Consider the following 57671-nt stretch of genomic DNA (forward strand, 5'->3'; position numbering starts at 1 on the left):
CGAATAGGGTCGAAATCATGGACGCTGAACAGATCTCCGCCGCCCGCGCACGCTGGCAGGAGCGCTACGACGCAGCGCGCAAGACCGAGCGCGACTACACGACGCTGTCCGGCGACGAGGTCGAGCCGGTGTACGGCCCGACCGACGCGGACGCGCGCATGGATCGCATCGGCTGGCCGGGGGAGTTCCCGTTCACCCGCGGCATCCACCCCACCGGCTACCGCGGCAAGCCGTGGACCATCCGCCAGTTCGCCGGCTTCGGCAGCGCGAAGCAGACCAACGAGCGCTACAAGATGATCCTGGCCGAGGGCGGCGGTGGGCTCTCGGTGGCCTTCGACATGCCCACCCTGATGGGCCGCGACAGCGACGACCCCCGCGCGCTGGGCGAGGTCGGACACTGCGGCGTGGCCATCGACTCCGCCGCCGACATGGAGGTGCTCTTCGAGGGCATCGACCTGGCCGCGACCACCACGTCGATGACCATCTCCGGGCCCGCGGTACCGCTGTTCTGCATGTACGTCGTCGCCGCCGAACGGCAGGGCGCCGACCCGTCGAAGCTCAACGGCACGCTGCAGACCGACATCTTCAAGGAGTACATCGCCCAGAAGGAATGGGTGTACCCGCCCGAGCCGCACCTGAAGTTGATCGGCGACCTGATGGAGTACGTCTACACCGAGGTGCCGGCGTACAAGCCGCTGTCGGTGTCGGGCTACCACATCCGAGAGGCCGGGTCGACGGCCGCGCAGGAGCTCGCGTTCACGCTGGCCGACGGGTTCGGGTACGTCGAGCTGGGCCTGTCCCGTGGGCTGGACGTCGACCGCTTCGCGCCCGGGCTGTCGTTCTTCTTCGACGCGCACATCGACTTCTTCGAGGAGATCGCCAAGCTGCGCGCCGCGCGCCGCATCTGGGCCCGCTGGTTGCGCGACGTGTACGGCGCGACGAGCGACAAGGCGCAATGGCTGCGCTTCCACACCCAGACGGCGGGCGTCTCGCTCACCGCGCAGCAGCCCGAGAACAACATCGTGCGCACCGCGGTCGAGGCCCTCGCCGCGGTGATGGCCGGCACCAACTCGCTGCACACCAACGCCCTCGACGAGGTGCTGGCCCTGCCGTCGGAGAAGGCCGCCCAGATCGCGCTGCGCACCCAGCAGGTCATCGCCGAGGAGACCGGCGTGCTGAACGTCGCGGACCCGCTCGGCGGCTCGTGGTACGTCGAGGCGCTCACCGACCGCCTCGAGGCCGAGGCGGAGAAGATCTTCGCCCGGATCAAGGACCTGGGCGGCGACGGCACCATCACGTCGGGCCTGCTCCGCGGCATCGAGGACGGCTGGTTCATCACCGAGATCGCCGACTCGGCGTTCGCCTACCAGGTGGCGCTGGAGAAGGGCGACAAGCGCGTGGTCGGCGTCAACACCCTGACCGGTGACGTCGGTGAGCCGCTGGACATCCTGCGCGTCTCGCACGAGGTCGAGCTCGCGCAGCGCGAGGTCGTGGCGCAGCGCCGGGCCGGTCGCGACCAGGCCGCCGTCGACGCGGCGCTGGCCCGGATGGTCGAGGACGCGAAGGCCGATCGCAACACGGTGCCGGCCATGCTCGACGCGGTGCGCGCCGAGGCGACGCTGGGTGAGATCTGCGGCGCGTTCAAGCCGATGTGGGGCGAGTACCGAGAGGTGGCCCGCTTCTGAGCGGACCTCTGCGGTCTCGCCGGCGTCCCTGCAGCATGGGCGTGACGGTGACGCCGATGCTGGCCAGCATCACCGTGACGACGCCGAGCAGGGTGGTGGCGGGCAACTCCTGGTCCAGCACGAGGAACCCGGCGACCGCGCCCATGCCGGGGTTCAGGCTGGTGAGCACCCCGAAGACCGCGGTCGGCAGGCGACGCAGCGCGAGCAGGTCCAGGCTGTAGGGGATCGCGCTCGACAGCACGCCGACGGCCATGCCGATCGCCGCGGTCGACGGCCGGACCAGGGCGTCGCCGGCGACGAGCGCCCCCACGGGCAGCATGACCAGCGCGCCGCACAGGCAGCCGACGGACAGACCGGCCAGGCCGCTCCCGGCGCGTCCCATCCGCCCGCTCAGCAGGATGTAGCCGGCCCAGCAGCAGGCGGCGGACAGCGCGAACATAACGCCGACCACGTCGCCGCCCGACAGCTCACCGCCGATCAACGCGACGCCGGCCGCGGCCGGCACCGCCCACACCCGCGTTGTCCACGACCCGGCGGTGATGATGGCGACCGTCAGCGGGCCGAGGAACTCCAGGGTGATGACCGTGGCCAGCGGCAACCGGTCCAGCGCCAGGTACAGCGTCACGTTCATCAGGGTGAAGACGCCGCCGAACAACGCGGACGCCCCCAGCGAGGCCCGCGTCCAGCGCTGCCGCCACGGACGTGCCACCAGGCCGAGCACGAGTGCCGCACCGACCAGGCGCAGGCTGACCGTGCCCACCGGGCTCACGCGGGCGAACAGGTGCGTGGCGACCGCGGCGCCGAACTGCACCGACGTCACGCTCGCGACGGCGAGCGTCGTGCCGAGCGCCGGCTGCGGGGTCGTCGGCCGGCTGGTCATGGCGCCGACGCTACGAGCGGGACGACCTCGGCGGGAAATGCGCGCGACGGCCGACTTATGCTTCAGGATCATGAGTGGGCTCGAGCTGCGGCACCTGCAGGTACTGGTCGCGCTCACCGAGGAGGGCAGCTTCACCGACGCGGCCATCCGGCTCCGGATCACCCAGTCGGCGGTGTCCCGCACCGTCACGGCCCTCGAGGCGGTCGTGGGCGAACGCCTGGTCGAGCGCACGACGCGGTCGGTGGCGCTCACCCCCGCCGGTGTCCGCACCTACCGGGCCGCGGTCCAGGCGCTCGCGGCCGTCGACGACGTGCTCGACGCCGCTCGCGGTCGCGTGCGGCCGCTGCGCGTCGGGTACTCGTGGTCGGCGCTGGGTCGGCACACCACCGTCGTGCTGCGTCGCTGGCGGGCGGAGCGGCCGGACGTCGCGCTCGAGGTGCACCGGGTGGACGAGCGTGACGGCGGCCTGGCTCGCGGCGCCGCCGACGTCGCGGTCGTGCGCGGGGAGGTCGCCGCCGGCGAGGGGTTGCGCGTGCAGGCCCGGACCGTGTTCGCCGAGCGGCGCATGGCGGTGCTGCCCGACGGTCACCGGTTGGCCCGCGCCGCCTCGGTGCGCCTCGACGACCTCGTCGGCGACACGGTGCTCGTCACCTCCTACGGCACCACGACCCTGGACCTCTGGCCGCCGGAGCGGCGCCCCGCGTCGACGCTGCGGGTCGACAACACCGACGAGTGGTTGACGGAGATCGCCGGCGGGCTGGCCATCGGGGTGACCGCCGAGTCGACCGCGGTGCAGCACCCGCACCCCGGCGTGGTGTTCGTGCCGCTGGCCGACGGCGGCGAGATCGACGTCCACCTCGTCTGGCCGAGCGGTCGCGCGCACCCGGCCGTGGCCGACTTCGTCGCCCTCGTCGAACGTGTGGTCGCGGGGGACCAGCGACTAGACGCGGCGGTAGCGCTCGTAGACGACCCGTGACGAGAACGTCCTGGTCTCGATCAGCTCGAGCTCGATGTCGCTCGTGACCGGCGGCAGGAACCGTGTGCCGCCGCCGACCACGACCGGGTAGCGGAACGGGCGCAGCTCGTCGACGAGACCGGCCTCGACGGCCACCGCGGCCAGCCCGGCGCCCCCGATCTCGACGTCCCGGTCGCTGCTGTCGAGCACCGCCGCGATCTCCTCGGCCACCGGTGCCCGCGCGAGCCGCGCGTTGCCCTGCACGCTGTCGAGGGTGCGGCTGAACACCACCTTGGGCAGCGCCGTCCACGCATCAGCGAAGGCGGCGTCCAGCTCGGTTGCACGGAACGCGGGATCGGTCTCCCAGACCAGCATCGTCTCGTAGAGCTTACGCCCGCACAGGTGCGCGCCGAGCTCACGGACCCGTTCGAGGTGGAAGGCGAACAGCTCCTCGTCCGGCGCGGACCAGGCGAACGCCCCGTGCCGGTCGGCGGTGTAGCCGTCGAGCGAGACGCCCATGGAGTAGATCAGCACACCCGGTACCCGCCTGACTCCCGTACGACGGGGAGGTCCACCGAGTCCTGCGCCGACCCGTCGGCCCCGTCGATCTCCAGCGGCACCGACCAGCGGTCCGCCGTCTGCTTCCGGGCGCTGCCGGTCGACACGCGGGCCGCGTCGGCCACCGTCAGCCGCAGCACGTCACCGACGTGCGAACCAGCGGCGCACTCGAGGCGACGCTGAGCGCCGGCGTCGCCGTGCACGAAGGCCTCGCCCCACCGCTGCGCCGCGTCGCGTGGGCCGCGCGCCGGGCCGGACGTGTCGACGAGCACGCTGGTGAGCGTAATGGCCAGCGCCACGACCACGACGACCACGGCCAGGCCGACCAGCGCCGTGCGGCGGGTGCGCCGGTCCGAGGCTCTGCGACCGCTCGCGTCGTCCGCAGCACCACCCAGGTAGTAGTCGACGAGGTCCTCGGAATCGTCCGTGGGGTCCTCGTCGTCGCGCCGCATCCGACGATTGTGCCCGCCGGCGCTGCGCGGCACCCGGCGGCGCGGCTCAGCCGTCGGAGCGGCGTCGGTGCAGGCTGAAGCGCTCGAAGACCGACAGGTCACCGTGCGGCTTGTTCACGTTGTAGTACGTCACGTGGATGCTGGTGCGCCCACCGCGGCGCGTGCCCGGGTCGACCGTGAACGCGGCGAAGCCGTAGGGGTGCTCGACGTCGCGTACCGCGCTCCACACCGCCTTCTCCGTGGTGAACACCGAAGGTCGTTTACCCGTGCTGCCCACCGGTCCGACGCTCGTGATGACCTTGGCCGTGCCGTCGGTGAAGAAGGTCTGGTTGCTCGTGCCGGACACCCCGCCGCCGCCCAGCACCATGTGCACGGTGCCGTGCGCCGAGTCGATGTCGTCGGTGGCCGTCGACGCCGGGTTCGGGGTCAGGGTCTCCGAGCCGCCGATCATGCCCCGGACGGCCAGCGAGCGCTCGTAGTCGTGCTCGTGGCCGCAGAGCACGAGGTCGACCTCGTAGGCGTCGAACACCGGCCCGTAGGCCTGACGCAGCCCGAGGTCGGCGCCGTTGAAGTCGGCCGAGCTGACCATCACCTGGTGCATGCACACGACGATCCAGTCGGTGTCGCGCGACCGGCGGGCGCGGGCCAGGTCCTTCGTCAGCCAGGCGAGCTGCCGGCCACCGGAGTACCCGCGCACGTAGTAGTCACCGCCGTCCTGCAGGCAGTTGTCGTCGTTCTGCAGCACGACGACGTGCACCGAGCCGACGTCGAAGGAGTACCAGAGCCCGTCGAGTTCGGGGTCGGACTCGGTGGACGGCACCTCGAAGTAGGTCTGGAACGCACCGAGGCCGATGGGTCCGTTGGCTCTCTCGATCTCGTGGTTGCCGGCCGCCGGCATCCACGGGCGGAAGCGCGCCGAGCGGGTGTTGTTTGTGAAGAAGTTGTTCCACGTCCGGACGCGGTCGACGTCGAGGTTGGCGTAGCAGAGGTCGCCGTTCATCAGGTGGAACAGCGGTGCCACCGTCTCGACACCGGCCACCGTGTCCTTGGCTGCGGGGCTGGAGTTGGCGTCCAGGGCCGGCTTGCCGTCCGCACCCCAGGTGACCTCGGGCGCGGCCTGGTCGCCGAAGCTGGTGAAGGTGAACGGTGCCCGCCGCGCCGGCGCGGTGCGGAACGTGCCGGCGTCCGGGGTGGCGCCCTCGTGCTGCACGGCGTACAGGTACTCCGTGTCCGGGCGCAGCCCGTCGATACGGGCATGGTGCACGTACACGCTACGGCCCGACGTCCCGTCGACGTAGGTCCGGGTCTCGGCGTCCGCGCTCGACCCGTACCCGCCCTCGAGCGTGCCGAAGACGACGCGGGGTCGCCGGACGCTGCCGTCGGTGAGCCACGACGCCACCATCTGCCGGGCCGGGTCGCGACCGAAGGTCAGGTGCAGGCCCTGGACGGGCGGTACGCCGCCCCGGCCGAGCGTGGGGGAGTGGCCGTGGCCCGGGCGTCGCGCCGGGGTCGCGTCGGCCGCGGCGGGACCGAGGAGTGCGGCGCCCGCGGCTCCGGCCCCGCCGGCCCCCAGCAGGCCCAGTGCGCGACGGCGGGAGACGGTAGGGGTATCGGCGTCGGTGTCGGTTCCGGCGGTGGTGTCGTCCATGTCCGAGACGTTAGGAAAGGGCCGGGCCTGACGGGTGAACGCGACATGTCGGGCGGACGCATACTGCGCGTACCCAGCAGCGGGCCCGGACCGCTCCGGGCCGGGTTGGCACGATCCGGTTAACTGAACTCATGCGTCCCGGAGCTCCACGACGCGGCCCCGCCGGCCAGCGTCCCGCCCAACCCAGTCCCGCCGCAGCCGCCGCGATGTCCGGTGCGGTCGACCTTGCTGCGCTCAAGGCCCGCAACGAGGCGGCCGCCCGCGCGGCGGAGGCGCCGCCGCCCGCCGCCGGTGCCACCGTCATCGACGTCGACGAGGCCGGCTTCCAGGCCGACGTGCTCGACCGCTCGTTCCAGGTGCCGGTGCTGCTCGACCTCTGGGCCGAGTGGTGCGAGCCGTGCAAGCAGCTCTCGCCCGTCCTGGAGAAGCTGGCCAGGGAGGCGAACGGCGCCTGGATCCTGGCCAAGATCGACATAGACGCGAACCAGCGCATCGCCCAGGCCCTGCAGGTGCAGAGCATCCCCACCGTGTTCGCGGTCATCGGCGGGCAGCTCGTGCCCGGGTTCCAGGGCGCGCTGCCCGAGGCGCAGATCCGCGAGTTCGTGGACGCCGTGCTCAAGGCGGGCCAGGAAGCCGGCCTGACCGGCGGCGGCGCGCCTGCACCTGAGGGCGAGGTCGAGGCCGAACCGGCCGCCGTGCCCGAGGATCCGCGTTTCACCGCCGCCGAGGCCGCGCTCGAGGACGGTGACTACGCGCTGGCCACGGAGCGCTACCAGGCCATCCTCGACCAGGAGCCGGCCAACGCCGAGGCCGCGTTGGCCCTGGGGCAGGTCCGCCTCATGCAACGCCTCGAACACCTGGACCCGGACGTCGCGAGCAAGGCCGACGCGGCCCCGGACGACGTAGACCTGCAATTGGCCGCCGCCGACCTGCTGCTGGCGGCCAACGACGTGCCGGGCGCGCTGGACCGGTTGTTGCAGGCGGTGACCCGCCTCGACGGGGCCGACCGCGACCGGGCGCGCCAGCGGCTGCTCGAGTTCTTCGACCTGCTGGGCCCGGACGACCCGCGCGTGGCACCGGCCCGGCGCCAGCTCACCCGCGCCCTGTTCTGACCCGACCCCGAGGGGGCACTCACGCGGTTCCGGGCCCCCGACGCGGCACCGCCGGCCTGCTGGACGTCAGCGGACCGGCGGTCTGCGACGACGTTCGTGCGCCGAGTCCCCCCGGGCTCGGCGACCGCACACCGCCGAGATCATTCTGTCACGCGATGACGCGGGATAAACCGAGAACCTGATCTGAATTCGGGCCGCGTTCAGGCTGTTCACGGCTCGGGGTCAGACCACCTCGGTGTCCGGACCCGCCGCCATCGTCGGCCCCGTGTACCGGAACCAGACCGTGCCCAGGGGCGGCACCCGCAGGCGGGCCGACGCCGGCTGCCCGTGCCAGGTCTGTTCGACGGCGTCGACGCCGCCGAAGTTGCCCACCCCGGAACCGAAGTAGACCTCGGCGTCGGTGTTGACCACCTCGGCCCACCGCCCGGCGTAGGGCAGGCCGAGGCGGTACTGCTCGTGCGGCACGGAGGAGAAGTTCGAGACACAGGCCAGCGCCGAGCCGTCGTCGCCGAAGCGCAGGAAGGAGTACACGTTGCCGCTGGCGTCGTTGGCGTCGATCCAGTGGAAACCGTCCTCGGTCGTGTCGCGCGACCAGAGCGCGCCGACGTCGGCGTACGCGTGGTTGAGGTCGGTGATCAGGCGCAGGATGCCCCGGTGGCCCGGGTCGTCGGTGAGCTCCCAGTCCAGTGAACGGGCCTCGGACCACTCCCGGGACTGGCCGAACTCCTGGCCCATGAACAGCAGCTGCTTGCCGGGGTGCGCCCACATGTAGGCGTACATGGCCCGCAGGGTGGCCATCTGCTGCCACCGGTCACCCGGGATCTTGTTCAGCAGCGAGCCCTTGCCGTGCACCACCTCGTCGTGCGACAGCGGCATGACGAAGTTCTCGGTGTAGGCGTACATCATCGAGAAGGTCAGCTCGTTGTGGTGGTACTGCCGGTAGATCGGCTCGTGCGACAGGTAGCTGAGCGTGTCGTGCATCCACCCCATGTCCCACTTGAAGCCGAAGCCGAGGCCACCGAGGTGGGTCGGGCGGGTGACGCCGGGCCATGAGGTGGACTCCTCGGCGATCGTGACCGCGCCGGGCACCCGGCGGTAGACGGTCGCGTTCATCTCCTGCAGGAAGGCCACCGCCTCGAGGTTCTCGCGGCCGCCGTGGATGTTCGGCGTCCACTGACCTTCCTCGCGCGAGTAGTCCAGGTAGAGCATCGAGGCCACCGCGTCGACGCGCAGGCCGTCGATGTGGAACTGCTCGAGCCAGAACAGGGCGTTGGCGACGAGGAAGTTGCGCACCTCGCTGCGGCCGAAGTCGAAGACGTAGGTGCCCCAGTCGAGCTGCTCACCCCGGCGCGGGTCGCCGTGCTCGTAGAGCGCGGTGCCGTCGAAGCGGCCGAGCGCGAACGCGTCCTTGGGGAAGTGCGCGGGCACCCAGTCCACGATGACGCCGATGCCGGCCCGGTGGAGGGTGTCGACCAGGTGACGGAACTCGTCGGGGTCGCCGAAGCGTGCCGACGGGGCGTAGTAGGAGGAGACCTGGTAACCCCAGGAGCCGCCGAAGGGGTGCTCGGCCACGGGCAGGAACTCGACGTGCGTGAACCCGGTCTCGAGCAGGTAGTCGACGAGCTGCTGCGCGAGCTCGCGGTAGGACAGCCCCATGCGCCACGAGCCGAGGTGCACCTCGTAGATCGACATCGGCGCCTTGTGCCACTCCGTGGCCGCCCGTCGCGCCAGCCAGTCGTCGTCGCTCCACGTGTAGCGGCTCGTGTGGACCACGGACGCGGTGGCGGGCGGGACCTCGGTCGCAAAGGCCATCGGGTCGGCCTTGAACCGCCACTCGCCGTCCTGGCCGAGGATCTGGAACTTGTAGGTGGCGCCGTCGCCTACCTCGGGCACGAACAGCTCCCAGACGCCGCTGGAACCGAGCGAGCGCATCGGCAACCCGCGTCCGGACCAGTAGTCGAACTCGCCGGTGACCCGGACGCCCTGGGCGTTCGGCGCCCACACCGCGAACGACGTACCCGAGACGGCTCCGCCCGGGGTGTCGTAGGTCTGCACGTGCGCGCCCAGCACGTCCCACAGGTTCTCGTGCCGGCCCTCGTTGATCAGGTGCAGGTCGACCTCGCCCAGGGTCGGCAGCCAGCGGTAGGGGTCGTCGACCGTGAACCGTTGCCCGCCGGGGTAGGTGACCTCGACCCGGTAGTCGGTGGCCGGACCGGGGAGGACGGCCTCGAAGACGCCGCCGTCGTGGATGCGGGTCATCTCGTGCCGGGTGCCGTCGACGAGCACGGCGGCCGCCTCGGCGTCCGGGCGCAGGGTGCGGACGGCGGTGGTGTCGCCCTCCGGGTGCGCGCCGAGGATGCCGTGCGGGTCGTGGTGGGCTCCGCCGACGAGTCGGTCGAGCTCCTGCGGAGCAACGCTGCTCGTCGGGACAGAGGCGTGTTTCGGCGTGGGCGGGGGCGTGGAGCTGGGGGTCATGACGTTCCTCCGTCGGTGGCGATCCGGGTCAGGGACGCGAGCGGGATCGGCAGCCAGGTGGGGCGGTTGCGGGCCTCGTACACGGCCTCGTACACGGCCTTGTCGGCCTCGAAGGCGCGCAGCAGGACGGCGTGCTCACGCGGGTCGGTGCCCGCGGTCTCGGCGTAACCGTCACAGAAGGCGTTGCGGTTGCGGGTGGACCATTCATTGGCGCGGTAGCGCTGTTGCGGGTCGCGGGCCGGGTCGCCGCCGAACTCGATGACGCGGTGGTGCCCCGCGTACTCGAACGATCGCAGCATGCCCGCCACGTCGCGCAGCGAGAAGTCGAAGGCGCGGCGTGCGTCGATCGCGGCCATCGGCTCGCCCTCGAAGTCGATGAGGACCCATCGGTAGACGGTGCGCAGCACCTGCCCGAGGTGCAGGTCGCCGTGGATGCGTTGCAGCACGACCGCGTCCGACAGCTCCCCGACCCGTGCGAACGTCGCGGCCAGTTCGTCGGCCATCTCGCCCAGTTGCGGGACCACGTCCACGGCGGCGTCGAGCCGCTCGCGCATGGCGGTGGCGCGCGCCCGCAGCTCGGCCGACGACGCCTCATGGGTGCCGAACGCGGACACGAGGTCCAGATGCACCTGGGCGACGGCGGAGCCGAGGCGCTCGGCCTCGCCGGCGAAGTCACCGCCCGCCTCGTCGGCGTGCAGGTCGGCCTCGGCCATGAGGTCGCGGACGCTCGTCTTGGCGAGCTCCCAGCCGTCGGTGGCGCTGGTCAGGTACTCCTGCAGCATGGCCAACGACGTGGGTTCGCCGTCGACGTCGATCTCGGCCGCGCCGAACAGCTGCGCGACGTTCTGGGCGCCGAGGCGGCTGAGCTCGCCCTGCACCTCGATATCGGGGTTGAGCCCCGGCTGCAGCCGCCGGAACACCTTCATGATCACGGCGTCGCCGAAGATCAGCGACGTGTTCGACTGCTCGCCGGACAGCACCAGGCTGGACTCGTCCACCGGGATCCGGTCCGCATCGGTGAAGCGGGTGAAGCGCACCGGCCCCAGGTCGGCCCCGTCGCGCACGCCGACCAGCCAGGCGCGGGTCACGTCCTTGTCGTGCAGTGCGTCGTAGATCCACCACACGCCGGCCTCGGTCGACACCGTCCCCAGGAGGACGTGGTCGAGCGAGCCCTGCGGTTCGGAGCGGGCGACGAGAGGCAGCGCGTAGGTCTCGGAGTCACCGGGGCCGTAGTCGACCCGCGCCGTCCACAACGTGACCTGGGGGTCGCCGCCCTGCAGCTCACCGAGCCGCTCGACGGTGATGTCGGCCTCGCGGCCCTTGCCGGCGAACCAGCGCTGGGTCGGCAGCCACGCCGTCACCAGCTCGCCCACCGTGCCTACCGACTCGCTCATACCCTCACTCCGTTCGGGCATGCAGAGACGCCATGCCGGCCGGTCGCTCCGCAAGCGTCGCTCATATGCCGCCCCCCTCCCCGTCGCTCGGCGCGGGGGGCGCCTGCTCCTGGTCGGCCAGTGCCGCGGGCTCGGCGTCCGGGGACGGGACACGGGGGATGCGCAACCAGTAGAAGCCGTGCCCGGCGACGGTGAGCAGGTAGGGCAGCTCGCCGATCTGCGGGAACTGCGCGCCGCCGGACAGCTCGATCGGCGAGGCACCCGCCCACGGACGGAGGTCGAGCTCGGCCGCCTGCGGGAAACGGGAGAGGTTGTTCACGCACAGGACGATGTCGTCGCCGAACTCGCGCACGAAGCTCAGCACCGACGGGTTGCTGCCACCGATGTCGGTGAACGTGCCGAGGCCGAAGGCGGGGTTGGCCTTGCGCACCTGGATCATCCGCCGCGTCCAGTGCAGCAGCGAGGACGTGTTGCGCGTCTGGCTCTCGACGTTGGTGACCTGGTAGCCGTAGATCGAGTCCTGGTTCGTGGGCAGGTACAGCCGGCCCGGGTCGGCGGTGGAGAAACCCGCGTTGCGGTCGGGCGTCCACTGCATGGGAGTGCGCACGCCGTCGCGGTCACCGAGCCAGATGTTGTCGCCCATGCCGATCTCGTCGCCGTAGTACAGGACGGGCGAGCCGGGCAGGGCGAGCAGCAGCGCGGTGAACAGCTCGATCTGGTTGAGGTCGTTCTCGAGCAGCGGGGCCAACCGTCGGCGGATGCCGATGTTGGCCTTCATACGGGGGTCCTTGGCGTACTCGTTCCACATGTAGTCGCGCTCTTCGTCGCTGACCATCTCGAGCGTCAACTCGTCGTGGTTGCGCAGGAAGATGCCCCACTGGCAGGTGTCCGGGATGGCCGGGGTCTGGCTCATGATCTCCGAGATCGGGTACCGGCTCTCCCGGCGTACGGCCATGAAGATGCGGGGCATGACCGGGAAGTGGAAGGCCATGTGGCACTCGTCGCCGCCGGTGGCGGGGTCGCCGAAGTACTCGACGACGTCGGCCGGCCACTGGTTGGCCTCGCACAGCAGGACGCGGTCGGGATAGTCGCGGTCGACCTCCTTGCGCACCCGCTTGAGGAACTCGTGGGTCTCCGGCAGGTTCTCACCGTTCGTGCCGTCGCGGACGAACAGGTACGGCACGGCGTCGAGCCGGAACCCGTCGATGCCGAGGTCGAGCCAGAAGCGCAGCGACTCGATGATCGCGCTCTGCACGTCGGGGGAGTCGAAGTTCAGGTCGGGCTGGTGGCTGAAGAAGCGGTGCCAGAAGTACTGCTTGCGGACCGGGTCGAAGGTCCAGTTCGACGGCTCGGTGTCGACGAAGATGATGCGGGCGTCGGGGTAGCGGGTGTCGTCGTCGGACCAGACGTAGAAATCCCCGTACGGGCCGTCCGGGTCGTTGCGGCTGGCCTGGAACCACGGGTGCTGGTCCGAGGTGTGGTTCATGACGAAGTCGACGATGACCCGGATGCCGCGCTCGTGGGCGGCGTCGAGGAAGTACTTGAAGTCCTCGATCGTGCCGAACTCGGGCAGCACCTGGCTGTAGTCGCTGACGTCGTACCCGCCGTCACGCAGTGGCGACTGGTAGAACGGCGGGAGCCACAGGCAGTCGACGCCCAGCCACGACAGGTAGTCGAGCTTGTCGGTGAGGCCGCGCAGGTCGCCCGAACCGTCACCGTTGGAGTCGGCGAAGCCGCGCACGAGGACCTCGTAGAACACGGCGCGTTTGAACCACTCGGGGTCCTGGATGACCTGGGGGGTGACCGGCTCGGAGTCGACGGGCTGTGGGGTGGTCATGGCGGGGTTCGTCATCGGCCTTCCGGGTCAGGGGGTCACGTGGAAGATGTGGGCGCAGCGGACCAGCGGGTCCAGGCGCACGTAGTTGCGCTCACCCCACCGGTACTGCTCGCCGCTGAGCAGGTCCTCGACGCCGAAGCCGGCGTCGGCCGAGGTCGGCGTCATGCCGAGCGCCTCGAGATCGATCCGGACCGTGGCCTCGCGCCACTCGTGCGGGTTCAGCGTGAGCGCGACGACGACGGTGTCGCCGGTGCTCTCGTCGCGCTTGCTGAAGACGGTGATGTCGGGGTTGTCGACGTTGTGGAAAGTGACGTCGCGCAGCTGCTGCAGGGCCGGGTGGGCGCGCCGGATCTCGTTGAGCCGGGTGATGAGCGGTACGAGGGAGCGACCGTCGGCGACCGCGGCCGCGAAGTCCCGGGGCCGCAGCTGGTACTTCTCGCTGTTCAGGTATTCCTCGCTGCCCGGGCGTACCGGCAGGTGCTCGTAGAGCTCGAAGCCGGAGTACACCCCCCACGCCGGTGAGGTCGTGGCGGCCAGTACGGCGCGGATCGCGAAACCGGCCGGGCCGCCCGTCTGCAGCGACGCGTGCAGGATGTCCGGCGTGTTGACGAAGAAGTTCGGCCGCATGTAGTGCGCGGTCTCGGCGAGGTCGGTGATGTAGTCCTCGATCTCCTCCTTCTCGGTCCGCCAGGTGAAGTAGGTGTAGCTCTGGTGGAACCCGATCTTGGCCAGCTCGTGCATCATGGCCGGCCGGGTGAAGGCCTCGGCCAGGAACAGCACGTCGGGGTCGGTCGCGCGGACCTCACCGATCAGCCACTGCCAGAAGTTGATGGGCTTGGTGTGCGGGTTGTCGACCCGGAAGATCCGCACGCCCGCGTCCATCCAGAACCGCACGACCCGCAGGCACTCGGCGTAGAGGCCCTTCGGGTCGTTGTCGAAGTTCAGCGGATAGATGTCCTGGTACTTCTTCGGCGGGTTCTCCGCGTACGCGATGGTGCCGTCGGGCTTGGTGGTGAACCACTCCGGGTGGCTGGTGACCCACGGGTGGTCGGGCGCGCACTGCAGCGCGAAGTCCAGCGCGATCTCCATGCCCAGCTTGCGAGCACGGGCCACGAAGGCCTTGAAGTCGGCCATCGTGCCCAGCTCGGGGTGGATCGCGTCGTGACCACCCTCGGCCGAGCCGATGGCCCACGGGGATCCGACGTCCCAACTCGCGGCGACGACGGTGCCGCCCGGCGCGTCGGGGGTGTTGGGGCCCTTGCGGTTGACCTCGCCGATGGGGTGGATCGGCGGGACGTAGACCACGTCGAAGCCCATGGCCGCGACGTAGTCGAGGTGCTCGGCGGAGTCCTTGAACGTGCCGTGCCGGGTGGGGCGTGCGGGGGCGGCCGGGTCGTGTGCCAGTTCGGCGCCGATCGAGCGCGGGAAGAACTCGTACCAGGCGCCGTACAGCGCGCGAGGACGGTCGATGAACAACGGGTAGCGCGGCGAGGACACGACGTACTCGCGCACCGGGTTGTCCCTGACCAGGCTCTGCAGGTACGGGTCGAGCGCGGGCGCCGCGCGGTGCGCGACGTCGAGCGTGGTGTCGCGCAGGGACGTGGCGGCGGCGAGGGCCCGTGGCCGCTCGGTGCGGGGCACGGACTTGGCCAGCTGCTCGAACAACCGCGCCCCGGTCTCGAAGTCGTTGGCGAGGTCCTCGCTGCCCTGGCCGGCCTCGATCTTGACGGTGACCGCGTGGTGCCAGGTGCTGAACGGGTCGCTCCACGCCTCGACGCTGAACGACACCGGCCCGGGCGCGTCGAAGACGAGGTCGGCGAGCATCCGGTCGGTGCCCGGCGCGCCGGGCCGCATGCGCACCGTCGAGACCTTCCGGCCGGCCGCGTCACGGACGACGACGGTGGCGCCGATGGCGTCGTGACCCTCGCGGAAGACGACGGCGCTGACCGGGATGCGTTCGCCGACGACCCCCCGTGCGGGGAACTCGGCGGCGACGGTGGAGCCGACCACGGGGCTGACCTGGGTGAGTCCGAAACGTCCTACCACCTGGACGACCCTACCCAGCCCGGACACGTCTTCCGCACCCCGCGCGCGACCGGCCGGGTCGTTGTCGGAGCGCGGGTGGAAGCGGTTACGAGGCTGCTAGCGTGTGGGCGCGTGAAGGCACTTCGTCGGCTGACCGTGCACGCCGCGTACCCCCCGGAACTGGCCGAGCTCGGCACCATCGTCGCGAACCTGCGCTGGTCGTGGCACGCGGAATCCGTCGACCTGCTCGCCTCGGTCGACCCGGATCTCTGGCGGTCCACCGGGCACGATCCGGGTCACATGCTGGCCATGGTCACCCCGCAGCGCTACCGCCAGCTCGCGGGCGACCGCAAGTTCCTGCGCCGCCTGGCCGACCTGTCCGACGACCTGTCGGAGTACCTCACCCAGCCGCGGTGGTACCAGCAGCAGCAGGCGCAGCGTCCGCTGCCGGAGACCATCGGCTACTTCTCCCCGGAGTTCGGCATCACCGAGGTGCTGCCCCAGTACTCGGGCGGCCTCGGCATCCTGGCCGGCGACCACCTCAAGGCCGCGAGCGACCTGGGCGTGCCCATCATCGGCGTCGGGCTGCTCTACGGCGCGGGCTACTTCCGCCAGTCGCTGTCGCGGGACGGCTGGCAGCTCGAGCACTACCCGTCGCTCGACCCGCAGGGGTTGCCGATCACGGCCCTGACGGACGCCGACGGCAGCCCGGTGCGGGTGTCGATCGCGCTGCCCGGCTCGCGCACGCTGCACGCCGCGGTGTGGGTGGCGCAGGTCGGCCGGGTGCCGCTGCTGCTGCTCGACAGCGACATCGAGGACAACGACGCCGAGGCCCGTCTGGTCACCGACCGCCTCTACGGCGGCGGCCCGGACCACCGTCTCGAGCAGGAGCTGCTGCTCGGCGTGGGCGGGGTGCGCGCGATCCGTGCGTACTGCGCGGCAACTGGGGCCGCGGCGCCGTCGGTGTTCCACACCAACGAGGGACACGCCGGCTTCCTCGGCGTCGAGCGGATCCGCGAGCTCGTCGAGACCGAGGGACTGGGCTTCGACGAGGCGCTGCAGGCGGTCCGTGCCGGCACGGTGTTCACCACCCACACCCCGGTCCCGGCAGGCATCGACCGTTTCTTGCGCGACCTCGTCGCCGCCCACCTGAGCGACCTCGCGACGCACGCGAGCATGCCGGCCGAACGCATCCTCGCGCTCGGCGCCGAGCAGGACCCCACCATCTTCAACATGGCCCACATGGGGCTGCGGCTCGGCCAGCGCGCCAACGGCGTCTCGCTGCTGCACGGCGAGGTCAGCCGCGGGATGTTCGCCGACCTGTGGCCCGGCTTCGACACCGACGACGTGCCGATCACGTCGGTCACCAACGGCGTGCACGCGCCCACCTGGATGTCGCGCGAGATCCTCGACGTCGTCGAGCGGGAGGTCGGCGCCGCGACGATCGCGAACGGTGGTGACTGGGACAGGGTCGACCGGATCGGCGACGCCGAGCTGTGGCGGGTGCGCAACGTGCTGCGCGAGCGACTCGTCACCGAGATCCGCCGCCGCGTGCACGCCTCCGGGGTGCAGCGTGGTTTCGGCGAGGCCGAGCTCGGCTGGGTCGCCAACGCATTCGACCCCGACGTGCTCACCATGGGGTTCGCGCGGCGGGTGCCGTCGTACAAGCGGCTGACGCTGATGCTGCGCGACCCCGCCCGGCTCAAGAAGCTGCTGCTCGACCCGGAACGCCCGGTGCAGATCGTCATCGCCGGCAAGAGTCACCCGGCCGACGACGGCGGCAAGCAGCTGATCGCGCAGATGGTGCGCTTCGCCGACGACCCCGAGGTGCGGCACCGCATCACGTTCCTGCCCGACTACGACATCGGCATGGCGCGCTACCTCTACTGGGGCGTCGACGTGTGGCTGAACAACCCGTTGCGCCCACTGGAGGCCTGTGGCACGTCGGGCATGAAGGCGGCGCTCAACGGCGCGCTCAACCTGTCGATCATGGACGGGTGGTGGGACGAGTGGTTCGACGGTGACAACGGGTGGGCGATCCCGTCCGCCGACGGCACCGCCGACCCCGACCGTCGCGACGACGTCGAGGCCCACGCTCTCTACGACCTGGTCGAGAACAACGTCGCGCCGCGGTTCTACGACCGCACCGGTGACGGGGGCGTCCCGGTCCGCTGGGTGCAGATGGTGCGACACACGCTGAAGTCGCTCGGCCCGAAGGTGCTGGCCAGCCGGATGGTGGCCGAGTACGTCGACCGGCTCTACGCACCCGCCGGCGAGTCCTCGCAGCGGATGTCCGCCGACGACTACGCGGCGGCGCGTGAGCTCGCGGCCTGGACGGCCCGGGTGCGCGACGCGTGGCCGGCGGTGGCGGTGCTGCACGTCGACTCGCAGCTGTCGGGCCAGGGCGGCGCCCAGGTCGGGGACACCATGAGCTTGCGGGCCGAGGTGGCGCTCGGCGGGCTCGACCCCGAGGACGTGACGGTCGAGGCCGTGTTCGGCGCGGTCGACCCCGAGGACCGGCTCGTGTCGACGTCGGTGGCGCCGTTGACGATCGAGGGGGCCGTCGACGGGACGGTGCGCTACGAGGGCGACGTGCCGCTCGAGACCACCGGCCCGTTCGGTTACACCGTCCAGGTCCTGCCCGAGAACCCCCTGCTGGCGTCGTCGGCGGAGCTCGGGGTGGTCGCCACCGCGTGATCCAGGGTCCGCTGGATCAGGCGGCCCACCTGCTCGGTCTCGAGCAGGAACCCGTCGTGGCCGAAATCCGAGGCGATCACGTGCAGCCCGTCGGCGGTCGGGGTGTGGTCGGCGACGAACTGCTGCTGGCGTAACGGGTACAGCCGGTCGCTGTCGACGCCGGCGACGACGAGCGGCACCCGGATGGCGGCGAGGGCGGCCTCGACACCGACACGGCCGCGCCCGACGTCGTGGGTGTCCATCGCCTCGGTCAGCGTGACGTAGCTGCCGGCGTCGAAACGGTCGGCCAGCTTGTCGGCGTGGTGGTCCAGGTAGGACACGACGGCGTAGCGCCCGTCGTCCTGCACCTCCCGGCCGAAGCGCGTGTCCAGTTCGAGCTCACTGCGGTAGGTCAGGTGCGCGATGCGTCGGGCGGTGCCCAGGCCGTCGCGCGGGCCGTCGGTGTCGAACGGGCCGCGCCACAGGTAGTCGCCGCCGACCCAGGCCGGGTCGCTGCGGATTGCCGAGACCTGCGTGTACTGCGTCGCGAGCTGGTCGGCGCTGGCCGCGGCGCCGACCGCGAGCACGAGCGCCGCGCTCACGCGCCCGGGATGGCCGGCCGCCCACTCCAGGGCCCGCATGCCGCCCATGGAGCCGCCGAGGACCGCGGCGAACCGCGGGACGCCGAGGTGGTCGGCGAGCCGGACCTCGACGTCCACCTGGTCGCGGATGGTCAGCGCCGGGAACCGCGACCCCCACGGGCGGCCCTCCGGCCCGTCGGCGCTCGACGGGCCGGTCGTGCCCTGGCAGCCGCCGAGGACGTTGGCGGCGACGACGAACCACCGGTTCGTGTCCAACGCGCGGCCCGGGCCGACGAGCGCGTCCCACCACCCGGGCGTCGGCTGGCCCTTGCCGGCCGGACCGGCGACGTGGGCGTCACCGGTGAGCGCATGCTCCACGAGCACCGCGTTGGTGATGCCGTGCTCGTCGAGCCGGGGCCGTCCCCACGTCTCGTAGGCGACGCGGACGGCCGGCAGGTGCCCGCCGAGTTCGAGCTCGACGGCGCCGAGGTCGGCGAACCGGCGTCCCGCCACGGGATCGCCGACTCGCCACCCCGCCACGGTCAGCTGTCCTTGCTGGCCCGGAAACCCGCGTCGAGGTCGGCGAGGATGTCGGTGACGTTCTCGAGACCGACCGCCAGGCGGACGAGGCCCGGGGTGACACCGGTCGCGACCTGCTCCTCGGGGGACAGCTGCGAGTGCGTCGTCGACGCCGGGTGGATGACCAGGCTGCGGACGTCGCCGATGTTGGCGACGTGGCTGTGCAGCTCGAGCGCCTCGACGAAGCGTTTGCCGGCCTCGAGGCCACCGGCGATCTCGAAGGCGAGCACGCCGCCGACGCCGCGCGGCGCGTACTGCTGGGCCCGCTGGTGCCAGGGGCTCGACGGCAGGCCCGCGTAGTTCACCGAGAGCACCTCGTCGCGCTGCTCGAGCCACTCGGCGACGGCCTGCGCGTTCTGCACGTGGCGTTCGACGCGCAGGCTCAACGTCTCGATGCCCTGGGCGAGCAGGAAGGCGTTGAACGGCGCGATGGCCGAGCCCAGGTCGCGCAGCAGCTGCACCCGGGCCTTGAGGATGTAGGCCAGGTTCGCACCGAGCGGTGAGCCGACGCCGAGGTCGCGTGCGTAGACCAGGCCGTGGTAGCTGCCGTCGGGCTGGTTGTAGTTCGGGTAGCGCTCCGGGTCGGCGGCGTAGTCGAACCGGCCGGCGTCGACGATCGCGCCGCCGATGGCTGTGCCGTGCCCGCCGAGGTACTTGGTGGCCGAGTGCACCACGATGTCGGCGCCGTGCTCGAACGGCCGGATCAGGTAGGGCGTGGCGATGGTGTTGTCGACGACGAGCGGCACGCCGGAGTCGTGGGCCACTCCCGCGACGCCCGCGGTGTCCAGCACGTCGATCTGGGGGTTGCTGACGGTCTCGCCGAAGAAAGCCTTGGTGTTCGGGCGGACCGCGGCGCGCCACTGGTCCAGGTCGTCGGGGTCGTTGACGAAGCTGACCGTGATGCCCATCTTCGGGAACGTGTAGTGGAACAGGTTGTACGTTCCGCCGTACAGGCGGGCGCTGGAGACGATGTGGTCGCCGGCCTCGGCGAGGTTGAGCAGCGCGATGGTCTCGGCGGCCTGGCCGCTGGAGGTGAGCAGGGCCCCGACGCCGCCCTCGAGCGAGGCGATGCGGTCCTCCACGGCGGCCTGCGTCGGGTTCATGATCCGGGTGTAGATGTTGCCGAACTGCTTGAGCGCGAACAGGTCGGCGGCGTGCTCGGTGCTGTCGAAGGTGTACGACGTCGTCTGATAGATCGGCAGGGCCCGGGCGTGGGTCTCGCCGTCGGGCGTCTGCCCGGCGTGGATCTGGCGGGTCTCGAAGGACCAGGCATCGGACATGGGGCCTCCTCGGGCCGTGCGTGCGATTTGTCTACCGGTTCAATCGACAATCGTGCCACGCCCCGCGGCAGGCTCCTAGCGCGGCATCTCGCTAGGTTCGGACGCATGACGAACGAGGGCGATCTGCTGTGGGAACCGTCCACCGAACGCATCGCGGGTTCGCGCATCACCGCGTTCGGCAGCTGGCTGGCCGCGCAGGGCGGCATCACCACGGCGACCTACGACGAGCTGTGGGACTGGTCGGTCGCCGACCTCGACGCGTTCTGGTCGGCGCTGGCCCGCTGGTATGACGTGCGGTGGCACCGGCAGCCGACGGCGGCGCTCGCGTCGCGCGAGATGCCCGGGGCGCGCTGGTTTCCGGACGGCACCCTGAACTACGCCGAGCACGCGCTGTTCCCGCCGGCCGGGGCGACCGGGTCCGAGGTGGCCGACGACGACGTCGCGGTCGTTGCCGGCCGCGAGGACGGTCGGTCGGCGACGCTGACCTGGGCGCAGCTGCGGGAGCAGGTCGCCAGCGTCCGCACGATGTTGGCTGGGCAGGGCGTCGGCGTCGGCGACCGGGTCGTCGGGCTGGTGCCGAACGCCCCCGAGGCGCTCGTGGCCATGCTCGCGACGTGCTCGCTGGGCGCGGTCTGGTCGTCGTGTTCACCGGACTTCGGGCCGCAGGCCGTGTCCGATCGCTTCGGCCAGATCGAGCCGACGGTGCTCGTCGCCGTCGACGGCTACGTCTACGGCGGCAAGAGCTACGACATCCGCCCGACGGTCACCGCCCTGCGCGCCAAGCTGCCGACGCTGCGCGCCACCGTGCTGATGCCCTACCTCGACGCGCAGGCGACGCTGCCCGACGCGGGCGGGCAGGACACGGTGCTCTCGTGGCCGGACGTGCTGGCCACCCCCGGCACCCTCGCGTTCGAGCCGGTGCCGTTCGACGCGCCGCTGTGGATCCTGTACTCCTCGGGCACGACCGGGTTGCCCAAGCCCATCGTGCACGGGCACGGCGGCATCCTCGTCGAGCACGTGAAGCAGCTCGCCCTGCACCTCGACCTGGGGCCCGGTTCGCGGTTCTTCTGGTTCAGCACGACGGGCTGGATGATGTGGAACCTGCTGGTGTCGGGGTTGGTGGTCGGCTCGACGATCGTCCTGTTCGACGGCAACCCGGGCTACCCCGACCTCGGCGCGCTCTGGCGCTTCGCCGCCGACACCGGCATCACCTGTTTCGGCACGTCCGCGCCCTATCTCCAGGCCTGCATGAAGGCCGAGGTGCGACCCGGTGCCGACACCGACCTGTCGGCCCTGCAGGCGGTCGGCTCCACCGGTGCGCCGTTGTCGCCCGAGGGCTTCGCCTGGGTCTACGCCGAGGTGGGCGGCGATCTCGCCCTCGGCTCGCTGTCGGGCGGGACGGACGTGTGCACCGCCTTCGTCGGGTCGGCGCCGACCCTGCCGGTGCGGGCCGGCGAGATCGCCTGCCGGATGCTCGGCTGTGCGGTCGAGGCCTACGACGAGAGCGGTCATCCCGTCATCGGTGAGGTCGGCGAGCTGGTGATCACCGAGCCCATGCCCTCGATGCCCGTGGCGTTCTGGAACGACCCGGACGGATCGCGCCTGCGTGAGGCCTACTACGACACCTACCCCGGCGTGTGGCGGCACGGCGACTGGATCAAGATCACCGACCGGGGCTCGTGCGTCATCTACGGACGCTCGGACTCGACCCTGAACCGCGGCGGCGTGCGGATGGGCACGGCCGAGTTCTACACCGTGGTCGAGGACCACCCCGCCGTGGCGGACTCGCTGGTCATCGACACCTCGTCGATGACGGCCGCGGCCGCCGGCACCGAGGGCAAGCTGCTGCTCTTCGTGGTGCCGGCCGACGGCGTGACGATCGACGACACCGTCGTCGCCGAGTTGCGCACGCGCATCCGCACCGAGCTGTCGCCGCGCCACGTGCCCGACGAGGTGATCGTCATCGACGCCGTCCCGCGCACGCTCAACGGCAAGAAGTGCGAGGTGCCGGTCAAACGGGTGCTGGCCGGCGTGCCGCTGGAGCGGGCCGTCAGTCGCGGGGCGCTCGCCAACCCGGAGGCCATGAGCGCGTTCCTGCCCGCGTAGCCGGGCTCAGCTGCGGGCGTGGTCGGCGAGGTCGGCGACCAGGTCGTCGCCCGCCGCGAGCAGGTCGCGGCGGGTGTCGCGGTCGGTGGTCAGGGCGCGGAAGGCCTGCGTCACGGTGACGCCGTGCTGCGGGCGGTGGACGACGGTGACCTCGTCCCCGCCGCGGATCTCGCCGGGCACGTCCACCCGCAGGTAGGCCCCGGGGCGGGCGTCGAGCGTGAACGTCCGCAGCCAGCCCGACAGCTCCATCCACCCCCGGAAGGTGGCGCACGGCAACCGCGGCACGGTCACCACCAGCTCCACCGTGTCGCCGATCCGCCACCGCTCACCGAGGACCGCGGCGTTCACGTCCAGGCCCCGGGTCGTCAGGTTCTCGCCGAACGACCCGTCGGGCAGGTCGCGGTCGAGACGGGCCGCCCAGGCGTCGAGGTCCTCGCGCGCGAAGGCGTAGACGGCCTGGTCGCGGCCGCCGTGGTTCTCGACGTCGCCGATGAAGTCGCCGACCAGCCCGCTGCCGAGCCCGGTGGTCCGGGGCCCCGGGTCGCGGACCAGCACCGGCCCGTCGACAGGGTGTTTCGCGATGCCCGTGGACTCGGCGGCCTTGAACGGGTTGGGTCGCGGCGCCCCGATGTTCACCGAGCCCAGCCGCCCCGTGACCGTCGACGTGCCGTGCGTCATCAGCGGGCCGCCGCGCGCTTGTACTGCCGCACCGACAGCGGGACGAAGACCACGAGGATGCCGACCACCCAGCACAGCGTGTACAGGATCGGATGGTGCAGCGACCACGGGTCGGTGGGCAGCGGGGCGGTGCCGGTGTTGCCGAACAGCTGCCTCGCGGCCTGGGTCACCGTCGTCACCGGGTTCCAGTTGGCGATGACCCTGAGTACGGACGGGAAGTTCTTGGTCGGGACGAAGGTGTTGGCGATGAACGTCAACGGGAAGATGACGATGAACGAGGCGTTGTTGACGACCTCGGGGCTGGGCACCAGCAGGCCCACCAGCGCCATGATCCAGGACATCGCGTAGGCGAAGAGCAGGAGCAGGACGAACCCGCCGAGCGCCTCGCCGACCGACGTGCGGATGCGCCACCCGATGATCAGGCCGGTGAGCGACATGATCACCACGACGAGGACGTTGTTGAGCACGTCGCTGGTGGTGCGGCCGACCAGTACCGCCGAGCGGGACATCGGCAGCGAGCGGAACCGGTCGATGATGCCCTTCTGGATGTCGTCGGCCAGGCCGGCGCCGGTGACCGTGACCCCGAAGATGACCGTCTGCGCGAAGATGCCGGGGATCAGGTATTCGCGGTAGCCCACGCCCGGTGGGGCCTTGATGGCGCTGCCGAAGATGTAGCCGAACAGCAGGATGAACATGATGGGCGAGATCGTCGAGAACACGAGCAGGTCGGGCACCCGCTTGATCTTGATCAGGTTGCGCTTGGCCACCGTGGCGCCGTCGACCAGGGCCTTGCGCAGACCACCCGTCGAGGGGGGCGACCACGTACCGCCGGTGGGGGCGGTCTCGCTGCTCGCGACGTCGGTGCTCATGAGGTCGCTCCGGTCAGTTCGGGCTCGGGTTCGGGGTCGTCCTCGCTGCGGTGCCCGGTGAGGGTCAGGAAGACGTCGTCCAGGGTCGGGCGGCGCAGCGCGACGTCGTGCAGGGCGACGCCCGCGGTGTCGAGGTGCCGCAGCGCCTCGGTGAGCGTCGCGGCGCCGCCGCGGACCGGCGCGGTGAGGCGCCGGGTGTGCGGGTCGACGTCGACGGAGCCGCCCTCGGCCAGCCGGGCCAGCACCTCCTGGGCGGCCGGGATCTCCGACGCATCGGACACCACGACCTCGACGCGCTCGCCGCCGACCTGGGCCTTGAGCTCGTCGGCGGTGCCCTCGGCGATGGAGTTGCCGTGGTCGATGACCACGATGCGGTCGGCCAGGCGGTCGGCCTCCTCGAGGTACTGCGTGGTCAGCAGCACGGTGGTGCCGCCCGACACGAGCTCACGGATGACGTCCCACATGTCGTTGCGGCTGCGCGGGTCGAGGCCGGTGGTCGGCTCGTCCAGGAACAGCACCGGCGGCGAGGCCACCAGCGCGCCGGCGAGGTCGAGCCGGCGCCGCATGCCGCCGGAGTACGTCTTGGCCATCCGATCGCCGGAGTCGGCGAGCGTGAAGCGCTCGAGCAGTTCGCGGGCGCGGTCCTTCGAGCGGCGACGACCCAGCCCGTACAGGCGGCCGATCATGTCGAGGTTCTCGAAACCGGTCAGGTACTCGTCGACCGCGGCGTACTGGCCGGAGAGCCCGATGCGGGCGCGGACCTGCCCGGGGTGGGCGCGCACGTCGATGCCGGCGACCGTCGCCGTGCCCTCGTCGGGCTCGAGCAGCGTGGTGAGGACCCGGACGGCCGTGGTCTTGCCCGCGCCGTTGGGCCCGAGCAGGCCCAGCACGGTGCCCTCGGGGACGGCGAGGTCGAGGCCGTCGAGCGCGCGCAGCGAGCCGTAGACCTTCACGAGGCCGTGCGCCTCGATGACGTCGGTCATGGTGACCTTCCTGCGTGGGGGACGGCGGTGTCCCCGGGTGCCGCCAGCGTAGGGCGACCCACTGACGAGGGACGAACGGTTTCGGCGGCTCGCTACACGAGGTCGACGACGTCGGCGATCGAGTCCAGCACCCGGCCCGGTCGCCAGGGGAAGCGCTCGACGTCGCCGCGCTGGGTGGAGCCGGAGAGCACCAGGATGGTGTCGAGCCCCGCCTCGATGCCGGCCAGCACGTCGGTGTCCATGCGGTCGCCGACCATTATCGTGGACTCGGAGTGGGCCTCGATGCGGTTCAGCGCGCTGCGCAGCATCATCGGGTTGGGCTTGCCGACGAAGTACGGCTCTCGGCCCGTCGCCTTGGTGATCATGGCGGCCACCGAGCCGGTGGCCGGCAGCGGACCTTGCTCGGAGGGCCCGGTGACGTCGGGGTTGGTGGCGATGAACCGGGCGCCGCCCTCGATGAGGCGGATGGCTCGGGTGATGGCCTCGAAGGAGTACGTACGGGTCTCGCCGAGCACCACGAAATCGGGATTGCGGTCGGTGAGGATGTAGCCGACGTCGTGCAGGGCGGTGGTCAGCCCGGCCTCGCCGATGACGTGGGCCGTGCCGTGCGGCAGCTGGTCGGCCAGGAAGGTGGCGGTGGCCAGGGCCGAGGTCCAGATCGCGTCCTCGGGCACCTGCAGGCCGGACGTGGCCAGCCGGGCCGACAGGTCGCGGGGCGTGAAGATCGAGTTGTTGGTCAGCACCAGGAACTTGCGGCCGCGCTCCTCGAGCCGGGCCAGGAATTCGGCGGCACCCGGCACGGCATGCTCCTCGCGCACGAGGACGCCGTCCATGTCCGAGAGCCAGGACTCCGCCGCGCCACGCATGGCCCCAGTCTGCCCGGTCGGCCCCTTCCGCCCCAGGGCAGGCCGATCCACCCCCCCGGTCAGGTGATCACCTGCGGATCCGGGCGGCTGGTCGACCGCGAGACGTAGTCGATCAGCGCAGGATGCGCAGCAACAAGGCGGACCGGGCGGTCATGGTGACGGTCCCGTCCGCCTCGAGCCCGGCGGTGCCGGCGGGCTCGCCGCCGGGTCGGGTGGTGTCGACGACGGTCTCGTAGCCCTCGCTCCACGGGGGCCCGGGCAGCAGGAAGTCCCGGTCGTCGTCGCCCGAGTGCAGCAGTAGGAGGAACGACTCGTCGACGACCGGCTCGCCGCGCCGCGTGCGGTGCCGGAGCTGCCGCCCGTCCAGGTACATGCCGAGGGTGCGCAGCGAGCCGTCGAACCAGTCGCGGCTGGTCAGCTCGCGCCCGTCGGGGTGGAACCACGCCAGGTCCTTCGTGGCTCCGAGCCCGTCCGCGGACGGCACCTGCCGCCCCTCGAAGAACGCGCTCTGCCGCAGCACGGGATGGCGGCGCCGCAGGGTGAGCAGCCGGCGCACCAGGGCGAGCATGTCGCCGGACGGCTCGTCGACGGGGGAGTCGGCACCCGACCAGTCCAGCCAGCTGATCTCGTTGTCCTGGGCGTAGGCGTTGTTGTTGCCGCCCTGCGTGCGCCACAGCTCGTCGCCGGCGACCAGCATCGGCGCACCGGTCGACAGCAGCAGCGTCGTGAGCAGGTTTCGCGCCTGGCGGCGGCGCAGGGTCTGCACGGCGGCCGGCGCCGGATCGCCCTCAGCCCCTCCGTTGTAGGAGCGGTTGTCGTCGGTGCCGTCGCGGTTCTGCTCGCCGTTGGCCTCGTTGTGCTTACGTGCGTAGGACACCAGGTCGCGCATGGTGAAGCCGTCGTGCGCGGTGACGAAGTTGATCGAGGCGATGGGCAGCCGGCCGTCGTCGCCGTAGAGGTCGGACGATCCCGACAGCCGGTAGGCGAGATCGCGTACGCCGTCGGCGCCGTGGGCCCAGAACGAGCGGACGGTGTCGCGGTACTTGCCGTTCCACTCCGTCCACAGCGGCGGGAACTCGCCGACCTGGTAACCGCCGGCGCCGACGTCCCACGGCTCGGCGATGAGCTTGACCTGCGAGATCACCGGGTCCTGGTGGATCGTGTCGAAGAAGGAGGACAGCTTGTCGACGTCGTGCAACGAACGGGCCAGCGCGGACGCGAGGTCGAAGCGGAAGCCGTCGACGTGCATCTCGGTGATCCAGTACCGCAGCGAGTCGGTGATCAGCTGCAGCGGGAACGGTCGCCGCGGGTCGAAGGTGTTGCCGCACCCGGTGTAGTCGACGTAGCGCGACGGGTCGTCCTGCTCGGCGCGGTAGTAGGACCCGTTGTCGATGCCGCGGAAGGTCAGCACCGGCCCGTCCGTCCCGCCCTCGGCCGTGTGGTTGTAGACGACGTCGAGGATGACCTCGATCCCGGCCCGGTGCAGGGCGCGCACCATCGCCTTGAACTCGCGGGTCTGGTCGCCGGCGCGGGCCGCATAGGGCGCGTGCGGGGCGAAGAAGCCGAGCGAGTTGTAGCCCCAGTAGTTCGTGAGCCCGCGGCGCTGCAGGTGCGGTTCGGACACGAAGTGATGGACGGGCATCAGCTCGACCGCGGTGACGCCCAGCGAGCGCAGGTGCTCGATGACCGCCGGTTGGGCCAGCCCGGAGTAGGTGCCCCGCAGCTCCTCGGGCACGCCCGGGTGCAGCGCGGTGAAGCCCTTGACGTGCAGCTCGTAGATGACCGTGTCGTCCCACGGCACGTTCGGGCGGGTGTCGTCACCCCACGGGAACGCGTCCTGCGTGATGACCGACCGGGGCACGCAGGGCGCCGAGTCGGCGGCACTGCCCGGGTACACGCTGGGGTCGTCGGTGTAGGTGCCCTCTACGGAGCGCGCGTAGGGGTCGACGAGCAGCTTGGCCGGGTTGTGGAACAGCCCCCGGGCCGGCTCGAACTCGCCGTCGACCCGGAAGCCGTAGCGCTGGCCGGGGCCGACGCCGGGTACGTAGCCGTGCCAGACGTGGTAGGTCGAGTCGCCGAGCGGGATACGGGTCTCGGCGCCGTTGTCTTCGAACAGGCAGACGGTGACGCCGGTCGCGGTGGTGGACCACAGGGCGAAATTGGTGCCCTCGCCGTCCCAGTGGGCGCCGAGCGGGAAGGGGGTGCCCGGCCAGGCCGTCTCCAGCCGGGCGGCGAGTGCGGCGGTCAGTTGCTCGGGCAGCACCGTCGCGACTGTAGTGGACCCGCACCGGGCCGGCGGAGGTGGTTTCCCAGGATGTTCATGGGAACAACTCAGTAGAAGCTGGGCCGGCGGGGTAATCCTTGAACCATGACGACGAACGACCCGTACGAGACCCCGCGTCCGTACCCCGGTCCGGCGAGTGATCCGTCCGCCGAGGCACCCCAGCAGCAGGCCCCTGAGGCGCACCGGACGCCCGAGGCGCCCGAGGCGCCCGAGACGCCGGAGGAGCAGGCGTACACGCCGCCGCCGGCGACCCAGTGGCCCGCGCCCGTGCAGTACTACCCGGGTACCGGTTCCTCCGCCGGGTCGTTCGGCCAGGGTCAGTACGGCCAGGGTCAGTACGGCCAGGGTCAGTACGGCCAGGGCCAGTACGGCACGTCGGGCTACGGCCAGTACGGACAGAGCCAGTACGGCCAGGGCCAGTACGGCCAGGGCCAGTACGGCACGTCGGGCTACGGCCAGTACGGACAGGGCCAGTACGGCCAGGGCCAGTACGGCACGTCGGGCTACGGCCAGTACGGGCAGGGCCAGTTCGGTCCGCAGGGATTCGGGGGTCAGCCGCCGTACGGCTACGGCTACCCGGCGACTGGCACCCAGCCCGGCCGTCCTCGCCGCCGCGCCGGGCTGCTCGCGGGCCTGGCCGCGCTGGTCGTGGCGGCCGCGCTGGTCCTCACCGGCGTCGGCTTCGCGAGCGGGTCCTCGACGACGTCGGGCAGCGGGTCGGCGTTGCAGCTGCCGCAGGCCCAGGCGCCGGGTGGCTCGAGCGGGTCCAGCGGGTCCAGCGGTGGCAACGGCGGCTCGCTGCCCAACGGCGGGTCCAACACCGGCGGATCGAAGACCACCGCCACCGCCACCCAGCAAAAGGGCATCGTCACCATCGTCTCGGTGCTGCGCTACCAGAACGCCCAGAGCGCCGGCACCGGCATGATTCTCAGCCCCGACGGCGAGATCCTCACCAACAACCACGTCGTCAACGGCGCCACCAGCATCACGGTCACCGTCGAGAGCACGGGCAAGTCCTACCGCGCCGACGTGGTGGGCACCGCGCCCACGAAGGACGTCGCAGTCATCAAGCTGCGCGACGCCTCCGGGCTGCAGACCGCCAAGCTGGCCAGCAGCTCCCAGAGCGTGAAGGTGGGCGACGCCGTCGTCGGCGTGGGCAACGCCGGCGGCACCGGCACCCTGACCGCTGCCAGCGGCAAGGTCATCGGGCTGAACAAGACGATCACCGCGACGGACGAGTCCGGCGCCGACGCCGAGCGGTTGAACAACCTCATCGAGGTGGACGCGCCAATCATCTCCGGCGACTCCGGCGGTCCTCTGTACGACGCGAAGGGTGAGGTCGTCGGCATCGATACAGCCGCCTCCACGGGGCGCCAGAGCGACACGGCCAAGACCGCCTACGCGATCCGCATCGACACCGCGCTCGGCGTGGCCCGGCAGATCGAGACCGGCGTGCAGACCACCACGATCCACATCGGGCTGCCTGCCTTCGTCGGGTTCTCGCTGCAGGACCAGAACGGTGCGGTGGTCGTCCCGCTGCCGCAGGTCGGCAACACGATCTTCCCTGGGTCGCCGGCGGCCAAGGCCGGTATCACCCCCGGCTCCACCATCACCAAGGTCGGTGGCACGTCGGTGACCTCGTCCGCACAGGTCAAGAAGATCCTGTCGGCCAAGGAGCCGGGCGACCGCGAGTCGATCTCGTGGACCGACAGCAGCGGCGCCGCGCACACCGCGACCGTCACGCTGACCACGGGTCCCGCGGACTGACGCCCACCACGGTTGCGCTTGGATGGGTGCGTGGCATCCCGACCGAATCCCGACGCCGTCGTGCAGCTGGTCGACGTCACGGTCCGGCGGGGTGCCAAGACCCTGCTCGGGCCGGTCGACTGGACCGTCGAGGAGGACGAGCGCTGGGCCGTCCTCGGGCCCAACGGTGCGGGCAAGACCACGCTGTTGCAGATCGCCTCGGCCGCCCTGCACCCGACGTCGGGCCAGGCCTACGTGCTGGGCGAGCAGCTGGGCCGGGTGGACGTCTTCGAGCTGCGACCGCGGATCGGGTTCGCGTCCGCGGCGCTGGCCGAACGCATCCCAGGCGGTGAGCGCGTCGGCGACGTCGTCGTCAGCGCCGGCTACTCGGTGCTCGGACGGTGGCGCGAGATCTACTCCGAGGACGACCTCGGCCGCGCGGGCGACCTGCTCGGCCGGCTCGGGATGGCCGGGTTCGAGCAGCGCACGTACGGGACGCTGAGCCAGGGCGAGAAGGCCCGCGTGCAGATCGCACGGGCGTTGATGACCGATCCGGAACTGCTGCTGCTCGACGAGCCGGCGGCGGGCATGGACCTGGGCGGTCGCGAGGACCTGCTGCGGCGGCTGTCCCGGCTCGCCGACGACCCGTACGCGCCCGCGTCGGTGCTCGTCACCCACCACGTCGAGGAACTGCCGCCCGGCATCAGCCACGTGCTGCTGCTGCGCGACGCGCAGGTGGTGGCTGCCGGTCTGGCGCGCGACGTGCTCACCGCCGACCTGCTGAGCGAGACCTTCGGGCTGGCCCTGGATGTGCAGCGCAGCGGCGGACGGTGGTTCGCCCGCGCACGGTGAGCCGCCGCGGCGACCCGTAGGCTCGCCGCGGACATGTCACGGGTGGCGAGGAGGCAGGCGATGGCTGATCTGGTGCGCGTCGAGGCGGGGGACGACGCCGAGATCCCGGCCGGGGTGGCGACGATCCGGCTCGACCGCCCGCCGATGAACGCCATCAACACCGACCTGCAGGAGCAGCTGCGCGCAGCGGCGGCGCAGGTCTCGGACGACCCGTCGATCCGCGCCGTCGTCCTGTACGGCGGCGAGAAGGTGTTCGCGGCCGGCGCCGACGTCAAGGAGTTCGCCGGCCAGGACCACGCGTACATGCTCCAGGACGCGCACCGCCTCACGTCCGCCCTGGACGCGCTGGCGCGCATCCCGAAACCGGTCGTCGCGGCGGTCACGGGCTACGCGCTCGGCGGCGGCTGCGAGCTCGCGCTGACGGCCGACTTCCGGGTCAGTGCGGAGGACGCCCGGTGGGGCCAGCCCGAGATGCTGCTCGGCATCATCCCGGGGGCCGGCGGCACGCAGCGCCTGCCGCGCCTGATCGGCCCGGCCAAGGCCAAGGACCTCATCTACACCGGGCGTTTCGTCGCCGCCGACGAGGCGCTCGAGCTCGGCCTGGTGGACGTCGTCGTCGCCAAGGAAGAGGTCTACCCGACGGCGCTCGCCATGGCTGCCAAGTTCGCCAAGGGCCCGCGGCACGCGCTGGCCGCCGCGAAGGCGGCGATCGACGGCGGCCTCGACACCGATCTGGCGACCGGCCTACGTCTCGAGTCGCACCTGTTCGCCTCGCTGTTCGCCACCGAGGACCGCACGATCGGCATGCAGTCCTTCCTGGAGAGCGGGCCGGGCAAGGCGCAGTTCACGTGAGCCGGCCGTCCCGGCGCGTGCGCTGACGTGCCGTCCTTCGTCCTGTTCGACCTCGACGGCACGCTGTCGGACTCCGCGCCGGGCATCCTCGCGTCGCTGCGCCACGCATTCGCCGAGTGCGGCGTGCCGCCGCTGGACCCCGACACGGAACGCTCGCTGCTCGGCCCGCCGTTCTACACCTCGCTGCCGCCGTACCTGCCCGACGGCGTCGAGCTGTGGGACGTCATCGACTCCTACCGCGCCTACTACCGGGCCGGCGCCATGTACGACACGGCGGCCTATCCCGGCGTCGCCGAGGTCGTCGCGGCCGTCCGCGACGCGGGAGTGACGATGGCGGTCGCGACCAGCAAGCCGGAGGCCCAGGCCGTCCCGATCGTCGAACGGCTAGGGATGGCCGAGTACTTCACCACCGTCGGTGGTGACCTCGACGACGGTTCGCGGGGCACCAAGGCGTTGGTGGTGCAGGAGGTGCTGCGCCGCCTCGGCGACCCCGCGCCGGACACGGTGGTCATGGTCGGCGACCGCGAGCACGACGTGCTGGGCGCGCGCGCCCACGGTGTCGCGACGATCGGTGCCGGGTGGGGCTACGGCACGCCGGGGGAGCTGACGGCTGCGGGCGCGCGTGTCGTGTGCGCCGCACCGGGCGACCTGCCCGCCGCCCTCGGCCTGCCCGGCCCGGCGCCTCGTTAGGCTTCGGGCGTGCAACCGGCCCCACCGCATCCCGGCCCGTCCGCGCCGGTGCGCACCGCCGGCAGCCGCCTGGGCCTGATCGGGGCGGCGCTGGTCGTGATCGGGCTGGTGCTGTGCCTGGCCTACCGGTACACCGCACCCGGCGAACCGCACTCCTACGCCGCGGGGGCGGTGGCGCCCTACGAGGTGTCGGTCACCCAGGGCCACCTGTACCACGTGGCCGTGCACCGTGGCGTCGACGCCGAGGCCGACCGGGGTCGCACGTCGTCGTCGCTGACCTGCACCTACTCGGTGCAGCCCGGGGTCGATCGCGCGCTGCCGGTCACGGCCGAGTCGGACTCGACCAAGGCCACCAACGTGATCGCCACCTTCCAGGCTCCGGTGACGGGCAGCGTGCACATCGCCTGCGCACCGTTCGGCAGCGTGTTCGTCGACGACGCCGACAACGCCCCGGGCGACCGGGCGGGTCTCTACCTGCTGCTCGGCATCATCGCGCTGGGCCTGGGTGTCCCGCTGCTGCTGTCGGGGGTGCGCAGCGCGTTCCGCGCACGTGAGGACAGCGCGTTCCGCGCACGTGAGGACAGCGCGTTCCGCGCACGTGAGGACAGCGCGTTCGACGACGGCGCACCGGACGCACAGGACACATGACGACGATCGGGCTGGTAGGCGCCGGCGCCATGGGCAGCGCGCTGGGCGCCAACTGGATCGCCGGCGGCGCCGAGGTGCGCACCTGCGTCAGCGGCCGCAGCACTCGCACCCGGGCGCTGGTCGCCGCCGCCGGTGTCCAGGCGGTGGACACCCTGCACGAGGTCGTCACCTGCGACCTCGTCGTATCGGTCGTGCCGCCCGGCGCGGCCCTGGCCGCGGCCGGGGAGATCGCGGACGCCGCCCGGGCCGCGGGGGCGACCCCGCTCGTGGCCGACCTGAACGCGATCAGTCCCGAGACGCTGCACGCGGTCGCCGCCACGCTCGCCGACGCCGGGCTGCCGGTGGTCGACGGCTCCATCTCCGGCGGCCCGCCCACCGCCGGTGACCACACCCGCGTATACGCGTGCGGCGCCCGCGCCGACGAGGTCGACGGCCCGTGGCTCGACCTGGTCCGGCTGCCCGGACCGATCGGGCGGGCGTCGGCGCTGAAGATGTGCACCGCCTCGATGTACAAGGGCAGCACCGCGCTCGTCCTGCAGGCCATGGTCACGGCACGCCGTCACGGGGTGCTGGCCGAGTTCCTCGACGACACCGCCCGCGAGTGGCCGCGCGACGTCCCGGGCTGGCCCCACGACGTGGCCGTCGCCGCCACCAAGGCGGACCGGTTCGTGGCGGAGATGCACGAGATCGCCGCCACCCAGCGCGAGGCCGGCCTGGCGCCGCAGCTGTTCGACGGCGTGGCCGCCGTCTACGCCCGTGCGACGCGCACGCCGCTCGGCGGGACGGCGCCCGAGGACCTCGACCGCGACGCCACCACCGAGCAGATCCTGGACAAGGTGACCGCGCGGAGCTGCGTGGGCCCGGCGGCCGCGTTGTTCGACTTCTCGGGCACGTTGTTCCACATCGAGTCGGCGCAGGAGTCGCTGCTGCGTGCGTTGGGCGCCGACTACCTGCACCTCGCACCGGCCATGGAACGCTTCGGCGGCATCAACGGCAGCAGCACGCCGCAGGAGCTGCCGGACGAGCTGGCCGGGGTCTGGGCGGAGCGCGACCTGTCGGCCCGGGCGCACCACGACGCCTACTCCGGGTTGTCGCGCTACGCCGGTCTCGACCACGACGAGGCCGAGACGTTGTACCGCCACGGCACGTCGGCCGAGGCGTGGCACCCGTTCCCGGACACGATCGCGGTCCTGCGCCGGTTGCACGCCCGCGGCGTTCCCGTCGCGGTGATCAGCAACATCGGCTGGGACCCGCGGCCCGTCCTCGCCCGGTACGGCGTCGACCAGGACCTCGACGCGCTCGTGCTGTCCTACGAGGTCGGGGTCGAGAAGCCGGACCCCGAGATCTTCCGGCTGGCGTGCGCCGCGCTCCAGGTCGACCCCGCCGACGCGGTGATGGTCGGCGACAACCCGGAGGCGGACGGGGCGTCGACCGTGCTCGGCATCCCCTTCGTCCAGGTCGCGGCCCATCCCGGCGTCCGCCGACCTGACGAGCTGACCGCAGCCGTCGCGGCGCTGCTGCGCTGACCGCGCCGTGCTCCTCGTCGCCCACCGCACCCCGCCCACGGCACAGGGCTGCCGGGAGCTCGCCGACCTCGGGGTCACCGTGTTCGAGACCGACGTGCAGGTGCGCGTCCGTGGCGACACCGTCTACGTGTCGCACTACCTGCCCGTCCGGTTCACCGGCCGGGCAGTGCAGCGCGACAACGGCCGGTTCCGGCTGGGCTACGGGCCCCCGTACGACGCCACCCTCTCCGCCACCCTGGCGCGCATCCCCGACCACTGCTCGGTGCTGCTCGACCCGAAACCGCGCGACACGACGACCCAGCTCCGCCTGGCCGCGGCGCTCGCGGACCAGCTCGCCGACCGGGCGCGGTTCGTCGTCAGCACCGACCGTGACGCCGAGTTACGGGCCTACGCCGAGGCCGGGTTCACGACCTGGCGCACCGTGAAGGACGCCGCCGCGCTGCGGGACGTGCTGCGCGGTCCGGAACTGCCGCAGGTGGGCGTGTCCGTGCGGCACACCGTGCTCGACCCCCCCGCGGTCGCCGCCCTGCACGAGCGGGTCGCCACCGTGGTGGCGTGGACGGTGAACGACGTCGCGCGGGCCCGCACCCTTCGCGACATGGGGGTGGACGGCATCACCACCGACCGCCGGGACGTCCTGGAGCAGGTGCGCCCAGCTGAGTGATTCCCCGCTCCGTAACGCCAATGGCCCGGAAAACGCACCACGGGTCGATAGGGTGTGGGGCATGGCAGCACCCGGGGTACGCACGGCCACACGCTGGTGGAGCGTGTACCGCCTGCCCCGCTGGTTGCGCGAGGTCGTCCTGGTCGGCGCCATCTACGGCGCCTACGAGCTCAGCCGCGGGCTGCAGAACGGCGCGGTCGCCGTCGCCACGCGCAACGGGCGCGACATCCTGCACTGGGAGCGCGCGCTCGACCTCGCCCCCGAGAAGCTGCTCACCCACGCGCTCATCAGCGTGACCCCGCTGGCCGTGGCTGCCGCGTACTTCTACTCGACGATGCACTACATCATCACGCCGGTCGTGCTGATCTGGATGTACCGCTGCCACGCCAAGCAGTACCGCACCGCCCGTACGGCGCTGGCCTTCAGCACCATCCTCGGCCTGGTCGTCTTCTACCTCGTGCCCACCGCCCCGCCGCGACTGCTCAGGAACGCGGGCATCCCGGACGCCCTGTTCGACGTCCGACACTGGGGCTGGTGGGGTGGCGAGGGCAGCGTCCCGCGCGGTCTCGGCGGTCTGACCAACCAGTTCGCCGCCATGCCGTCACTGCACGTGGGCTGGGCGCTGTGGTGCGGCTTCCTGCTCGCCCGGTACGCCTCGCGCCGCTACGTCAAGGTGCTGGGCGTGCTGTACCCGCTGGCCACGACGTTCGTGGTGCTCGCTACCGGTAACCACTACCTGCTCGACGCGGTCGCCGGCGCGGTGGTCATGGCTCTCGGGGCCGGGCTGGCCCTCGTCGCGAAGAGCGCCCTGACCCGGTTCCGCGCGCGGCGCGCGGCGCGTCCCGCCGACCGCCCTGTGGCCGCGTCGTCCCAGGCCGACCGGGCCCGCACCGATACCAACCACCCCGGCCCGGCCCGGCTGCACGCCGACCGGATCGTGGACGCCGACCGTTCTGCACCAGGCGCGGCGTGGGACGACTCGCAGCACGCCGCCGCGGCCCGGCACTGAACTGGCGCCTCAGATCCAGCCGCGGTGCTTGAACACCACGTAGAGGACCACGCCCGCCAGCACCATCAGGGCCAGCGCGAACGGGTAGCCGAGGTACCAGCCCAGCTCGGGCATGTTGCGGAAGTTCATCCCGTAGATCGACGCGATCGTCGTCGGGGCAAATCCGATCGCCGCCCACGCCGAGATCTTCTTCACCTCGTCGTTCTGGGCGTTGCTCGTGCGCGACAGCGCGGTCATCTCGTCGTTCTGCTTCTGGGCGACGAGGATCGAGTTCACCTGCAGGATGTCGCGCAGCAGCACGCGCAGGCTGTCGATGCGTTCGTTCACCTGGGTGACGTGGTCGGCGACGTCGCGCAGCGACCGCTGCAGCTCCTCGTCCACCCGGTACTTCTCGAACCCACCCTCGAGCGAGTCCAGGATCGCGCCGAGCGGGGCGGCCGCCCGCTGGAAGTCGACCACCTCGCGGGAGAGCTCGTAGATGCGGCGGGACACCGCCGGGTCGCCGTCGAAGACCTGCACCTCGATCTCGTCGACGTCGTTCTCGATGCCGGCGACGACGGGTCCGTACCCGTCGACCACGGCATCGAGGAGCGCGTAGAGGACCGCTTCGGTGCCGAGTGCCAGCAGCTCGGGGTCGTCCTCGAGACGCTTGCGCACGACGGACAGGTCGGGCGACTCGGCGTGCCGCACGGTGATGACGAAGTCGCGGCCGAGGAACACGTGCAGCTCGCCGAACTCGACCTCCTCCACCTCGTCGACGTAGCGGGCGGCGCGCAGGACGACGAACAGGGTGTTCCCGTAGCGCTCGAGCTTGGGCCGTTGGTGGGCGGTGATCGCGTCCTCGACGGCCAGCTCGTGCAGGTCGAACTCGGCCGCCAGCGACTGCAGCTCGTCCTCCCCGGGCCGGTACAGGCCGATCCAGGCCATCCCGTCGGGTTGGGAGCGCAGGGCCTCGAAGCAGTCCGTCAGCGACGACGCCGTGTGCGTGCGTTGCCCGCCCTGGTAGACGGCACTGTCGACGATTCCCGAGCGGTGGGACGTCTGGTCGGTGCCGTTCGGTGAGTCGGGTGCGTCGCCGCCGTTCGGCCTGCGCCGGCGCCGGACGAGGTTGACCGGTGCCTTCGGCAGGTGTCGGAGATCGGCCATGGACGTCACCGTAGCCGTCCCCTCCGCCGGCGCACCCGCGATACTGGTCAGGTGACCGCGATCCATGACATCCCGCTCGAGACCCTCACCGGTCGCTCCACCAGCCTCGACGAGTACCGCGACCGCCCGCTGCTCGTCGTCAACGTGGCCTCGAAGTGCGGGCTCACCCCGCAGTACGCGCAGCTTCAGGAGCTCTACGACCGCTACCACGACCGGGGCCTCGAGATCCTGGGCTTCCCGTGCAACCAGTTCATGGAGCAGGAACCGGGCACGGCCGACGAGATCGCGGAGTTCTGCAGCGCCAACTACGGCGTCACTTTCCCGATGTTCGCCAAGGTCGAGGTCAACGGACCCGACCGCCACCCGCTCTACGCCGAGCTGGTGGGTGCGCCCGACGACCAGGGCGAGGCCGGGGACGTGCAGTGGAACTTCGAGAAGTTCCTGCTGGACCCGGACGGCACGGTCGGCCGGCGCTTCCGGCCGCGGACGGAGCCGCTGTCCGACGAGGTCGTGTCCGCGGTCGAGGCCGCCGTCGGCCGCGGCTGACCGGCCGGGCCGCACCCACCGACACATCGGCGAAACGCCGCACGCCTAGGGTGCTTCGATGGGCATTCTGCGCACCCTCGGCGTCGAGGAGGAGCTGCACGTGGTCTCGCTGGAGACCGGGCAGCTCGTGACCAGGGCCCCGCAGCTGCTGCGTGAGCTGCCGACCGCCAGCTTCTCCGTCGAGCTGCAGCGCAGCACTGTCGAGACCAACACGCCGGTGTGCGACACGCTCGCCGACCTGCACGCCGCGATGCACGCGTTGCGCGAGCAGGTGCAGGACCTCGCCGAGGCCAGCGAGCTGGCCGTCATCGCCAGCGGCAGCGCACCGATGTCCAAGGCCGAGGACTTCGGCCTGACCACGTCGGGCCGTTACAGCCGCATGCAGCAGGACTACCGGTCCCTGGTCGACGAGCAACTGATCTGTGGTCTGCAGGTGCACGTCGGAGTCGACAACCGCGACGTCGCGGTGCGGGTCGCCCAGCGGGTGGAGTCCGGCCTGCCCACCCTGCTGGCCATGTCGGCCAGCTCGCCGTACCTGCACGGCAACGACACCGGGTACTCCAGCTTCCGCAGCATGATCTGGCAGCGCTGGCCCACGGCCGGGTCGTTCGGGTACGTCGAGTCCGCGGCCGAGTACGACCAGCTCGTCGCCGACCTCATCGAGTCGGCCGTGATCACCGACGCCAAGATGGCGTACTTCGACGTGCGCCCGTCCGCCCACGTCCCGACCGTCGAGCTGCGGGTCTGCGACGCGACACCGCACCTGGACGACGCGGTGCTGATCGCCGGGCTGTTCCGGGCCCTGGTCGACGAGGCGATCGCCGCCGACGAACGCGGCGACCCGTTGGTGGGCGCGACCGAACCGATGCGTCGGGCGGCCATGTGGCGCGCCGCGCGCCACGGCCTGCGCGGCGTGCTGCTGCAGCCCGGCCTGGGCCCGACACCGGCGCCGGCGGCCGAGGTCGTGCGCACCATGATCGGCCGGTTGCGTGACGTGCTCGAGGACTCGGGGGACTGGGACGACGTCAACGAGCTGGCGACCGCCCTGCTGGCCCGTGGCGAGTCGAGCCACCGCCAGCGAGCCCGCTACGCCGAGCGCGGCCGGATGACCGACGTCGTCGCCCTGCTCGTCGCCGAGTCACGTGGGCAGGTCGCCGCCGTCCCCGACAGCCCCGCGCTCACCGCGCACTACCCCGAGTCGCCGCAGGACGAGGCCATCGCGGTGTCCGGCATCCCGTTCCCGGTGTACCGCCCGATCCTCGAGATCCTCGACGACATCGGCCCCGACGAGCTGGCGCACCGCGCCGAGGTCGCGCGCGACGTGTCGCTGGCGACCGAGTTCACCTACGGCGTCGACGGCGAGCACCAGCCCTTCCCCGCCGACCTCGTGCCCCGCGTCATCCCCTCGCACGAGTGGGCGGTGCTCGCCACCGGGCTCACCCAGCGCGCCCGCGCCATCGAGATGTTCCTGCGCGACGTCTACGGCCCGGCCCGCATCGTGGCCGACGGCGTGCTCGACCGCGAGACCCTGACCGCGTGCCCGGGCTGGCGCCCCGAGGCGCTGGACCTGCCGGACGACGTCATCCGGGCGCCGGTCATGGGCTTCGACCTCGTGCGGGACGCCGTCGGCGGGTGGCGGGTCCTCGAGGACAACGCCCGCGTCCCGTCCGGCGTGGGCTACGCCCTGGGGCTGCGTGGCCTCATGCGGACGGCGCTGCCCGAGCTCAGCGACGACTCCGTCCTGGATCCGTCGTCGTCCCTCGAGCTCATCGGCCGCACGCTGCGGGCCTGCTCGGCGCGGCCCAACCCCACCGTCGCGCTGCTGTCCGACGGCGCCGACAACTCGGCCTGGTACGAGCACCGCACGATCGCCGACGGGGCGCGGCTGCTGCTCGTGCAACCGGACGACGTCGTGGTCACCGACGCCGGTGTGTACGCCGGCGGCAAGCGCATCCACGTCCTCTACCTGCGCCTCGGGGTCGAGCTGGTGGACCTGGTGACCGCGCGCGGTCACGAGGTCGGCGCCGAGATCATGGCCGCGGCCCAGGCCGGCGCGGTGGTGCTGGCGAACGCACCGGGCGCCGGCGTGGCCGACGACAAGGCCATGTACTGCCGGGTGCCCGATCTGATCGAGTACTACCTGCACGAGCGGCCGCTGCTGCCGCCCGTCCCCACGTACCGGTGCGCGATCGACGCCGAGCGGGTGTCGGTCCTCGCCCGGCTGTCCCAGCTGGTCACCAAGCCGGTCGACGGGTTCGGCGGCAGCGGGGTGCTCATCGGGCCCGACGCCGACGACGACGAGATCGCCCGCCGCCGCGCCGAGATCGAGGCCGACCCGGCCGGATGGGTGGCGCAGGAGGTCGTGGCGTTGTCCACCCACCCGACGCTCGTCGGTGGGGAGCTCGAACCACGGCACGTCGACCTGCGGGCGTTCGTCTACCTGACCGGGGTCGAGGCCGGGTCCGCGCGGCTGGCCGACCTGGCGCTGACCCGGATGGGCCCGCGCGGCAGCATGGTGGTCAACTCGTCACGCGGCGGAGGGGCCAAGGACACCTGGATCGTCGTCGATCCGGACGACGCCGAGGACGGGACGAGGGTGGGCCGTGTGCGGACTGGCCGGTGAGCTCCGTTTCGACGGCCGGGCCGCCGACGTCGGCGCCCTCGAGCGGTCCTGCACCCGGATGGCGCCGCGCGGGCCCGACGGCAGCGGGGTCTGGTCACGGGGTCCCGTCGCGCTGGGTCACCGGCGGCTGGCGATCATCGACCTGTCGGAGGCGGGCGCGCAGCCGATGGTCGACGCGGACCTCGGCCTCACCGTCGTGTTCAACGGCTGCATCTACAACTACGAGCAGCTGCGTGACGAGCTCGCCTCCGCCGGGTACCGCTTCTTCTCCCACTCCGACACCGAGGTCATCGCCAAGGCCTACCACCGGTGGGGTGTCGCGTGCGTCGACCGGTTCAAGGGCATGTTCGCCTTCGCCGTCGTCGAGCGGTCCGGGCGCCTCGTCCTGGCCCGGGACCGGCTGGGCATCAAGCCGCTCTACCTGGACGAGACCGGTGAGCGGCTGCGCTTCGCGTCCAGCCTGCCGGCGCTGCTGGCCGGCGGTGGCGTCGACACCAGCATCGACCCGGTCGCCCTGTCGTACTACCTGAGCTTCCACTCGATCGTCCCGCCGCCGCGCACCATCCTCAACGGCGTCCGCAAGCTGCCCCCGGCGACCGTCCGGGTCGTGGAGCCCGACGGCACCAGCACCGACACGCTGTACTGGGACCCGCCGTTCGCGCGCGACCCCGCCCGCGCGGACTGGTCCGAGCACGACTGGGAGCAGGCACTGGTCGACTCCCTGCGCACCGCCGTCGAACGACGCATGGTGGCCGACGTCCCGGTGGGCGTGCTGCTCTCGGGCGGCATCGACTCGAGCCTCGTCGTCGGCCTGCTCGCCGAGGCCGGACAGACCGGCCTGCAGACGTTCAGCATCGGCTTCGAGTCGGCAGGCGGCGAAGCGGGCGACGAGTTCGAGTACAGCGACCTGGTCGCCCGGCACTTCGGCACCGAGCACCACCGGATCGAGATCCCCGGCTCGAGGCTGTTGCCCGGCATCGACGGCGCGATCGCCGCGATGAGCGAGCCCATGGTGAGCCACGATTGCGTGGCCTTCTACCTGCTCAGCGAGGAGGTGTCGCGGTCGGTCAAGGTCGTGCAGTCCGGGCAGGGCGCGGACGAGATCCTGGCCGGGTACGACTGGTACCCGCCGCTGCGCGACGTCGCCCGCCACGACGCGGTGGACGCCTACCGGGACGTGTTCTTCGACCGGCCGTTCGAGGACCTCGCCGGCCTGGTGCAGCCGCAGTGGCTGGTCGGTCGCGACGAGCCGCGCGACTTCGTGGCCGGCCGGTTCGCCCGTCCCGGTGCGGAGAGCGCGCTGGACGCGGCGCTGCGCAACGACACGACGGTCAACCTGGTCGACGACCCGGTCAAACGGGTCGACAACATGACCATGGCGTGGGGTCTCGAGGCGCGGGTGCCGTTCCTGGACCACGATGTCGTCGAGCTCGCCGCGTCCGTCCCGTCCGCGCTCAAGCTGGCCGACGGCGGCAAGGGCGTGCTGAAGCGGGCCAGTCGCGGCATCGTCCCGGACGCGGTGATCGACCGGAGGAAGGGTTACTTCCCGGTGCCCGCGATCCGCCAGCTCGAGGGCCCCTACCTCGACCGGGTGCGCGAGGCCCTCACCGACCCGGCGGCACGACGACGTGGGCTGTTCGCGCCGGGGGCGGTGGACCGCATGCTCGCCGACCCGAACACCACGCGCACCAGGCTGGGCTCCAACGCCCTGTGGCAGCTCGGGTTGATCGAGATGTGGCTGCAGGCCATGGACGTCCGGTGAGCGACGCCCGCACTCGGCCGGCTGCCGGCACGGCGTGGGACGCCGTCCGCGACCTCGCACACGACCTGGTGGCGGCCCACGGCGCGTGGGCCCCGATGATGACCTCGGACGCGTCCTGCGTCGCGTTCGTGAGCGACCGCACCGGGACGCCGCAGCTGTGGGTGCAGGACGTTCCCCAGGCCGGCGCCGAGACACCGCAGGCGCAGCTCATCGCGCTGGGACCCGACCCGGTGCTGTCGGTGGGCTGGTCGCCCGACGACCAGTGGATCTCCTGCTCGGTGGCCACCGGTGGGGGAGTGCGGACCGAGGTCTGGGTCGTGCGACCGGACGGCACCGACGCGCGACGCGTCGCCGGAGGCGCCGGCAGCGGGCACGCGGTGCTGGGCCCGTGGGCCCGCGAGGGCCACGGCCTGGTCGTGACGGTCGTGCCCGACGACCCGCAGCTCCCGCACGAGTGCGTACGCATCGATCCGACCACCGGCAGCCGTGACGTCATCGCGGCCGGCGGCCTGATCGCGATGCTCGACCTCAGCGCCGACGGGCGCTTCGCGCTGCTGCGCGACGGCACGCGCGGGCAGCAGTTCTGCCGGCTCGTCGACCGCCGCCACGACGAGGACCACCCGTTGCTGCCGTTCGAGCAGACCGGGTCCACCGAGGTCGGCCTGTTGCGGCCGCCGCCGCCGGGCGAGACCGAGGCGGACATGGTGGCCTACCTGGTCACCGACGCCGGCCGGTCCCGCCGGGAGCTGGTGGTCGTCGGCATCCACGACGGCGGCCGGCGGACCGCCGTCGGCACGCTGGCGGCCCGGCCCGACGCCGAACTGGAGTTCGCCGACGCCGACGCGGCCGGTGAGCGCGTGCTGTGCGTCTGGAACGTGCAGGGCCGCAGCGAGGTTGAGTTCGTCGACACCGCGACGGGCGCCCGTCACGTCGTGGCCGACCTGCCGGGTGAGGTCGTGACGACGTCGGTCCTGTCCCGCGACGCGAGCTGCGCGGTGCTGGCCGTCGAGGGCCCGACGCAACCTCGCCGGCTGTGGCGCCTCGACTGCGGGACGTCGGCCTGGACGCCGGTCACCGCGTCGAGCCTGCATCCGCGTGCCGGCCTCGTCGAGCCGGAGCTGGTCCACTTCGACGCCCACGACGGGCTGCCGTTGTCGGCCTGGTTCTACCCCGCCCGCCCCGGACCGGGCGGCGGCCCGCCTCCGGCCATGATCAGCTTGCACGGCGGCCCCGAGGCGCAGGAACGCCCCGTGTTCACACCCCAGCACCAGGTCGTCGTCGCGGCCGGGATCTCGGTGCTCGCCCCGAACATCCGCGGGTCGTCCGGCTTCGGGCGCGCGTTCGTGCACGCCGACGACCGTTGGGGACGGGTGGACGCGATCCGCGACGTCGCCGACTGCGCGCGCATCCTCGCCGGGCGCGGGCTGGCCGACCCCGGGCGGATCGCCGTGACCGGCCGCTCGTACGGCGGTTACGCCACGCTGATGGCCCTGATCCGGCACAGCCCGGCCTTCGCTGCGGGTGTGGACATCTGCGGGATGTCGGACCTGCACACGTTCTACCGCGACACCGAACCCTGGATCGCCGCCGCCGCGACCTCGAAATACGGCGACCCGGTCCACGACTCGGCCCTGCTCGCCCACGTCTCCCCGCTGCACGCCGCGGACGCCATCACGGTCCCGCTGCTCGTCGTGCACGGGGAGCTGGACACCAACGTGCCGCTCGGCGAAGCGTTGCAACTCGTCGAGCGGCTGCGCGCCCTGGACCGTCCCGTCGAGTACCTGCAGCTCGAGGGCGAGGGCCACGAGTACCGCCGCGTCGAGGCGCGGCTGTTGCTGCTGGAGACGCTGACGACGTTCCTGACCCGCGTCCTGGCGGTCAGCTCCCGCTGACGGCCTCGGCGAGGTGGCTGAGGGATTCCTCGAGCTGGTGCTTGGTGACCAGCGGCTTCTCGATGAGCGCCAGGATCTTCTTGTCCTCGACCTTGCTCCAGTCGTAGGTCAGCGTCACGTCGGTCTCGTTCGGGCCCTGCGGCTCGAGCTCCCAGACCCACTCCCACCCGGGCGGCTCGTTGCCGGCCGGCGCCGTCTTCCAGGCGATGAGCTTGTCCGGGACGAAGCCCGTGACCAGGTTGTCGGTCTGGTAGTCGCCGCCCATGTGGTCACCGGTCATGTTCATGCGGAACGTCTGACCGTTGGCCGTGACGCGGTCGGCGTGGTCGGCGCTGCGCACGAAGCCGGTGCCGTCGAGCTGAGGATGCCGGTCCGGGAGGGACAGCACGTCGAAGACGTCCTTGGCCGAGGCCTCGATGCGGCGGTTGACGGAGACGGAGGTGTCGGAGTGAGCCATGTCCAGGATCTACCCAGGTCCTGGCGGACCTACCCGGCGAGCCGGACGCGCGTACTAGCGTCGGTGGCACCGAACCCGATCGAGGAGCCTGAATGAAACTGGGCCTGCACGTCTCCGACTTCACCTACCCCGACGGCCCGCGGGCGCTGGCCGACGACCTCGGCCGGATCGCCGTCGCGGCCGAGGACGTCGGCTTCGCCAAGCTGAGCGTCATGGACCACGTCTGGCAGATCCACCAGGTGGGGCCGGCCGAGAACGACATGCTCGAGGCGTACACGACCCTGGGGTACCTGGCCGCCAAGACGTCGCGCATCGAGCTGCTGGCGTGGGTCACCGCCGCGATCTACCGTGCGCCGGGCCTGCTGGCCAAGCAGGTCACCACACTGGACGTGCTGTCCGGTGGCCGGGCCTGGCTCGGGATCGGCGCGGGCTGGAACGAGGAGGAGAGCCTGGGTCTGGGCCTGCCGTTTCCCGGGACCTCCGAGCGCTTCGAGCGCCTCGAGGAGGCGCTGCAGATCTTCCTGCAGATGTGCAGCGACGACGAGAGCGCCTACCGCGGGACGCACTACACCCTCGAGCGCACGTTGAACTCCCCGCAGTCGTTGCAGCGTCCGCACCCGCCGATCCTGATCGGGGGCAGCGGCGAGAAGAAGACGCTGCGGATGGTGGCCCAGTACGCCCAGGCCTGCAACCTGTTCGGCGGCCCCGACGTCGGCCACAAACTCGACGTGCTGCGCCGGCACTGCGCCGACCTCGGCACCGATTACGACGCCATCGAGAAGACCGTCATCTTCCCCATCGACCCGGGCTTGGACGGCAGCAACGTCGACACGGTCCTCGAGCAGTTGCGCGCGTTCGGCGAGCTCGGGGTGCAACACGTGCACGGTTCGGTGCCGAACGTCTCGGCCATCACGCCGCTGGAGATCATTGGCGAGCGCATCATCCCCGTGGCCGCCGGCTTCTGAGGCGGTGTCAGACTGACAGGGCCGGACGAGAGCGGTATCACGCTGCTCCTGCTTGCTACTCGTCAGTAACATAGGCAGAGTGTTTCTTGAAGATGTCGTGACGGTCGCCTGTTGATCCGGGCCGGCCGTCCGCCCCGCAGAACCCACCTCCGCGGGAACCCGACTGGAAGGTCAGCGAAGGTATGAACATCGTGGTCCTGGTCAAGCAGGTGCCCGACACCGAGGGCGACCGCAAGCTCAACGCGTCGGACAACACCGTCGACCGCGCAGCCGTCGACCCCGTCATCAACTACATCGACGAGTTCGCCATCGAGGAGGGCCTGCTCCTCAAGGAGGCCCACGGCGGAGAGGTCACCATCCTCACCGTCGGCCCCGACAAGGCGACCGAGTCGATTCGCAAGGCGCTGTCGATGGGTGCCGACAAGGCCGTCCACGTCAACGACGAGGCCATTCACGGCTCGGACGCCATCGCCACGGCGAAGGTGCTCGGCGCGGCCCTCGGCTCGATCGAGTGGGACGTCGCGATCTCCGGCTCCGAGGCCACGGACGCCCGTGGTGCGGTGGTTCCTGCCCTGCTCGCCGAGGTGCTCGGCGCCCCGCAGCTGACGCAGGCCCGCAAGGTCACCGTCGACGGCTCGACGGTCACCATCGAGCGCGTCACCGACACCGGGTACGAGAAGGTCGAGGCCTCGACGCCGGCGGTCATCAGCGTGGTCGAGAAGATCAACGACCCGCGGTACCCGTCGTTCAAGGGCATCATGGCCGCCAAGAGCAAGCCCATCGAGGTCAAGACGCTGTCCGACATCGGCGTCGACGCCGGCGACATCGGCCTGGCGAACTCCTGGACGGCGGTCGAGTCGTTCGAGAACGCCCCGCCGCGTGAGGCCGGCCAGACGGTCAAGGACGAGGGCGACGGCGGCACCAAGATCGCCGACTTCCTCGCCACCAAGAAACTCATCTGACCGCGAACGACGAAGGAGACAACAGACATGGCAGAGGTCCTGGTTCTCGTCGAGTCGCTCGACGGGAAGGTCAAGAAGCCCACGCTCGAACTGCTCACCGCGGCACGTCAGCTCGGTGAGCCCAGTGCGGTCGTCATCGGTGCCCCCGGCACCGCCGAGCCGCTGAAGAACCAGCTGGCCGAGTTCGGCGCGGCGAAGGTCTACGTCGCCGAGAGCGACGAGATCGCCGGTTACACGGTGGCCCCGAAGGCCGAGGCCCTGGCCGCGGTCGTCGAGCAGGCGTCGCCGGTGGCGGTGCTCGTCGTGTCCTCGGCCGAGGGCAAGGAGATCGCCGCACGCACCGCGTTGAAGATCGGCGGCGGACTGCTCTACGACGCCGTCGGCATCGACGCCGACGGCAGCGTCTCGCAGCAGATCTTCGGTGCGTCCATCGAGGTCAAGGCCAAGGTCAGCAAGGGCACGCCGGTCATCACCGTCCGGCCGAACTCGTTCGCACCCGAGCCGTCGACCGGCGCCGCCGAGGAGGTCTCGGTGTCGGTGACGCCGAGCGACTCCGCCAAGGCCGCGAAGATCGTCGACACCGTCGTGGAGGAGAAGGGCTCGCGCCCGCAGCTCTCGGACGCCTCGGTCGTCGTGTCCGGCGGACGCGGTATCGGCAAGGCCGACAACTTCACGATCATCGAGGGTCTCGCCGACTCCCTCGGTGCCGCGGTCGGCGCCTCGCGCGCCGTCGTCGACGCCGGCTGGGTGCCGCACTCGATGCAGGTCGGCCAGACCGGCGTCACCGTCTCGCCGCAGCTGTACCTGGCGGTGGGCATCTCCGGTGCCATCCAGCACCGCGCCGGCATGCAGACGTCCAAGACGATCGTCGCCATCAACAAGGACCCGGAGGCGCCGATCTTCGAGATCGCCGACTTCGGCGTCGTGGGCGACCTGTTCGCGGTCGCCCCGCAGCTCACCGACGAGATCACCAAGCGCAAGAGCTGATCGCGCTCCCTGCGCAACACGGCGTCACGGGCCGTCCATCCTCCGGGGTGGGCGGCCCGTCCGGTTCTGCGTCGAGTGGTCACCTGCGCGCCGAGTGGTCACGTGTAGCTGACCATTCGGCGCGCAACTGACCACTCGGCGTGCGAGGGCGGGTGCGGCGACTGCGGGGTGGGTGCGGGAGCAGGTGCGGTGCCCGCTCGGCGACCGTCCGCCTCACCTCCGCGTGGACTTGCCAGGGTCTGCCGAACGTCTCGGCCGGGCCGTACGCGAGCGTGACCCATCCCTCGAGCCTCAGATCGGTGAACCGGGTCAGGTCCTTGCGCATGCGCTGCACCGTGGCGTGGTCCTCGCCCTGGTACTCGATGGCGATCTTGGCCTCGGCGAGTGAGAGGTCCGGCTCGGTCAGCCAACCGCCCTCGTCGCGGTGCACGGGCACGTTGACGTCGAACCGCGGCAGTCCTGGTCCGCTGATGGCCACGCGGAGGTGGCTCTCGGGCCGGGATCGCGATCGCTCGTCGAGCAGGGCCAGGGCCACGCGCGCGAGACGGATCCCGCGCCGGCGTCCGGCTCGAGCAACGACGTCGCCCAGCTGCTCGCGGCTCACACCTGAGCGCAAGGTGCTGTCGCCGGCTGCGACCAGGTCGGGCAGGCAGAGCTGCGGCGCGAGGTCCAGCCACGTCCGCGCCGGCGAGGTCACCGGCACGCCCTGCAACGCCGTCACGTCGTCCGGGTCCAACTGGAAGCGGTGGGGCCGGATCTCCGGTCGACGGGTGCGAGTCATGACGCGCCCGACCGCTCCGGGTTCGGCGGTCGCGATGTGCAGGTCCTGGTCGGTGCCCGGCGGCAACCACAGACCGTGCAGCCGCGCCGCGGTCATGCCGGCGACCACGCTGTCCGGTGCGGAGGTCTTGATCACCGCCGCGCAGACGGCAAGCTGGGACGTGGCCTCGTCGGCGGAGACGCGCACGCCGCGGGTAATGCGGACAGCAGGTGGCGGACGGTGCATGGCGCGTGATGTTGCTCGACCTGTCGTCCGGTCCGGGGACCGCGCCGACGGATTGTGGACGGCCCGACGGGCTGTGGACGAACCTCCGTGCGTCGAGTGGTCACCCGCGCGTCGAGTGGTCACGTGTAGCTGACCACTCGGCGCGCGACTGACCACTGGACGCGACGACGGGGGAAACCGGGTTGAGGTGAAGCCCGGTGCACGTTGCATAGTGGTGACGTGAGTGCGCCCGGGTCGATCTTCGCGCCGCAGGTGCGGGCGACGAGCATCGGGTTGCTGATCACCATCACCCTGATCGCGTTCGAGGCCATGGCCGTGTCCGCGGCGCTGCCCACCGCGGCCCGTGACCTGCACGGGCTCGGCGGTTACGGCTGGGCCTTCACCGGATTCCTCGTCTCCCAGGTCGTCGGCATGGTCGCGGCGGGGGAGCGCGCCGACCGACGCGGGCCCGCCGCTCCACTTGCGGTCGGCCTCGTGGCGTTCGTCGCGGGCCTGGTGCTCGCAGGCTCGGCCACGACCATGACGCAACTGGTCGCCGGACGTGTCGTGCAGGGCCTCGGCGCCGGGTTGATGATCACCGCTGCCTACGTCGTGATCGGCGAGGCGTTCCCCGACGACCTGCGCCCCAAGCTGTTCGCAGCCATCTCCAGCGCGTGGGTGCTGCCGTCCCTGCTCGGCCCCGTCATCTCGGGCCTTCTCAGCCAGCACGCGAGCTGGCGGTGGGTGTTCCTCGGGCTCGTGCCGTTCAGCATCCTGGGCGGGCTCATGCTGCTGCCCGAACTGCGCGCGATGGCCCGGCGCAGCACCAGCGCGGCGGAGGCCGGGCCCGGGCGCCGCGGGCAACTCGTCCGCGCGCTCGCCGTTGCGGCCGGGGTCGGCGCGCTCGAGTACGCGGCCCAGCACCCGTCGCTCGCGCTCCTCGCCCCGGCGGTCGTCGGGCTCGCGGTGCTGGCGTGGGGCCTGCGACCCCTGCTACCGGCCGGCACGGCCCGTGTCGCACCGGGGGTGTCCGCCCCCATCGCCCTGCGGGCCCTGCTCGCCGGTTCGCTATTCGGGGTCGAGGCGCTCGTCCCGCTGTCGCTGACCGTGCAGCACGGCTACGGCGCGACGGTCGCCGGGCTGCCGCTGACCGCGTCCGGCGTCACATGGGCGTTCGGGTCGTGGTGGCAGGGCCGCGCCGTCGAGCACGACGGCACCCGCCGGCGCGTGCTGCTCATCCGCACCGGCTTCGCCTGCATCACCGCGGCCGCGGCCGCCATGGCCGTGGTCGCCCTGCCGGCCGTACCCGGCTGGTTGGCGTACCCGGCGTGGACGCTCGCCGGCCTCGGCGCGGGCCTGGCCATGTCGTCGCTCGGCGTGCTGCTGCTGCGCTTCACCACCGACGCCACGCGCGGCGCCGACTCGGCAGCGCTGCAGCTGGCGGACGCAACCGCGAGCTCACTCACGACGGGGCTTGCGGGCATGGTCGTCGCCGCGGCCACCCGTGGCGCCATCACGCACACCACCGCGTTCGTGACGCAGGACCTGGTCATGTGCGTGGTCGCGGGCCTCGGCGTCGTGCTGGCCGCCCGGGCCCGTCCGCGTCCCGGAGCCGTCCGTGAGGTCCTCGCGCCCGACGCGGCGGGCGCTGTCGCACCGAGGTCGTAAACTCGGCGGCGATGCCCTACCTGGACCACGCAGCCACGACCCCGATGCTTCCCGACGCCGTCTCGGCCGTCGCCGAGGCCATGGGCCACGTCGGCAACCCGTCCTCGCTGCACGGCGCCGGGCGTGCGGCCCGCCGCCGCGTCGAGGAGTCCCGCGAGCAGCTCGCCGCGGCGCTGGGGGCCAGGCCGTCCGAGGTCGTGTTCACCGCGGGCGGCACCGAGGCCGACAACCTCGCGCTCAAGGGCATCTTCTGGGCCCGCCGCGACGCCGACCCACGTCGGCGGCGCATCGTCGTCAGCGCGATCGAGCACCACGCCGTGCTCGACACCGTCGACTGGCTGGCCGCGCACGAGGGCGCCGAGATCGTCACCCTCCCCGTCGACGTCCACGGCCGGGTGTCGCCCGAGGCCCTGCGCGACGTCCTGGCCGCCGACCCCGACTCGGTGGCCCTCGTCTCCGTGATGTGGGCCAACAACGAGATCGGCACCATCCAGCCCGTGGCCGAGCTGGCCGCCGTCGCCCGCCAGCACGGCGTGCCGATGCACACCGACGCCGTGCAGGCGGCCGGCCCGCTGGCCGTCGACTTCACCGCCAGCGGGGTCGACGCGCTGAGCATGACCGGGCACAAGCTCGGCGGCCCGCCCGCCGCGGGTGCCCTGCTGCTGCGCCGTGACGTCGCCTGCGTCCCGCTGCTGCACGGGGGAGGCCAGGAGCGCGAGGTGCGTTCGGGCACCCTCGACGTCCCCGGCACCGTGGGCCTGGCCACCGCCACCGCGCACGCCGCGCGGCACCGCGAGGCCACCTCGGCGCGTATCTCGCAGCTGCGCGACCGGCTCGTCGCCGGCGTCCGCGACGCCGTCCCGGACGTCCGGGTGCAGGGCCACCCGACGCTGCGCCTGCCCGGCATCGCCAACCTGGCGTTCCCCGGGTGCGAGGGCGATGCGCTGCTCATGCTGCTCGACGCCCATGGCATCGAGTGCTCCACCGGCTCGGCCTGTTCGGCCGGTGTGGCGCAGCCGTCCCACGTCCTGCTGGCCACCGGAGCCACGCCTGCCGACGCCCGCGGATCGCTGCGGTTCTCGCTCGGGCACACGTCCACGGCCGACGACGTGCAGGCGGTGCTCGACGCGATCGTGCCGGCCGTCGACCGGGCGCGGCGGGCCGGGCTGACGTCGGTGCTGTCATGAGCGGAGCGCGGGCGTGAAGCTGCTCGCCGCCATGAGCGGGGGAGTCGACTCCGCAGTCGCGGCCGCGCGCGCCGTCGACGCCGGGCACGACGTCACCGGCGTGCACCTGGCCCTGTCACCGAACCCGGCCACGCTGCGACACGGTGCACGAGGGTGCTGCACGGCCGAGGACGCCAACGACGCCCGGCGCGCGGCCGACGTCCTCGGCATCCCGTTCTACGTCTGGGACCTCGCCGAGCGCTTCAAGGCCGACGTCATCGACGATTTCGTCGACACCTACGCAGCAGGTCAGACACCCAACCCGTGCCTGCGCTGCAACGAGAAGATCAAGTTCACCGCGGTGCTCGACCGCGCGCGGGCGCTCGGCTTCGACGCCATCGTCACCGGCCACCACGCCCGGCTCGAGGACGGGCGGCTGCGGCGCTCGGTCGACCACGGCAAGGACCAGTCCTACGTCCTGGCCGTCTGCACGAGCGACCAGCTGGCGCACGCGATGTTCCCGCTGGGCGACTCGACCAAGACCCAGGTGCGCGCCGAGGCGGCCGAGCGCGGACTGGCCGTGGCCGACAAGCCCGACTCGCACGACATCTGCTTCATCGCCGACGGCGACACCCGCGGCTTCCTGGCCCGCCGCCTCGGCGAGCAGCAGGGCCCGATCGTCGACGCGGTCAGCGGCGACGTCGTGGGTGAGCACGCGGGGTCGTTCGGGTTCACGATCGGGCAGCGTCGAGGGTTGAACCTGGCGCAGCCGGGCCCCGGCGGCGACCCGCGGTACGTGCTGTCCATCCGGCCCGTCGACAACACCGTCGTCGTCGGCCCTCGTGCGATGCTCGAGGCCACCCTGGTGCGCGCCGACGGCGTCGTGTGGACGTCGGGCGCGGCGCCGGCCACCGACGCGTTCGAGTGCGCGGTGCAGCTTCGCGCCCACGGCATGACCAGCCCGGCCACGGTCCGCGTCGACGGTGCCCGTGTCGTCGCCGAGTTGCACGAGCCGCAGGTCGGTGTCGCGGCCGGGCAGGCGCTGGTCATGTACGACGGCGACGCGGTCGTCGGCTCGGCCACCGTCACCGCCGCCGAGCGCGTCGAGCACGCCGACACCCCTGCATGAGCCATCCCTGGTCGCCGGGCGCGGTCACCGGCATCGGCTCGCTGCCCGGCACCGACCCGCGCGAGGCCGCCACCCTGGTCCTCGGCGAGCTGCCCGCGCTGCCGCACCTGCCCGAACTGCCCGCCCGCGGACCCGGCGCGGAGATGATCGGCCGGGCCGCGTCCTTGCTGGTCGAACTGCCCGTCGAGCTCGTCCCCACCGGCTGGCGGCTCACCGCGGCCCCGGGTCGCGACGTACGCCGCGCCCGGGACGATCTGGCACGCGACCTCGACGCCCTTGAGGAGGCCGCGACCGGCTACGTCGGCCCGGTCAAGCTGCAGGTCACCGGCCCGTGGACGCTAGCTGCCGGCCTCGAGCTGCCGACCGGGCATCGAGCGGTCACCGACCAGGGCGCCGTCCGCGACGTCGCCGCGTCGCTCGCCGAGGGCATCCGTACGCACCTCGCCGACGTGGGGTCGCGAGTGCCCGGCGCCGCGCTCGTGCTGCAGCTCGACGAGCCCGCGCTGCCCGCCGTGCTGGGCGGTCGCGTACCGACGCCGTCCGGGTACGGAACGGTGCGCGCGGTCGAGCAGCAGGTGGTCGCGCAGATCCTGCAGGACGTGCTCACGGTCGGCGACGAGGGCGCTCGTGTCGTGCACTGCTGCGCCCCGGACGTCCCGCTCGGGTTGTTACGTGACGCCGCGGCCGACGCGCTCTCGGTGGACGCCGCCCTGTTGACGGTGGCGCAGTACGACCAGCTCGGCGAGGCGGTCGAGGCCGGCGTCTCGCTCTGGCTGGGCGTGCTGCCCGCCACCACGGCGCCGTCGCTCGACACGGCACGGGCCCGGCTGGACGAGCTGTGGGGCGAGCTCGGCTTCAACGCCGACCAGCAGGCCGCGTCCGTGGTGCCGACGCCGGCCTGCGGCCTTGCGGGATCGACACCTGACCAAGTGCGGCGAACGCTGGCCGTGCTGCGCGACGTCGGCGCGTCCCTGCTCGACCGGTCCTGAGCCGGTGCCGCCGACGGGACGCCCGGTGCCGATCGCGGCCTCCGCGTGGACGACTGCCACACCGTGACGTTGTAACACCGCGTGTCACAGCGTTGCGATCGTCACGCAGTCGTCAGCCGTTCGGATCGACACCGTCCGCCGCGGTATCGCCGGGCAGCGGCGGAGACGGACGCGGTGCGTCCGACAGCCACACGTCGGTCCCCGAGAACCCGACGACGATGCCGCCGGGCTCGGTGGTCACGTCGGTGAAGGTCATGTCGGCGGGCAGCGCGAGCGGCAGGGCGAACTGCGGCATCCGCGAGGACAGCAGGCCGATCAGCGGCAGGCCGTCGAGGTGGCCGAAGCTGACCACGATGCGGTTGTTCTCCACCCGGACGCGGGCCCCGGCGGTGATCGGGAAGCGCCGCCCCACCACCTCGACGCTCCCGGTGATCCGGATGCCGCCGTCCCCGTCGCCGTCGCCGAGGGTGAACTCGGGACGCGCGATGCCGGCGAACCCGTTGAGCAGCTGGTCGAGCACCTCGGGGCGCGCCAGGGCGGCGGTGAGATCCTCCAGGCCGACGGTCATGGTGCCGGTGACACGTTCGGCCGACTGCGGGGCGAACGAGGTGGCCCCGCGGGCGAGCCGCAGCCCGCTCACCTGCACGTCGAGCGCGGCCACGCGGATACCCGCCCGCGAGATCAGGAAGTCCATGTTCACCGCGGCGCGCACCTCATCCGCCAGACGCTAGCGTGCGCTCCGGTGGCCTGCTCGTTGTCGTGGGCGGGCACTAGGTTCGAGAGCGTGAGTGAGGATCTCGACGCCGCCGCCCCGGCGCCCGCGGCGGCCCCTGCGGACGCCCGTGACGAGCACACCCGCCTCTCCCAGGAACTCGACGACGACCAGTACCGCTACTACGTGCTCGACCAGCCGACGGCCAGCGACGCCGACTACGACACCAAGATGCGGCGGTTGCAGGAGCTCGAGGACACCTACCCGGACCTGCGCACCCCGGCCTCGCCGACGCAGCGGGTGGGCGGCACGTACTCGACGCTGTTCAGCCCGGTCGATCATCTCGAGCGCATGCTCAGCCTCGACAACGCGTTCGGCGCGGAGGACATGACGTCGTGGGCGCAGCGGGTCGAGCGCGATGCCGGCACCGTCCCGCAGTACCTGTGCGAGCTGAAGGTCGACGGTCTCGCGGTCGACCTGGTCTATGAGAAGGGTCGCCTCGTCCGCGGGGCGACCCGAGGAGACGGGCGCACCGGCGAGGACGTCACCCCGAACATCCGCACCATCGCCAACGTCCCCGACCGGCTCACCGGCGACGACGTGCCCGACGTGCTGGAGGTCCGCGGTGAGGTGTTCTTCCCGGTTGCGGAGTTCGAGGCGCTGAACGAATCGCTGGTCGCGGCCGGCAAGCCCCCGTTCGCCAACCCCCGCAACACCGCCGCCGGTTCGCTGCGCCAGAAGGACGCCCGCGTGACGGCCGGGCGCGACCTGGCCCTCGTCCTGCACGGCGTCGGGCGCGTCGTCGGCGGCCCGGCGGTGACGGCACAGTCGGACTGGTACGCCACCCTCGCCGGGTGGGGCCTGCCGACCTCCGACCGCGTGCGAGTGGTGTCCGGCCTGGACGCGGTCGACGAGTTCATCGCCTACTACGGCGAGCACCGCCACGACGTCGCGCACGAGATCGACGGTGTGGTGGTGAAGGTCGACGACCTGTCCCTGCAGCGGCGGCTCGGCTCGACCAGCCGGGCCCCGCGCTGGGCGATCGCGTTCAAGTACCCCCCGGAGGAGGTCAACACCGAGCTGCTGGCCATCGAGATCAACATCGGGCGGACGGGGCGGGCCACGCCCTACGGGATCATGACGCCCGTCAAGGTCGCCGGTTCGACGGTCGAGAACGCGACGCTGCACAACCAGTGGGAGGTCGCCCGCAAGGACGTGCGCGTCGGCGACACCGTCGTGCTGCGCAAGGCCGGCGACGTCATCCCCGAGATCGTGGCGCCCGTCGTCGCGCTGCGTCCGAAGGGCACACGTCGCTGGAAGATGCCCAAGCACTGCCCGTCGTGCCGGACGGTGCTGGCGCCGGAGAAGGAGGGCGACAAGGACTACCGCTGCCCGAACACCCGCAGCTGCCCCGCCCAGCTGCGCGAGCGTCTGTTCAGCCTGGCCTCGCGCAGCGCCCTGGACATCGAGGCGCTCGGCTACGAGGGCGCCACGGCGCTGCTCGAGTCGGGGGCGCTCGCCGACGAGGGCGACCTGTTCCGCCTCGCCCCCGACCTCGACGGCTACGAGAGCGCCGCCCGCGACCTCCTCGCCCGGGTACCGCTGTACACCCGCGCCGCCAAGAAGGGCGACCCGCCCGAACGGGTACGTGACGGTCGGGTCCTCTCGGCCAACGGTGAGAAGCTGATCACCAACCTCGCCGAGGCCCGTGGTCGCCCGCTGTGGCGCATCATCGTCGCGCTGTCCATCCGGCACGTCGGGCCCACCGCAGCGCGGGCGCTCGCCACCCAGTTCGGCGACCTCGGCGAGATCCGCTCCGCGTCGGTGGACCAGCTGGCCGCCGCGGAAGGGGTGGGCGGCATCATCGCCGAGGCCGTGGTCGAGTGGTTCGCCGTCGACTGGCACCGACAGATCGTCGACAAGTGGGCCGCGGCCGGCGTCCGCACGACGGACGAGGTCGACGAGTCCGTTCCGCGCACTCTGGAGGGTCTGTCCATCGTCGTTACCGGATCGTTGTCCGGCTGGTCCCGGGACGAGGCGAAGGAGGCCGTGCTGGCCCGCGGGGGCCGGTTCTCGGGGTCCGTGTCGAAGAAGACCGACTACGTCGTGGTGGGTGAGAACGCCGGCAGCAAGGCGGAGAAGGCCGAACAGCTGAGCGTGACCACGCTCGACGAGCCCGGTTTCCGTAGGCTGCTGGATCGTGGTCCGACACCGCCGTCGGCCTCGGACGCCGCCGCGGACTGAACGCAGGTTCGTGTGGCGTACGCCACCGGAGCCCCGGCGATCAGGGCTTTCGGCGGGGTAGTTCACAGCCAGCTAGGGAAAGAACGGGACCGTGGCCTTGTCCGACGCGCGCACGACGCGCTTGCGGCGTGCCGTGTTCCGCAGGCCGTCGCGTCGGGTCGTGGTGTTCGGTCTGCTGTTGCTGGTCTACCTGCTCGTCACCCTCGGCGTCGTGTACCGCTCGCCGCTGCTGACCCTTGACACCGATCTGTTCAAGCTCGACCTCAAAGCCCGTTACCCCGACTGGAAACCGTGGATCAAGGTCTACGTGATGTTGGGTCAACGCGGCCCGGCGACGCTGCTGTTCCTGCCGTGGTTCTGCTGGGTGGCCTGGCGCAACCGGACGCCGCGGCCGCTGCTAATGCTGGCCATGGGTCTGGTGCTGCTGAACATCAGCGTCGGCGTCGTCAAGCTGGCCACCGGCCGGCTCGGTCCGCTGCAGACGTCCAACACGCACCGCATCTTCGACGGCGGCAACATCTACCCGTCCGGGCACGTGTCCAACGCCGTCGTCCTCTACGGCCTCATCGCCATGATCGCCGTGAACCACCACCGCCTGGCTGCGGCCGCCGCGACCTTCCTGTCGGTCACGGTGGGGCTGGGCACGGTCTACCGCGACACGCACTGGTTCAGCGACGTCCTCGGCGGCTGGATCGCGGGTGCTCTCGTGCTGGTCGCCCTGCCCTGGGTCATGCCGGTCACCGAACGCGCCTGGAACTGGGTGTGCGCCCGGCTGTCGGTGCGCATGCCCTGGGTGGCACGGTTCCGCGCCCGTCCGTCGGCCTGGCCGCGCTCGTCACGACCGCAGTGGACTGGGCCGGTGGTCACCGACCCTCCACCGGTCTCGCCACCTGCTGCCGGAGACGCCCTGCCCGGAGCGCGCCGCCACCCGGCGCCCGTTCGCCCCTCGCCGGTACACGGAGCGCCGGCACACGCCTCGCCCGCGCACGCGGCGCCGTTGCGCCCGACGCCGGTCGGTCCGCGTCGAGAGGCTCAGGCCACGGAGACGCCGGTGAGCCCGGTGGCCGCGTCCCACAGCGCCGCGGCGACCTGCGCGTCCTTCGACGCCCGTGACGAGCCGACGCGCCGCGGGAACCCGCGCACCTCGCCCATCCCGTCCGGCCCGTAGAACTCGCCGTTGCGGACGTCCGGCATGGTGGCCGCGTAGAGCTCGGGCAACGCGCCGGCGCTCGCGCCCTGGGCGGCCAGGTTGGTCACCGCCATGACCCGGTCCTGCACCGAGTCGGTGTGCGACTGCAGTTCGGTCGCCGCGTAGCCGGGGTGCGCGGCCACCGAGCGCACGGCCGACCCCGACGCCTCGAGCCGACGGGCCAGCTCGTAGGCGAACATCAGGTCGGCGAGCTTGGACTGGCCGTACGCCGACCAGCGCCGGTAACGGCGGCGTTCCCAGTTCAAGTCGTCCGGCACGATCCGGCCGATGCGGTGGGCAAGGCTGGACAGCGTCACCACCCGGTCGCCGATCCGGTCG

The 57671-nt window shown here is 71.9% G+C and carries 45 protein-coding genes and 1 pseudogene (1 of these 46 only partly in view); 26 read left to right on the forward strand and 20 right to left on the reverse strand.

Going from position 1 to position 57671, the window contains the following annotated elements; all coding sequences use genetic code 11:
• The first annotated feature begins 17 nt into the window (after positions 1-17).
• Positions 18-1685: a methylmalonyl-CoA mutase gene (locus ACFFCA_RS01545; RefSeq protein ID WP_375481156.1), complete on the forward strand. Its 1668-nt coding sequence runs from the start codon at positions 18-20 to the stop codon at positions 1683-1685.
• Here the strand turns inward: ACFFCA_RS01545 and ACFFCA_RS01550 are convergent.
• Positions 1642-2565, reverse strand: a complete 924-nt coding sequence (locus tag ACFFCA_RS01550) for a DMT family transporter (RefSeq protein WP_375481157.1) — start codon at positions 2563-2565, stop codon at positions 1642-1644. The two genes, ACFFCA_RS01545 and ACFFCA_RS01550, sit on opposite strands and share 44 nt — an antisense overlap.
• 70 nt (positions 2566-2635) lie before the next feature.
• Between ACFFCA_RS01550 and ACFFCA_RS01555 the strand changes: the two genes are divergently transcribed.
• A complete protein-coding gene (locus ACFFCA_RS01555; protein ID WP_375481158.1) occupies positions 2636-3541 on the forward strand; it encodes a LysR family transcriptional regulator in 906 nt (301 codons plus the stop codon).
• On the opposite strand, the gene ACFFCA_RS01560 is transcribed toward ACFFCA_RS01555, so the two are convergent.
• From ACFFCA_RS01560 to ACFFCA_RS01570, 3 genes are read right to left on the reverse strand one after another with little or no spacing between them, the layout of a single operon-like run.
• On the reverse strand, positions 3506-4054 hold the full coding sequence (locus ACFFCA_RS01560; RefSeq protein ID WP_375481159.1) for a dihydrofolate reductase family protein: 549 nt from the start codon (positions 4052-4054) through the stop codon (positions 3506-3508). The two genes, ACFFCA_RS01555 and ACFFCA_RS01560, sit on opposite strands and share 36 nt — an antisense overlap.
• The gene (locus ACFFCA_RS01565) at positions 4048-4530 is read right to left on the reverse strand and encodes a hypothetical protein (protein ID WP_375481160.1); all 483 of its coding nucleotides are present in this window, start codon (positions 4528-4530) and stop codon (positions 4048-4050) included. Before ACFFCA_RS01565 ends, ACFFCA_RS01560 begins: the two co-directional genes overlap by 7 nt.
• Positions 4531-4576: 46 nt before the next feature.
• The gene (locus ACFFCA_RS01570; protein ID WP_375481161.1) at positions 4577-6178 is read right to left on the reverse strand and encodes a purple acid phosphatase family protein; all 1602 of its coding nucleotides are present in this window, start codon (positions 6176-6178) and stop codon (positions 4577-4579) included.
• A gap of 206 nt (positions 6179-6384) precedes the next feature.
• On the opposite strand from ACFFCA_RS01570, the gene ACFFCA_RS01575 reads away from it, so the two are divergent.
• Entirely contained in the window at positions 6385-7290 is a 906-nt protein-coding gene (locus ACFFCA_RS01575; protein ID WP_375481162.1) for a tetratricopeptide repeat protein, read from the forward strand.
• 222 nt (positions 7291-7512) lie between these two features.
• On the opposite strand, the gene glgB is transcribed toward ACFFCA_RS01575, so the two are convergent.
• The 4 genes from glgB to ACFFCA_RS01595 all read right to left on the reverse strand — a co-directional run bounded on the left by glgB (position 7513) and on the right by ACFFCA_RS01595 (position 15042).
• The gene (gene glgB, locus ACFFCA_RS01580) at positions 7513-9765 is read right to left on the reverse strand and encodes a 1,4-alpha-glucan branching protein GlgB (protein WP_375481163.1); all 2253 of its coding nucleotides are present in this window, start codon (positions 9763-9765) and stop codon (positions 7513-7515) included.
• Entirely contained in the window at positions 9762-11159 is a 1398-nt protein-coding gene (locus ACFFCA_RS01585) for a hypothetical protein (protein WP_375481164.1), read from the reverse strand. The genes glgB and ACFFCA_RS01585 overlap by 4 nt, the downstream gene beginning before the upstream one ends.
• 61 nt (positions 11160-11220) lie before the next feature.
• A complete protein-coding gene (gene treS / locus ACFFCA_RS01590; RefSeq protein ID WP_375481165.1) occupies positions 11221-12996 on the reverse strand; it encodes a maltose alpha-D-glucosyltransferase in 1776 nt (591 codons plus the stop codon).
• 27 nt (positions 12997-13023) lie between these two features.
• Positions 13024-15042: an alpha-1,4-glucan--maltose-1-phosphate maltosyltransferase gene (locus tag ACFFCA_RS01595; protein WP_375481166.1), complete on the reverse strand. Its 2019-nt coding sequence runs from the start codon at positions 15040-15042 to the stop codon at positions 13024-13026.
• 111 nt (positions 15043-15153) lie between these two features.
• Here ACFFCA_RS01595 and glgP point away from each other — a divergent pair, with 111 nt between their 5' ends.
• Positions 15154-17718, forward strand: a complete 2565-nt coding sequence (glgP, locus tag ACFFCA_RS01600) for an alpha-glucan family phosphorylase (protein ID WP_375481167.1) — start codon at positions 15154-15156, stop codon at positions 17716-17718.
• Here the strand turns inward: glgP and ACFFCA_RS01605 are convergent.
• Positions 17643-18818, reverse strand: coding sequence for a homoserine O-acetyltransferase (locus ACFFCA_RS01605; RefSeq protein ID WP_375481168.1), 1176 nt, complete (start codon positions 18816-18818; stop codon positions 17643-17645). The genes glgP and ACFFCA_RS01605 overlap by 76 nt on opposite strands.
• Positions 18819-18820: 2 nt before the next feature.
• The gene (locus ACFFCA_RS01610) at positions 18821-20137 is read right to left on the reverse strand and encodes a bifunctional o-acetylhomoserine/o-acetylserine sulfhydrylase (RefSeq protein WP_375481169.1); all 1317 of its coding nucleotides are present in this window, start codon (positions 20135-20137) and stop codon (positions 18821-18823) included.
• Between the two features lie 105 nt (positions 20138-20242).
• On the opposite strand from ACFFCA_RS01610, the gene ACFFCA_RS01615 reads away from it, so the two are divergent.
• Complete coding sequence (locus tag ACFFCA_RS01615) at positions 20243-22243, forward strand: acetoacetate--CoA ligase (RefSeq protein WP_375481170.1); 2001 nt, start codon at positions 20243-20245, stop codon at positions 22241-22243.
• A 6-nt stretch (positions 22244-22249) separates the two neighbouring features.
• Here ACFFCA_RS01615 and ACFFCA_RS01620 read toward each other — a convergent pair whose 3' ends face one another.
• The 5 genes from ACFFCA_RS01620 to glgX all read right to left on the reverse strand — a co-directional run bounded on the left by ACFFCA_RS01620 (position 22250) and on the right by glgX (position 27902).
• Positions 22250-22921, reverse strand: coding sequence for an MOSC domain-containing protein (locus ACFFCA_RS01620; protein ID WP_375481171.1), 672 nt, complete (start codon positions 22919-22921; stop codon positions 22250-22252).
• Positions 22921-23790: an ABC transporter permease gene (locus ACFFCA_RS01625; RefSeq protein WP_375481172.1), complete on the reverse strand. Its 870-nt coding sequence runs from the start codon at positions 23788-23790 to the stop codon at positions 22921-22923. The genes ACFFCA_RS01620 and ACFFCA_RS01625 overlap by 1 nt, the downstream gene beginning before the upstream one ends.
• Positions 23787-24773 (reverse strand): ATP-binding cassette domain-containing protein, encoded by a 987-nt coding sequence (locus ACFFCA_RS01630; RefSeq protein WP_375481173.1) that lies wholly within the window; start codon positions 24771-24773, stop codon positions 23787-23789. The genes ACFFCA_RS01625 and ACFFCA_RS01630 overlap by 4 nt, the downstream gene beginning before the upstream one ends.
• A 92-nt stretch (positions 24774-24865) precedes the next feature.
• On the reverse strand, positions 24866-25639 hold the full coding sequence (locus ACFFCA_RS01635) for an HAD-IIA family hydrolase (protein WP_375481174.1): 774 nt from the start codon (positions 25637-25639) through the stop codon (positions 24866-24868).
• A 112-nt stretch (positions 25640-25751) separates the two neighbouring features.
• Positions 25752-27902 carry a glycogen debranching protein GlgX gene (glgX, locus tag ACFFCA_RS01640; RefSeq protein WP_375481175.1) on the reverse strand — a complete coding sequence of 717 codons (2151 nt, stop codon included), beginning with the start codon at positions 27900-27902 and terminating at the stop codon, positions 25752-25754.
• Positions 27903-28007: 105 nt separating this feature from the next.
• Between glgX and ACFFCA_RS01645 the strand changes: the two genes are divergently transcribed.
• From ACFFCA_RS01645 to ACFFCA_RS01680, 8 genes are all read left to right on the forward strand, one after another.
• Positions 28008-29690: a trypsin-like peptidase domain-containing protein gene (locus tag ACFFCA_RS01645; RefSeq protein WP_375481176.1), complete on the forward strand. Its 1683-nt coding sequence runs from the start codon at positions 28008-28010 to the stop codon at positions 29688-29690.
• A 30-nt stretch (positions 29691-29720) separates the two neighbouring features.
• Entirely contained in the window at positions 29721-30521 is an 801-nt protein-coding gene (locus ACFFCA_RS01650) for an ABC transporter ATP-binding protein (RefSeq protein ID WP_375481177.1), read from the forward strand.
• A 60-nt stretch (positions 30522-30581) separates the two neighbouring features.
• Positions 30582-31373, forward strand: coding sequence for an enoyl-CoA hydratase/isomerase family protein (locus tag ACFFCA_RS01655; RefSeq protein ID WP_375481178.1), 792 nt, complete (start codon positions 30582-30584; stop codon positions 31371-31373).
• 27 nt (positions 31374-31400) lie between these two features.
• The gene (locus ACFFCA_RS01660; protein ID WP_375481179.1) at positions 31401-32063 is read left to right on the forward strand and encodes an HAD hydrolase-like protein; all 663 of its coding nucleotides are present in this window, start codon (positions 31401-31403) and stop codon (positions 32061-32063) included.
• Between the two features lie 9 nt (positions 32064-32072).
• On the forward strand, positions 32073-32711 hold the full coding sequence (locus ACFFCA_RS01665; RefSeq protein WP_375481180.1) for a hypothetical protein: 639 nt from the start codon (positions 32073-32075) through the stop codon (positions 32709-32711).
• Positions 32708-34237 (forward strand): HAD-IA family hydrolase, encoded by a 1530-nt coding sequence (locus tag ACFFCA_RS01670; RefSeq protein ID WP_375481181.1) that lies wholly within the window; start codon positions 32708-32710, stop codon positions 34235-34237. The genes ACFFCA_RS01665 and ACFFCA_RS01670 overlap by 4 nt, the downstream gene beginning before the upstream one ends.
• Before the next feature lie 7 nt (positions 34238-34244).
• The gene (locus ACFFCA_RS01675) at positions 34245-34901 is read left to right on the forward strand and encodes a glycerophosphodiester phosphodiesterase (RefSeq protein WP_375481182.1); all 657 of its coding nucleotides are present in this window, start codon (positions 34245-34247) and stop codon (positions 34899-34901) included.
• Positions 34902-34962: 61 nt separating this feature from the next.
• Positions 34963-35910, forward strand: coding sequence for a phosphatase PAP2 family protein (locus tag ACFFCA_RS01680; protein ID WP_375481183.1), 948 nt, complete (start codon positions 34963-34965; stop codon positions 35908-35910).
• 9 nt (positions 35911-35919) lie between these two features.
• On the opposite strand, the gene ACFFCA_RS01685 is transcribed toward ACFFCA_RS01680, so the two are convergent.
• Entirely contained in the window at positions 35920-37056 is a 1137-nt protein-coding gene (locus tag ACFFCA_RS01685) for a magnesium and cobalt transport protein CorA (protein WP_375481184.1), read from the reverse strand.
• 60 nt (positions 37057-37116) lie between these two features.
• On the opposite strand from ACFFCA_RS01685, the gene ACFFCA_RS01690 reads away from it, so the two are divergent.
• From ACFFCA_RS01690 to ACFFCA_RS01705, 4 genes are read left to right on the forward strand one after another with little or no spacing between them, the layout of a single operon-like run.
• A complete protein-coding gene (locus ACFFCA_RS01690; protein ID WP_375481212.1) occupies positions 37117-37602 on the forward strand; it encodes a glutathione peroxidase in 486 nt (161 codons plus the stop codon).
• Between the two features lie 58 nt (positions 37603-37660).
• The gene (locus ACFFCA_RS01695; protein ID WP_375481185.1) at positions 37661-40225 is read left to right on the forward strand and encodes a glutamate--cysteine ligase; all 2565 of its coding nucleotides are present in this window, start codon (positions 37661-37663) and stop codon (positions 40223-40225) included.
• Complete coding sequence (locus tag ACFFCA_RS01700; RefSeq protein ID WP_375481186.1) at positions 40206-41987, forward strand: N-acetylglutaminylglutamine amidotransferase; 1782 nt, start codon at positions 40206-40208, stop codon at positions 41985-41987. The genes ACFFCA_RS01695 and ACFFCA_RS01700 overlap by 20 nt, the downstream gene beginning before the upstream one ends.
• A complete protein-coding gene (locus tag ACFFCA_RS01705) occupies positions 41984-43879 on the forward strand; it encodes a S9 family peptidase (protein WP_375481187.1) in 1896 nt (631 codons plus the stop codon). Before ACFFCA_RS01700 ends, ACFFCA_RS01705 begins: the two co-directional genes overlap by 4 nt.
• Here the strand turns inward: ACFFCA_RS01705 and ACFFCA_RS01710 are convergent.
• Positions 43866-44336, reverse strand: coding sequence for an SRPBCC family protein (locus ACFFCA_RS01710; protein WP_375481188.1), 471 nt, complete (start codon positions 44334-44336; stop codon positions 43866-43868). The genes ACFFCA_RS01705 and ACFFCA_RS01710 overlap by 14 nt on opposite strands.
• Before the next feature lie 92 nt (positions 44337-44428).
• Here ACFFCA_RS01710 and ACFFCA_RS01715 point away from each other — a divergent pair, with 92 nt between their 5' ends.
• The 3 genes from ACFFCA_RS01715 to ACFFCA_RS01725 all read left to right on the forward strand — a co-directional run bounded on the left by ACFFCA_RS01715 (position 44429) and on the right by ACFFCA_RS01725 (position 47250).
• The gene (locus ACFFCA_RS01715; RefSeq protein WP_375481189.1) at positions 44429-45301 is read left to right on the forward strand and encodes an LLM class F420-dependent oxidoreductase; all 873 of its coding nucleotides are present in this window, start codon (positions 44429-44431) and stop codon (positions 45299-45301) included.
• A gap of 182 nt (positions 45302-45483) precedes the next feature.
• Positions 45484-46263, forward strand: a complete 780-nt coding sequence (locus tag ACFFCA_RS01720; protein WP_375481190.1) for an electron transfer flavoprotein subunit beta/FixA family protein — start codon at positions 45484-45486, stop codon at positions 46261-46263.
• Positions 46264-46290: 27 nt separating this feature from the next.
• Positions 46291-47250, forward strand: coding sequence for an electron transfer flavoprotein subunit alpha/FixB family protein (locus ACFFCA_RS01725; protein WP_375481191.1), 960 nt, complete (start codon positions 46291-46293; stop codon positions 47248-47250).
• A 79-nt stretch (positions 47251-47329) separates the two neighbouring features.
• Here ACFFCA_RS01725 and ACFFCA_RS01730 read toward each other — a convergent pair whose 3' ends face one another.
• Complete coding sequence (locus ACFFCA_RS01730) at positions 47330-48217, reverse strand: hypothetical protein (protein ID WP_375481192.1); 888 nt, start codon at positions 48215-48217, stop codon at positions 47330-47332.
• 258 nt (positions 48218-48475) lie between these two features.
• Here ACFFCA_RS01730 and ACFFCA_RS01735 point away from each other — a divergent pair, with 258 nt between their 5' ends.
• From ACFFCA_RS01735 to ACFFCA_RS01750, 4 genes are read left to right on the forward strand one after another with little or no spacing between them, the layout of a single operon-like run.
• On the forward strand, positions 48476-49903 hold the full coding sequence (locus ACFFCA_RS01735) for an MFS transporter (RefSeq protein WP_375481193.1): 1428 nt from the start codon (positions 48476-48478) through the stop codon (positions 49901-49903).
• Positions 49904-49914: 11 nt separating this feature from the next.
• Positions 49915-51090 (forward strand): cysteine desulfurase family protein, encoded by a 1176-nt coding sequence (locus ACFFCA_RS01740; protein ID WP_375481194.1) that lies wholly within the window; start codon positions 49915-49917, stop codon positions 51088-51090.
• A 13-nt stretch (positions 51091-51103) separates the two neighbouring features.
• Positions 51104-52198 (forward strand): tRNA 2-thiouridine(34) synthase MnmA, encoded by a 1095-nt coding sequence (gene mnmA / locus ACFFCA_RS01745; RefSeq protein ID WP_375481195.1) that lies wholly within the window; start codon positions 51104-51106, stop codon positions 52196-52198.
• A complete protein-coding gene (locus tag ACFFCA_RS01750; RefSeq protein WP_375481196.1) occupies positions 52195-53187 on the forward strand; it encodes a methionine synthase in 993 nt (330 codons plus the stop codon). The genes mnmA and ACFFCA_RS01750 overlap by 4 nt, the downstream gene beginning before the upstream one ends.
• 112 nt (positions 53188-53299) lie before the next feature.
• On the opposite strand, the gene ACFFCA_RS01755 is transcribed toward ACFFCA_RS01750, so the two are convergent.
• The gene (locus ACFFCA_RS01755; RefSeq protein ID WP_375481197.1) at positions 53300-53899 is read right to left on the reverse strand and encodes an LmeA family phospholipid-binding protein; all 600 of its coding nucleotides are present in this window, start codon (positions 53897-53899) and stop codon (positions 53300-53302) included.
• A gap of 72 nt (positions 53900-53971) precedes the next feature.
• Here ACFFCA_RS01755 and ligA point away from each other — a divergent pair, with 72 nt between their 5' ends.
• Positions 53972-56143: an NAD-dependent DNA ligase LigA gene (ligA, locus tag ACFFCA_RS01760; RefSeq protein ID WP_375481198.1), complete on the forward strand. Its 2172-nt coding sequence runs from the start codon at positions 53972-53974 to the stop codon at positions 56141-56143.
• A gap of 400 nt (positions 56144-56543) precedes the next feature.
• Positions 56544-56867, forward strand: a pseudogene (locus ACFFCA_RS01765) (phosphatase PAP2 family protein); the annotation flags it as partial.
• Between the two features lie 308 nt (positions 56868-57175).
• Here the strand turns inward: ACFFCA_RS01765 and ACFFCA_RS01770 are convergent.
• Positions 57176-57671, reverse strand: the 3' portion of a protein-coding gene (locus tag ACFFCA_RS01770; protein WP_375481199.1) for an oxidoreductase. The gene runs 398 nt beyond the window's last position; 496 of the gene's 894 nt are visible here — the last part of the coding sequence; its start codon lies beyond the right edge, outside the window; the stop codon is at positions 57176-57178.

This window comes from uncultured Jatrophihabitans sp. (genome assembly GCF_964252635.1).
Taxonomy (GTDB): Bacteria; Actinomycetota; Actinomycetes; order Mycobacteriales; family Jatrophihabitantaceae; genus Jatrophihabitans.

Excerpts from the sequence above, each read along its gene's own strand:
- ACFFCA_RS01545 (WP_375481156.1), top strand. The coding sequence starts at position 18 with ATGGACGCTGAACAGATCTCCGCCGCCCGCGCACGCTGGCAGGAGCGC.
- ACFFCA_RS01550 (WP_375481157.1), bottom strand. The coding sequence starts at position 2,565 with ATGACCAGCCGGCCGACGACCCCGCAGCCGGCGCTCGGCACGACGCTC.
- ACFFCA_RS01555 (WP_375481158.1), top strand. The coding sequence starts at position 2,636 with ATGAGTGGGCTCGAGCTGCGGCACCTGCAGGTACTGGTCGCGCTCACC.
- ACFFCA_RS01565 (WP_375481160.1), bottom strand. The coding sequence starts at position 4,530 with ATGCGGCGCGACGACGAGGACCCCACGGACGATTCCGAGGACCTCGTC.
- ACFFCA_RS01570 (WP_375481161.1), bottom strand. The coding sequence starts at position 6,178 with ATGGACGACACCACCGCCGGAACCGACACCGACGCCGATACCCCTACC.
- ACFFCA_RS01575 (WP_375481162.1), top strand. The coding sequence starts at position 6,385 with ATGTCCGGTGCGGTCGACCTTGCTGCGCTCAAGGCCCGCAACGAGGCG.
- glgB (WP_375481163.1), bottom strand. The coding sequence starts at position 9,765 with ATGACCCCCAGCTCCACGCCCCCGCCCACGCCGAAACACGCCTCTGTC.
- ACFFCA_RS01585 (WP_375481164.1), bottom strand. The coding sequence starts at position 11,159 with ATGAGCGAGTCGGTAGGCACGGTGGGCGAGCTGGTGACGGCGTGGCTG.
- treS (WP_375481165.1), bottom strand. The coding sequence starts at position 12,996 with ATGACCACCCCACAGCCCGTCGACTCCGAGCCGGTCACCCCCCAGGTC.
- ACFFCA_RS01610 (WP_375481169.1), bottom strand. The coding sequence starts at position 20,137 with ATGTCCGATGCCTGGTCCTTCGAGACCCGCCAGATCCACGCCGGGCAG.
- ACFFCA_RS01615 (WP_375481170.1), top strand. The coding sequence starts at position 20,243 with ATGACGAACGAGGGCGATCTGCTGTGGGAACCGTCCACCGAACGCATC.
- ACFFCA_RS01620 (WP_375481171.1), bottom strand. The coding sequence starts at position 22,921 with ATGACGCACGGCACGTCGACGGTCACGGGGCGGCTGGGCTCGGTGAAC.
- ACFFCA_RS01625 (WP_375481172.1), bottom strand. The coding sequence starts at position 23,790 with ATGAGCACCGACGTCGCGAGCAGCGAGACCGCCCCCACCGGCGGTACG.
- ACFFCA_RS01630 (WP_375481173.1), bottom strand. The coding sequence starts at position 24,773 with ATGACCGACGTCATCGAGGCGCACGGCCTCGTGAAGGTCTACGGCTCG.
- ACFFCA_RS01635 (WP_375481174.1), bottom strand. The coding sequence starts at position 25,639 with ATGCGTGGCGCGGCGGAGTCCTGGCTCTCGGACATGGACGGCGTCCTC.
- ACFFCA_RS01645 (WP_375481176.1), top strand. The coding sequence starts at position 28,008 with ATGACGACGAACGACCCGTACGAGACCCCGCGTCCGTACCCCGGTCCG.
- ACFFCA_RS01655 (WP_375481178.1), top strand. The coding sequence starts at position 30,582 with ATGGCTGATCTGGTGCGCGTCGAGGCGGGGGACGACGCCGAGATCCCG.
- ACFFCA_RS01670 (WP_375481181.1), top strand. The coding sequence starts at position 32,708 with ATGACGACGATCGGGCTGGTAGGCGCCGGCGCCATGGGCAGCGCGCTG.
- ACFFCA_RS01680 (WP_375481183.1), top strand. The coding sequence starts at position 34,963 with ATGGCAGCACCCGGGGTACGCACGGCCACACGCTGGTGGAGCGTGTAC.
- ACFFCA_RS01685 (WP_375481184.1), bottom strand. The coding sequence starts at position 37,056 with ATGGCCGATCTCCGACACCTGCCGAAGGCACCGGTCAACCTCGTCCGG.
- ACFFCA_RS01695 (WP_375481185.1), top strand. The coding sequence starts at position 37,661 with ATGGGCATTCTGCGCACCCTCGGCGTCGAGGAGGAGCTGCACGTGGTC.
- ACFFCA_RS01710 (WP_375481188.1), bottom strand. The coding sequence starts at position 44,336 with ATGGCTCACTCCGACACCTCCGTCTCCGTCAACCGCCGCATCGAGGCC.
- ACFFCA_RS01715 (WP_375481189.1), top strand. The coding sequence starts at position 44,429 with ATGAAACTGGGCCTGCACGTCTCCGACTTCACCTACCCCGACGGCCCG.
- ACFFCA_RS01720 (WP_375481190.1), top strand. The coding sequence starts at position 45,484 with ATGAACATCGTGGTCCTGGTCAAGCAGGTGCCCGACACCGAGGGCGAC.
- ACFFCA_RS01725 (WP_375481191.1), top strand. The coding sequence starts at position 46,291 with ATGGCAGAGGTCCTGGTTCTCGTCGAGTCGCTCGACGGGAAGGTCAAG.
- ACFFCA_RS01740 (WP_375481194.1), top strand. The coding sequence starts at position 49,915 with ATGCCCTACCTGGACCACGCAGCCACGACCCCGATGCTTCCCGACGCC.
- ACFFCA_RS01750 (WP_375481196.1), top strand. The coding sequence starts at position 52,195 with ATGAGCCATCCCTGGTCGCCGGGCGCGGTCACCGGCATCGGCTCGCTG.